Source organism: Pseudoalteromonas sp. UBA2102 (genome assembly GCF_002331165.1).
In the GTDB taxonomy this organism is placed as follows: Bacteria; Pseudomonadota; Gammaproteobacteria; order Enterobacterales; family Alteromonadaceae; genus Pseudoalteromonas; species Pseudoalteromonas atlantica.
On sequence record NZ_DCYU01000055.1, the window covers coordinates 568 to 58,238 of the forward strand.

General features: G+C 40.3%; 56 protein-coding genes and 2 pseudogenes (1 of these 58 running past the window's edge). 17 read left to right on the forward strand and 41 right to left on the reverse strand.

Going from position 1 to position 57,671, the window contains the following annotated elements; all coding sequences use genetic code 11:
- Positions 1-119: 119 nt before the first annotated feature.
- From B2R65_RS06695 to B2R65_RS06715, 5 genes are all read right to left on the reverse strand, one after another.
- On the reverse strand, positions 120-1,406 hold the full coding sequence (locus tag B2R65_RS06695) for a hypothetical protein (RefSeq protein WP_039490525.1): 1,287 nt from the start codon (positions 1,404-1,406) through the stop codon (positions 120-122).
- Positions 1,407-1,921: 515 nt separating this feature from the next.
- Positions 1,922-4,432: an EcoAI/FtnUII family type I restriction enzme subunit R gene (hsdR, locus tag B2R65_RS06700; protein ID WP_286741735.1), complete on the reverse strand. Its 2,511-nt coding sequence runs from the start codon at positions 4,430-4,432 to the stop codon at positions 1,922-1,924.
- Positions 4,432-5,649: a restriction endonuclease subunit S gene (locus tag B2R65_RS06705; RefSeq protein WP_286741759.1), complete on the reverse strand. Its 1,218-nt coding sequence runs from the start codon at positions 5,647-5,649 to the stop codon at positions 4,432-4,434. Before B2R65_RS06705 ends, hsdR begins: the two co-directional genes overlap by 1 nt.
- Positions 5,649-7,115 carry a class I SAM-dependent DNA methyltransferase gene (locus tag B2R65_RS06710; protein ID WP_182755360.1) on the reverse strand — a complete coding sequence of 489 codons (1,467 nt, stop codon included), beginning with the start codon at positions 7,113-7,115 and terminating at the stop codon, positions 5,649-5,651. Before B2R65_RS06710 ends, B2R65_RS06705 begins: the two co-directional genes overlap by 1 nt.
- Before the next feature lie 150 nt (positions 7,116-7,265).
- Entirely contained in the window at positions 7,266-7,502 is a 237-nt protein-coding gene (locus B2R65_RS06715; protein ID WP_004588153.1) for a helix-turn-helix domain-containing protein, read from the reverse strand.
- Between the two features lie 100 nt (positions 7,503-7,602).
- Here B2R65_RS06715 and B2R65_RS06720 point away from each other — a divergent pair, with 100 nt between their 5' ends.
- The 3 genes from B2R65_RS06720 to B2R65_RS06730 all read left to right on the forward strand — a co-directional run bounded on the left by B2R65_RS06720 (position 7,603) and on the right by B2R65_RS06730 (position 10,095).
- On the forward strand, positions 7,603-8,127 hold the full coding sequence (locus B2R65_RS06720) for a hypothetical protein (protein ID WP_286741736.1): 525 nt from the start codon (positions 7,603-7,605) through the stop codon (positions 8,125-8,127).
- Positions 8,124-9,557: a DEAD/DEAH box helicase gene (locus B2R65_RS06725; protein ID WP_286741737.1), complete on the forward strand. Its 1,434-nt coding sequence runs from the start codon at positions 8,124-8,126 to the stop codon at positions 9,555-9,557. Before B2R65_RS06720 ends, B2R65_RS06725 begins: the two co-directional genes overlap by 4 nt.
- Positions 9,558-9,645: 88 nt before the next feature.
- Complete coding sequence (locus B2R65_RS06730) at positions 9,646-10,095, forward strand: antitoxin Xre/MbcA/ParS toxin-binding domain-containing protein (RefSeq protein ID WP_024591389.1); 450 nt, start codon at positions 9,646-9,648, stop codon at positions 10,093-10,095.
- Between the two features lie 305 nt (positions 10,096-10,400).
- Here the strand turns inward: B2R65_RS06730 and B2R65_RS06735 are convergent, their stop codons facing one another.
- The 11 genes from B2R65_RS06735 to gmtY form a co-directional block, all read right to left on the reverse strand.
- Complete coding sequence (locus tag B2R65_RS06735; protein ID WP_004589546.1) at positions 10,401-10,997, reverse strand: HD-GYP domain-containing protein; 597 nt, start codon at positions 10,995-10,997, stop codon at positions 10,401-10,403.
- A 299-nt stretch (positions 10,998-11,296) separates the two neighbouring features.
- Positions 11,297-12,109: a hypothetical protein gene (locus tag B2R65_RS06740; protein WP_286741738.1), complete on the reverse strand. Its 813-nt coding sequence runs from the start codon at positions 12,107-12,109 to the stop codon at positions 11,297-11,299.
- Between the two features lie 123 nt (positions 12,110-12,232).
- Positions 12,233-12,496, reverse strand: coding sequence for a hypothetical protein (locus B2R65_RS06745; protein WP_024591669.1), 264 nt, complete (start codon positions 12,494-12,496; stop codon positions 12,233-12,235).
- A 145-nt stretch (positions 12,497-12,641) separates the two neighbouring features.
- Positions 12,642-14,444, reverse strand: coding sequence for a DUF4209 domain-containing protein (locus B2R65_RS06750; RefSeq protein WP_286741739.1), 1,803 nt, complete (start codon positions 14,442-14,444; stop codon positions 12,642-12,644).
- A 109-nt stretch (positions 14,445-14,553) separates the two neighbouring features.
- The gene (locus tag B2R65_RS06755; RefSeq protein WP_024591671.1) at positions 14,554-15,027 is read right to left on the reverse strand and encodes a hypothetical protein; all 474 of its coding nucleotides are present in this window, start codon (positions 15,025-15,027) and stop codon (positions 14,554-14,556) included.
- Entirely contained in the window at positions 15,027-15,308 is a 282-nt protein-coding gene (locus B2R65_RS06760) for an ECs_2282 family putative zinc-binding protein (RefSeq protein ID WP_024591672.1), read from the reverse strand. Before B2R65_RS06760 ends, B2R65_RS06755 begins: the two co-directional genes overlap by 1 nt.
- Before the next feature lie 130 nt (positions 15,309-15,438).
- Positions 15,439-16,044 carry a DUF998 domain-containing protein gene (locus tag B2R65_RS06765; protein WP_286741740.1) on the reverse strand — a complete coding sequence of 202 codons (606 nt, stop codon included), beginning with the start codon at positions 16,042-16,044 and terminating at the stop codon, positions 15,439-15,441.
- Positions 16,045-16,404: 360 nt separating this feature from the next.
- Positions 16,405-16,875 carry a transcription elongation factor GreB gene (gene greB / locus B2R65_RS06770; protein ID WP_039489102.1) on the reverse strand — a complete coding sequence of 157 codons (471 nt, stop codon included), beginning with the start codon at positions 16,873-16,875 and terminating at the stop codon, positions 16,405-16,407.
- A gap of 435 nt (positions 16,876-17,310) precedes the next feature.
- Complete coding sequence (gmtX, locus tag B2R65_RS06775; RefSeq protein WP_039489168.1) at positions 17,311-17,916, reverse strand: gamma-mobile-trio protein GmtX; 606 nt, start codon at positions 17,914-17,916, stop codon at positions 17,311-17,313.
- A gap of 2 nt (positions 17,917-17,918) precedes the next feature.
- Entirely contained in the window at positions 17,919-20,651 is a 2,733-nt protein-coding gene (gene gmtZ / locus B2R65_RS06780) for a gamma-mobile-trio integrase GmtZ (RefSeq protein WP_039489104.1), read from the reverse strand.
- Positions 20,648-21,967 (reverse strand): gamma-mobile-trio recombinase GmtY, encoded by a 1,320-nt coding sequence (gene gmtY / locus B2R65_RS06785; protein WP_039489106.1) that lies wholly within the window; start codon positions 21,965-21,967, stop codon positions 20,648-20,650. Before gmtY ends, gmtZ begins: the two co-directional genes overlap by 4 nt.
- A gap of 106 nt (positions 21,968-22,073) precedes the next feature.
- On the opposite strand from gmtY, the pseudogene B2R65_RS06790 reads away from it, so the two are divergent.
- The 4 genes and pseudogenes from B2R65_RS06790 to B2R65_RS06805 all read left to right on the forward strand — a co-directional run.
- Positions 22,074-22,406 (forward strand): annotated as a pseudogene (locus B2R65_RS06790) (GreA/GreB family elongation factor); the annotation flags it as partial.
- A gap of 132 nt (positions 22,407-22,538) precedes the next feature.
- Entirely contained in the window at positions 22,539-22,850 is a 312-nt protein-coding gene (locus B2R65_RS06795; RefSeq protein WP_286741741.1) for a hypothetical protein, read from the forward strand.
- Positions 22,851-22,900: 50 nt separating this feature from the next.
- The gene (locus B2R65_RS06800; protein ID WP_286741742.1) at positions 22,901-23,482 is read left to right on the forward strand and encodes a CBS domain-containing protein; all 582 of its coding nucleotides are present in this window, start codon (positions 22,901-22,903) and stop codon (positions 23,480-23,482) included.
- Positions 23,483-23,693: 211 nt separating this feature from the next.
- The gene (locus B2R65_RS06805) at positions 23,694-26,015 is read left to right on the forward strand and encodes a Tex family protein (RefSeq protein ID WP_054983335.1); all 2,322 of its coding nucleotides are present in this window, start codon (positions 23,694-23,696) and stop codon (positions 26,013-26,015) included.
- An 83-nt stretch (positions 26,016-26,098) separates the two neighbouring features.
- Here the strand turns inward: B2R65_RS06805 and B2R65_RS06810 are convergent, their stop codons facing one another.
- The 3 genes from B2R65_RS06810 to bioH all read right to left on the reverse strand — a co-directional run bounded on the left by B2R65_RS06810 (position 26,099) and on the right by bioH (position 28,100).
- On the reverse strand, positions 26,099-26,959 hold the full coding sequence (locus B2R65_RS06810; RefSeq protein ID WP_286741743.1) for a putative metalloprotease CJM1_0395 family protein: 861 nt from the start codon (positions 26,957-26,959) through the stop codon (positions 26,099-26,101).
- 5 nt (positions 26,960-26,964) lie between these two features.
- Positions 26,965-27,273, reverse strand: a complete 309-nt coding sequence (locus B2R65_RS06815) for a hypothetical protein (protein ID WP_286741744.1) — start codon at positions 27,271-27,273, stop codon at positions 26,965-26,967.
- Between the two features lie 89 nt (positions 27,274-27,362).
- Positions 27,363-28,100, reverse strand: coding sequence for a pimeloyl-ACP methyl ester esterase BioH (bioH, locus tag B2R65_RS06820; RefSeq protein WP_286741745.1), 738 nt, complete (start codon positions 28,098-28,100; stop codon positions 27,363-27,365).
- Positions 28,101-28,173: 73 nt separating this feature from the next.
- On the opposite strand from bioH, the gene B2R65_RS06825 reads away from it, so the two are divergent.
- Positions 28,174-28,851 carry a ComF family protein gene (locus tag B2R65_RS06825; RefSeq protein WP_286741746.1) on the forward strand — a complete coding sequence of 226 codons (678 nt, stop codon included), beginning with the start codon at positions 28,174-28,176 and terminating at the stop codon, positions 28,849-28,851.
- A gap of 8 nt (positions 28,852-28,859) precedes the next feature.
- On the opposite strand, the gene B2R65_RS06830 is transcribed toward B2R65_RS06825, so the two are convergent.
- Positions 28,860-31,415 (reverse strand): M14 metallopeptidase family protein, encoded by a 2,556-nt coding sequence (locus B2R65_RS06830; RefSeq protein ID WP_273607891.1) that lies wholly within the window; start codon positions 31,413-31,415, stop codon positions 28,860-28,862.
- Between the two features lie 146 nt (positions 31,416-31,561).
- Here B2R65_RS06830 and nfuA point away from each other — a divergent pair, with 146 nt between their 5' ends.
- Together nfuA and B2R65_RS06840 are read left to right on the forward strand one after the other, a co-directional pair.
- The gene (nfuA, locus tag B2R65_RS06835) at positions 31,562-32,137 is read left to right on the forward strand and encodes a Fe-S biogenesis protein NfuA (protein ID WP_055255283.1); all 576 of its coding nucleotides are present in this window, start codon (positions 31,562-31,564) and stop codon (positions 32,135-32,137) included.
- A gap of 6 nt (positions 32,138-32,143) precedes the next feature.
- Positions 32,144-32,413, forward strand: coding sequence for a hypothetical protein (locus tag B2R65_RS06840; protein WP_273607869.1), 270 nt, complete (start codon positions 32,144-32,146; stop codon positions 32,411-32,413).
- A gap of 9 nt (positions 32,414-32,422) precedes the next feature.
- On the opposite strand, the pseudogene B2R65_RS06845 reads toward B2R65_RS06840, so the two are convergent.
- Positions 32,423-33,764: pseudogene (locus B2R65_RS06845) on the reverse strand (MATE family efflux transporter).
- Between B2R65_RS06845 and B2R65_RS06850 the strand changes: the two are divergent.
- Positions 33,744-34,769 (forward strand): polysaccharide deacetylase family protein, encoded by a 1,026-nt coding sequence (locus B2R65_RS06850; protein ID WP_286741747.1) that lies wholly within the window; start codon positions 33,744-33,746, stop codon positions 34,767-34,769. The pseudogene B2R65_RS06845 and the gene B2R65_RS06850 sit on opposite strands and share 21 nt — an antisense overlap.
- A 3-nt stretch (positions 34,770-34,772) precedes the next feature.
- On the opposite strand, the gene B2R65_RS06855 is transcribed toward B2R65_RS06850, so the two are convergent.
- The 13 genes from B2R65_RS06855 to B2R65_RS06915 all read right to left on the reverse strand — a co-directional run bounded on the left by B2R65_RS06855 (position 34,773) and on the right by B2R65_RS06915 (position 47,256).
- Positions 34,773-35,804: a protein-glutamate methylesterase/protein-glutamine glutaminase gene (locus B2R65_RS06855; RefSeq protein ID WP_055255281.1), complete on the reverse strand. Its 1,032-nt coding sequence runs from the start codon at positions 35,802-35,804 to the stop codon at positions 34,773-34,775.
- 8 nt (positions 35,805-35,812) lie between these two features.
- Complete coding sequence (gene cheD / locus B2R65_RS06860; RefSeq protein WP_029774194.1) at positions 35,813-36,436, reverse strand: chemoreceptor glutamine deamidase CheD; 624 nt, start codon at positions 36,434-36,436, stop codon at positions 35,813-35,815.
- Complete coding sequence (locus B2R65_RS06865) at positions 36,420-37,250, reverse strand: CheR family methyltransferase (protein WP_286741748.1); 831 nt, start codon at positions 37,248-37,250, stop codon at positions 36,420-36,422. The genes cheD and B2R65_RS06865 overlap by 17 nt, the downstream gene beginning before the upstream one ends.
- Before the next feature lie 60 nt (positions 37,251-37,310).
- Entirely contained in the window at positions 37,311-40,016 is a 2,706-nt protein-coding gene (locus B2R65_RS06870; protein WP_121638242.1) for a methyl-accepting chemotaxis protein, read from the reverse strand.
- Positions 40,017-40,064: 48 nt separating this feature from the next.
- Complete coding sequence (locus B2R65_RS06875) at positions 40,065-40,550, reverse strand: chemotaxis protein CheW (RefSeq protein ID WP_004588228.1); 486 nt, start codon at positions 40,548-40,550, stop codon at positions 40,065-40,067.
- Complete coding sequence (locus B2R65_RS06880; protein WP_286741749.1) at positions 40,547-42,634, reverse strand: chemotaxis protein CheA; 2,088 nt, start codon at positions 42,632-42,634, stop codon at positions 40,547-40,549. The genes B2R65_RS06875 and B2R65_RS06880 overlap by 4 nt, the downstream gene beginning before the upstream one ends.
- A 14-nt stretch (positions 42,635-42,648) precedes the next feature.
- Positions 42,649-43,011, reverse strand: a complete 363-nt coding sequence (locus tag B2R65_RS06885) for a response regulator (protein ID WP_029773320.1) — start codon at positions 43,009-43,011, stop codon at positions 42,649-42,651.
- 8 nt (positions 43,012-43,019) lie between these two features.
- A complete protein-coding gene (locus tag B2R65_RS06890; protein WP_004588224.1) occupies positions 43,020-43,292 on the reverse strand; it encodes an STAS domain-containing protein in 273 nt (90 codons plus the stop codon).
- 163 nt (positions 43,293-43,455) lie between these two features.
- On the reverse strand, positions 43,456-44,073 hold the full coding sequence (locus B2R65_RS06895; protein ID WP_286741750.1) for an SCO family protein: 618 nt from the start codon (positions 44,071-44,073) through the stop codon (positions 43,456-43,458).
- Positions 44,070-44,999 carry a heme o synthase gene (gene cyoE / locus B2R65_RS06900; protein WP_096042451.1) on the reverse strand — a complete coding sequence of 310 codons (930 nt, stop codon included), beginning with the start codon at positions 44,997-44,999 and terminating at the stop codon, positions 44,070-44,072. Before cyoE ends, B2R65_RS06895 begins: the two co-directional genes overlap by 4 nt.
- 12 nt (positions 45,000-45,011) lie before the next feature.
- The gene (locus tag B2R65_RS06905) at positions 45,012-46,001 is read right to left on the reverse strand and encodes a COX15/CtaA family protein (protein ID WP_286741751.1); all 990 of its coding nucleotides are present in this window, start codon (positions 45,999-46,001) and stop codon (positions 45,012-45,014) included.
- Between the two features lie 30 nt (positions 46,002-46,031).
- Entirely contained in the window at positions 46,032-46,526 is a 495-nt protein-coding gene (locus tag B2R65_RS06910; RefSeq protein ID WP_004588220.1) for a hypothetical protein, read from the reverse strand.
- Positions 46,516-47,256 carry an SURF1 family protein gene (locus B2R65_RS06915; protein ID WP_286741752.1) on the reverse strand — a complete coding sequence of 247 codons (741 nt, stop codon included), beginning with the start codon at positions 47,254-47,256 and terminating at the stop codon, positions 46,516-46,518. Before B2R65_RS06915 ends, B2R65_RS06910 begins: the two co-directional genes overlap by 11 nt.
- A gap of 14 nt (positions 47,257-47,270) precedes the next feature.
- Between B2R65_RS06915 and B2R65_RS19525 the strand changes: the two genes are divergently transcribed.
- On the forward strand, positions 47,271-47,582 hold the full coding sequence (locus B2R65_RS19525) for a DUF2909 domain-containing protein (RefSeq protein WP_348735554.1): 312 nt from the start codon (positions 47,271-47,273) through the stop codon (positions 47,580-47,582).
- Here B2R65_RS19525 and B2R65_RS06925 read toward each other — a convergent pair.
- The 5 genes from B2R65_RS06925 to lexA form a co-directional block, all read right to left on the reverse strand.
- Positions 47,482-48,357 carry a cytochrome c oxidase subunit 3 gene (locus B2R65_RS06925; RefSeq protein ID WP_004588217.1) on the reverse strand — a complete coding sequence of 292 codons (876 nt, stop codon included), beginning with the start codon at positions 48,355-48,357 and terminating at the stop codon, positions 47,482-47,484. The genes B2R65_RS19525 and B2R65_RS06925 overlap by 101 nt on opposite strands.
- A gap of 35 nt (positions 48,358-48,392) precedes the next feature.
- Complete coding sequence (locus B2R65_RS06930; RefSeq protein ID WP_004588216.1) at positions 48,393-48,923, reverse strand: cytochrome c oxidase assembly protein; 531 nt, start codon at positions 48,921-48,923, stop codon at positions 48,393-48,395.
- The gene (gene ctaD, locus B2R65_RS06935) at positions 48,923-50,515 is read right to left on the reverse strand and encodes a cytochrome c oxidase subunit I (RefSeq protein WP_273611846.1); all 1,593 of its coding nucleotides are present in this window, start codon (positions 50,513-50,515) and stop codon (positions 48,923-48,925) included. The genes B2R65_RS06930 and ctaD overlap by 1 nt, the downstream gene beginning before the upstream one ends.
- The gene (gene coxB, locus B2R65_RS06940; protein ID WP_004588214.1) at positions 50,515-51,651 is read right to left on the reverse strand and encodes a cytochrome c oxidase subunit II; all 1,137 of its coding nucleotides are present in this window, start codon (positions 51,649-51,651) and stop codon (positions 50,515-50,517) included. The genes ctaD and coxB overlap by 1 nt, the downstream gene beginning before the upstream one ends.
- 472 nt (positions 51,652-52,123) lie before the next feature.
- On the reverse strand, positions 52,124-52,741 hold the full coding sequence (gene lexA, locus B2R65_RS06945; RefSeq protein ID WP_004588213.1) for a transcriptional repressor LexA: 618 nt from the start codon (positions 52,739-52,741) through the stop codon (positions 52,124-52,126).
- Between the two features lie 177 nt (positions 52,742-52,918).
- On the opposite strand from lexA, the gene B2R65_RS06950 reads away from it, so the two are divergent.
- Entirely contained in the window at positions 52,919-53,359 is a 441-nt protein-coding gene (locus tag B2R65_RS06950; RefSeq protein WP_004589367.1) for a PaaI family thioesterase, read from the forward strand.
- Between the two features lie 10 nt (positions 53,360-53,369).
- Here B2R65_RS06950 and B2R65_RS06955 read toward each other — a convergent pair whose 3' ends face one another.
- Positions 53,370-53,750 carry a hypothetical protein gene (locus B2R65_RS06955; RefSeq protein ID WP_004589368.1) on the reverse strand — a complete coding sequence of 127 codons (381 nt, stop codon included), beginning with the start codon at positions 53,748-53,750 and terminating at the stop codon, positions 53,370-53,372.
- A gap of 231 nt (positions 53,751-53,981) precedes the next feature.
- Between B2R65_RS06955 and B2R65_RS06960 the strand changes: the two genes are divergently transcribed.
- Together B2R65_RS06960 and B2R65_RS06965 are read left to right on the forward strand one after the other, a co-directional pair.
- A complete protein-coding gene (locus tag B2R65_RS06960; RefSeq protein ID WP_029773325.1) occupies positions 53,982-54,233 on the forward strand; it encodes a DUF7218 family protein in 252 nt (83 codons plus the stop codon).
- A gap of 143 nt (positions 54,234-54,376) precedes the next feature.
- On the forward strand, positions 54,377-55,093 hold the full coding sequence (locus B2R65_RS06965) for a hypothetical protein (protein WP_273611845.1): 717 nt from the start codon (positions 54,377-54,379) through the stop codon (positions 55,091-55,093).
- Here the strand turns inward: B2R65_RS06965 and B2R65_RS06970 are convergent.
- The gene (locus B2R65_RS06970; RefSeq protein ID WP_054983318.1) at positions 55,068-55,418 is read right to left on the reverse strand and encodes a VOC family protein; all 351 of its coding nucleotides are present in this window, start codon (positions 55,416-55,418) and stop codon (positions 55,068-55,070) included. The two genes, B2R65_RS06965 and B2R65_RS06970, sit on opposite strands and share 26 nt — an antisense overlap.
- Before the next feature lie 126 nt (positions 55,419-55,544).
- Between B2R65_RS06970 and B2R65_RS06975 the strand changes: the two genes are divergently transcribed.
- Both B2R65_RS06975 and B2R65_RS06980 read left to right on the forward strand, forming a co-directional pair.
- A complete protein-coding gene (locus B2R65_RS06975) occupies positions 55,545-56,204 on the forward strand; it encodes an endonuclease (protein ID WP_273611844.1) in 660 nt (219 codons plus the stop codon).
- Between the two features lie 108 nt (positions 56,205-56,312).
- Positions 56,313-57,671: the 5' portion of a S41 family peptidase gene (locus B2R65_RS06980; RefSeq protein WP_273611843.1), read on the forward strand. 261 nt of this gene lie beyond the right edge of the window; the window shows 1,359 of its 1,620 coding nt (coding positions 1-1,359); it begins with the start codon at positions 56,313-56,315; its stop codon lies off the right edge, out of view.

Below are 57,671 nucleotides of genomic sequence, written 5' to 3' on the forward strand. Positions count from 1 at the left end.
GGCGATCGCTCAGAAAATGCAGACCTAGCTTTATAACCCCATAAAACATACTATGAATACAAAGTTCACATTAAAAACAACAACTTATAAATAGTACAAGTACTATTTTAATGTACTCTTCAACTTAGTAAAGATGGAACATTAAACTCAATTGTTGCACCTGATATCCAGGAGTCCAAAACCTCCTCATTTGTTAAATGAAACCAGTTAAAGCAATCTTCATTAAATTCCCTACAAAAAAAAGCCTCCATTTCTGATACTCTAATATTTTCAGGCAATCTACGAGTGTAAACAGCAGAGTAATTCTTTCTTTTTATTAAGTCTAAATACTCTTCTATTCTCTTTGTTAAAAGTTTATCAGATATGTAACTGGGGATATTTCTGTTATATAAATATGCACTTAAATTTCTTGCTTCTTTGTATACAACATAGCTAATAATCGGTAATGAATAATTTTTGGCAAGGTACTGTAAAAGATTCCCAAAACGGAGTGATTTTTGCACTGTAACTTTAAAGTCACAACAAGCGTCTTCTATAATCAACAGGATGTTGTATATCCTATTTTTTTCCAATAATTCTTGAATCTCCTCTACATCATTCTTACTAACTTTGCGAGCGCAAATATCATCATATAACCTCTTAGTTAATTCGCTAACTGAGCTATATTCCTCAGAGTAGCGTAAGTACAATCCAAAGGAGTTGATGAATGAAGTCGAATAAGTTGGCAATTCAGATAAAATATTATCTTTGCGAATAAATAGATGCAAACAAGCGCCTAGAAAAGATCTTATAGATTCACGACCTTGAGCTTGAGCCTCCCTAAAGTCATGCTCAGTGATGCGGACTAAAAAACCTTTGGAAATTAAGCTTTTCATCATTCTTTTTTCTGCTTCTTCGCAACCGAGAGTTTCTGAATGAGCATCGTAATGATGCTTAATCGGCGCCTTATTGCCATCATTAAACCGTGTAAGTAGAAGAAATAAATATAGTTTTTCGATATATGTTAAACAAGAAATTGCACTTTCAGACTTTAGCCTCTGCTCAATATACTCACCTAACTTTTCTATTGTTAATTTTCCATCTTTTAAATAGCACTCAACAAGGCAACTTTTACACACATATCGCTCAGACTCAAACTGCTCAATGCACTCTTTACGAGTAGAAAATAGTTTTTTTTTATTGCAGCTATCGCAGTTAAATGCTGAATGAACATTGGTACAGCTACTTTTACTTTTTATTATTGACAAAGGCTTATCTAGTTTGCTTTTAAATTCTTTAAATACATTTTGAGCATTATTTGCAAATTTAATATTCTCACCTTTCTCTAATTCCCAAAATTGATTTATTAGTTCAACTTCAGCTTCACTAACCGCTTGTTCATAACAAATATAAGCGTAATTTTTCATTTTTTTCCAGACAAAGAAAGCCTAAAGAATTGGCTTCAATTAGTTTATTAGTAATTTATTACTATTCTAAATGTAAAACACCTAAATTCAAACAAAGTTAACAATATACATTTTTACTTTCATTTTTATAAACTAAGACTGAACTATTACATCTATAACTTGCTTTTATGCTATGGCTGGGTGCAACAGTATTCCCTATTACAGCAAATTAAGTAGAGAATGATATGGGTATCATGATGTGTCTGGATTTAAACGAAAATGTTTAATTAGTCATTAGAAATTCGATAAACAAAATAACGTAAGTGCATAGCTAAATGAATTTAAAAAATTCCTGAGGAAAATTGAAACTTATGCTCAAACGCGTTGGCTACAGTATAATATTCTGAGTATCAATGTATGAGTAAACGCTATTAAAGCAGTATTTATTTGAACCTGTTATATGTAGTAGCTCAGAGACATCAACTTGAGAAAGTTAATTCGTTGTTCCTCCGCTTACAGATAGTTATATAATTTAACTACCTTGCATACAAATACTTCTGAAAACCAATAAACGTATCGCGTATCGCTGTCGGTGATCCAAACTCAATGGCGGCGTCGTTAATGGTGTTGTATTTAAGCTCTACTAAACTGCGCATTTTTTTAGGTGCGAGTTCTTGCACGCCATCTTCAATGTATTTACTTAATATAAAGTTTATAAACTCTTGTTGTTTATAATCGCTAAAAGCAGAGTTTATTTTAGGTTTTGCTTGTTGAGCTCGCTCAGTCCGTGTTTGTGCCTCTGAGGCATACGCTACGTAGGATAAAACATCGTATACATCGCTGTCTTGTGCATCAATTACGGCTTTCATACTATCGAGTTTTTCGCTATCGTAGCCCGCTTCGGTTAAATCTTCTAATAGCTTTTCGCGAGTGGTTGGATCACTCCAGATTTCGCGTAGTTGGTCTTCATTTTCAAAAAAGCGTGGTAAGTCGTCAAACATACGTTCAACAAACTCTTTAGCTGTAATGGGCCTCCCTTCAGCGCTCCAGTACATTGCTGAGGAAATATGCTTAATTTGCCGTGTACGGCCGTCTGAGAGCTTTATTTCGAGCTTTTCGCATACACATGGTCTTTCACCGCATTTTTCACAGCCTTCAGGCTCTGGCTTTTCACAAATACATAGTTTTTGTTCACACACCTTGCACGGTTTCTTTTCACCGGCTCCATCGCCGCCAGTGTCTTCACATTGGCACGGCGTTGTGCCGCACTCAGGGCATACTTCGCTGGGTATTGGCTCACCATCCCAAGCAGGATCAGCAAAGTTATGGTGCGCTTTTACAAAGTCGTAAATGGTAAAATAGTCTTTGCCATCGTATGTGCGGGTTCCTCGGCCTATAATCTGTTTAAACTCAATCATATTGTTACAAAGGCGCATGAGCACAATGTTACGTACGTTACGCGCATCAACGCCGGTAGAGAGTTTGCGTGAGGTGGTTAAAATTGTCGGAATGGTTTTTTCGTTATCACAAAAGGTTTTTAAGTCGTTTTCACCCGCTACGCCATCGTTAGCGGTAACACGAACACAATAGTTAGTGTTGGTAGTCCAGCCCTTTTTAACTGCATACTGATTAATAAAATCGCGCACCATACCGGCATGAACTTGTGTTGCACAAAACACGATGGTTTTTTCTTTAGGATTAAAGCGATCCATCCAATAGTGTACACGGCGCTCTTCGCGCTGAGGTATGGTAATAATGCGGTTAAAGTCACCTTCTTTATACAGTTTACCGGGCTCAGGATCGCCTTTTACAACAACACCATCCCCCTCTATATACTTGTACTCATCCATAGTGCCAACGATTGGTAACACTTTAAATGGCGTTAAAAAGCCATCGTTAATGCCTTCTTTTAAAGTATAGCTGTAAACAGGCTCGCCAAAGTAACCATAGGTGTCGGCATTATCGGTGCGTTTGGGTGTTGCGGTTAAACCCAGTTGCACAGCAGGGGCAAAGTAATTAAGAATATCACGCCAAGCACTTTCATCATTTGCGCCACCACGGTGACATTCATCAATAATAATTAAATCAAAAAAGTCAGCTGGGTATTGCTCGTAATACGGGTTTTCTGCCTTTTTTATTGGCGTATTATCATCTTCTTCTGTTGTAGTTTCTTTTAATTCGGTTTTAGGCCCACACATAAGAGTATGAAAAATTGTAAAAAACACACTAGCGTTTTTAGGAACGCCGCCTCGTTTACGAATATCTTCAGGAGTGATACGCACAATGGCGTCTTCACCAAATGAGCCAAAATCGTTAAACGCTTGGTTGGCTAAAATATTACGGTCGGCCAAAAATAAAATACGGGGGCGTTTTCTGGCAAGGCTTATATCTTTCTGCGCGGTTAAACTCCAACGGGTTTGAAATAACTTCCAAGCGGTTTGAAAGCCAATACAGGTTTTACCCGTGCCGGTAGCCAATGTCAGCAGTATGCGATTTTTACCTTGGGCAATGGCTTCAAGAGCATTATGAATGGCGTTTTCTTGATAATAACGGGGTGCCCAATCGCCTTTAGACTCAAAGGGAATAGTAGAGAACGCATCACGCCAAGCTGTCGTATAATCCGCTTCTGGCGTATCGCCTTTTTGCTCAAAGGTTAAATCCCATAGCGCTTGCGGTGACAGGTATTCATCTACCAGCTCCTCAATGCCTGTAAGCATATCAATCTGGTAAATATCATGGCCGTTAGTGGCATAAGCAATACGGCATTGCAGGCGTTGTGCATAGTCTTTCGCTTGGCGTACACCTTCGCTGTATATCAGGCTTTCTTTTTTTGCTTCTACTGCCGCAAGCTTACGACCTTTGTACACCAGCACATAATCACATGGGACTTTATTAGCGCGTTTGCCACCCGCCATAATTTGGCCAGGGCAAATAAGCTCGCGGCGAATAAAGCTGTTATCAACTTCACCCCAACCCGCAGCAACTAACTTAGGATCAATTAAATCCGCTCTGGTATCGGCTTCGTTACGCGTCCTTGCTTGTGACATTAGGCCACTGCTCCTTTGTTTGTATCAACCTCAAGCGCCTTGGTTAGCTCGCCAGAAAAGGCTTTTTGTAGGATGGATTTTTTTAGTTGGTCAATTGACTTCAATTTATTATGATATACATGTTCCAAGCTTATTACGTGATTAAATAACTCATCAAAATTGCGCACAAACTTCTCGGTTAATTCAACCGGTGGAATCGGCAAGGCTAATTGCTTTAGAGACTTCCCTGTAAAATGTTGGATACCAGCCCCAGTAAAACTGTTTTTTAGAGTGCCATTACAATCGCTCAGATATAAATAGTATAAAACCCAGCGATTATAGAGTGGATTATGACAACGTATTCTATGCAAGGCTTTTTGGAAAAAGATATCTTCATCTTGCTCCCAAATAGCTCCACGCCCTGGATAACCACCTTCACAAATTACCAAGTCTCCTTTTTTAATAGCATATCTTTCATACTCACTATCCTCAAAACGCATTTCAAGAAGATCATCTGTATTTATATTAAACCACTGAACATTTTGATTTCTTAAATATGGCTTTGGATTGCCTTTATTTTTCTTTTTATCAAGCATTTTTCCCAAACATGTTTCAGCGATTTCAGCAATTTTCTTAACTCCCCAATCATCACCATGCTGGCTAAATACTTGCTGCAAGTAGCTTTCAAACAGCTCACGGGCATTTTTGAGGTTTTGCTCGGTCTTGGCGCGGGCTTGTTCTATATCGGCAAAGGCTTGCTCGAGAATAGCCACGATGTGTTTTTGTTCGGTAATCTCAGGGTGCGGTATTTCTACTTTCTCTAAAGCAGTTTTAGATAGCTCTTTAAAAGTAGTTCCACTTCCTAAATCATTTAATAATGAGACACTCTTCAATAAAAAATAATACAAAAACTTAGTGTCTAAAGTATTTTTAGGTACCAAACCCCGACAACCTTGGTTCGTTGCCATAGGAACTGTATTAATAGCTAGGTAGCCAATAGGTGCTCGGGTTGAGAGAATTACCGAGTTTTCAGGAATTAGCTTAGCTGAAGATTTATCTAGCCCTAGTTGAGTGATGTTTCTACCTGTTTCAGAGACATAAATACCAGTGATTTTCCCCATATCTTTCGGCGTAATCCACTTAACATCACCAAACCAATAGTCGGAAATACCGCTTTTAGGTGTGCCACCACTTATAATATTAGTGACTTCACTCATTTTAGATATGGACCACCCCATCACAACAACTCCTGAATCTTACCCAGAATCGCTTCACTCTCTTTATCCAGCGCGATGATTTCTTCAATAATGGCTTGCGGCTCACGCAGTGGCACTTCTTCCGCTTGATTCGGGTTTTTAGCCGATAAATCCCATGTTGCATCATCAAGTTCAGTTGTAGCCAATGACCAAGATTTAGCACTGTCTTCAAAGCCTTTTTGTAACTCGATAAACTCTTTTAAGTCGGTGTCGTTTAGCGGATTGGTTTTACCCAAGCTGCGGCCAGGGTCTAGCTGGTAGAACCATGTTTTTTGTGTTGGTTCGCCTTTAGTGAAAAACAACACCACGGTTTTAACCCCAGCGCCTAAGAAGGTTTTTGCTGGGCAATCGAGTACGGTGTGTAAGTTGCAGTTTTCTAATAGCTCTTTACGCAAGGCAATGGCGGCGTTATCGGTATTCGATAAAAAGGTGTTTTTAATCACAATGGCAGCGCGGCCACCAGGCTTGAGCATTTTGATAAAGTGCTGCAAAAACAAGAAGGCGGTTTCACCGGTTTTGATTGGGAAGTTTTGCTGAACTTCTTTGCGCTCTTTACCACCAAACGGCGGGTTAGCTAATACAATATCGTGCTGGTTGCTTGGGGTAATGTCTTGTAGATTTTCGCCTAGGGTATTGGTATGAATAACGTTAGGTGCTTCGATGCCATGTAGAATCATGTTCATAATGGCGATAACGTAAGCCAAAGACTTTTTCTCTTTGGCGTAAAAGGTGCTTTGTTGCAGGGTTTTTAAATCGCTGGTTGAAAGCTGCTTTTTGCTGACACCACCTTGGCGAAGGTAATCGTAGGCTTCACATAAGAAGCCTGCCGAACCTGCTGCACCGTCGTATATGGTTTCGCCAATTTGTGGCTGTAATATATCGATCATCGCACGAATTAATGGGCGTGGTGTGTAGTATTCTCCCCCGTTGCGGCCAGCGTTGCCCATGTTTTTAATTTTTACTTCGTACAGGTGTGAAAGCTCATGCTTTTCTTCTTGTGAGCGAAAGCGTAATTCGTCTACTTTTTCGAGCGCATCACGCAGTGAGTAGCCACTTTGAATTTTATTTTTGATCTCGCTAAAGATTTCACCAATTTTATATTCAATGGTGTCAGGGCCTTTGGCACGTAGTTTAAAGCCTTTAAGATAGGGGAAAAGCTCGCCATCAACAAAATCCATTAAGTCGCTGCCGGTTAAGGCGTTATCGTGATCAAACTCATCATTAGCGGTTTTAGGCGCAGCCCACGAACTCCAGCGGTACTTCTCTTCAATAATGTATTGGTATTCTTCTGCCATCAATTCGGCTTCTTGAGACTTTGTAAACTCTAAGTCATCAAGGTATTTTAAAAATAGCATCCACGACGATTGCTCGGTGTAGTCTAGCTCACTAGAGCAGCCTGCGTCTTTATGGAAAATGTCGTCGATATTTTTAAATGTTTGTTCAAACATGTAAATTAAGTCCTTGTTAGCCAGTGAGTTTGAGATGATTTTTTTGCTTAAAGCAACTCACTCGCTTATTTATATTCCTGAGGTAATAGTGATTAATATACCCTAATTAATTAAAAAATTAATAATATATTAGTACCAAGTAGTTTTTGGTTAATCTAGGTCAATTTTATACTTTTGCCTTGCCGGTAGTATCTCTTCGAACTCGCAATTTAATGCGTTTACTAATTTATATAAGGTTTCGAGTTTAATATTAACATTTCCTCTTTCCATTTTTCCGTAATTTCCGCGCTCTATACCTACATAGGCGGCAAAACCTTCTTGCGAGTAGCCTGCTTCTTTGCGTTTTTCTCGTAGCTTTTCACCAAAATGTTTAACTAAATCACTCACCTGGTTTTCCTCAAGGCAAAATGATTAGATTTTCATGTTGAGGGCTTAACTACCACGCCCTATAATACCCATTATTATAAGAAGTTTATTAGGATTTACTTTGAAATTTGACCCTCTCGTAGCTCAAATTATTGTTGCACCAAATTTTGATAACTTTACAACAAGCGATGTACGCTCGGCGTACTTAGCATTAAAAAGTGATTCTTCTTTGGTACCTACAGCAGTTAGGCGAAGTATATATGCCGAATTGATCAAGCTTGTTAAAAAAGGCTGGCTGAAAAAAATGTTATCAAATAAAAAAGGATTTACGCGATTCAATAAAACAGAAAGCTTTAACGTTGAGGTAATTACTCAGCTAGCTAGTGCAATACCTATTGGAACTACAGAAAAGGCAGATGATAAGCACGCGCTATTACTTAGTAAGTTAAATCATTATAAAGCCGAGCTATTATTGAATATGGGGGAATCTGAGGCATACAAAGAGCTTTATTTGGAGTCACCCGAATTAGTAGATGAACTTCAGCCACAATACAACAAAGCGAGAGACAACAATACAAGAATACTTGGCAAGATTAGAGCGATTGAAGGCTTAATGAAGCAAAACGAAGCATTAGAGAAAATATGAAACTAAGACTATGGCAAGCCGAGTGTATTAATTTAGCGCTTACACAATACCAGAGCGGCAATAGCCACTTTTTAGCCTTGGCAACTCCTGGGGCGGGTAAAACCTTAATGGCTTCGGAATTAGCTAACCAGTTATTAAAAAATAATATGGTCGATGTGATTATTTGTTTTTCACCGTCGTCTATTGTTTCTCAAGACTTTAAGGAAAGCTTACAGCTAAAAACGAATGAACGATTTGATGGGCTTATTGGCGCTAAAGGTAGAGCTTTAACCTATCAAAGCTTACAGTATTTAGATGTGCACTTTTGGCAGCTATTTGAACGATATCGTGTTTTTGTAATATTTGATGAAATTCATCATTGTGCTGGCTCTAATATTGACAATGCAAATGCATGGGGTGAGCAGATAATACTTAACATTCAAAATAAAGCACAGTATACATTAGCCTTAACAGGCACTCCCTGGCGCTCTGACGCTGCTCCTATTGTTCTTTCATCATATCAGCAGCCTAACAATAAAATAGCGTGTGATTACGTTTACGGGCTTTCTGAGGCTATTGGAGATAATGTTTGTCGGGTTCCACAAATAGTAGCAGTTGATAATAGCCGCATTACAGTTGTAGATGACGCTGAAACCAAAACATTTAACTGCTTTAAAGCGTTATTAAACGACTCTAGCGTTTCTTATCAAGAGGTTATTGAAAATGAAGCGGTGATAAAATACATGATTTCTTCAGCTCAAAAGAAGCTGGCTTCAATCAGATTGAAAAACCCCGATGCAGCGGGGTTGATTGTTACATCGTCTGTTGAGCATGCCCATCAAATCTCTATGTTAATGCGAACTCACTTTGACGAGGATAGCACTGTTGTAACCTACCGAGAAAATGAACCTACAAGTATTATTCAGCAGTTTAGGTATGCACAAACTAAGTGGATTATTTCTGTGGGCATGATTAGCGAAGGTACAAACATCCCTCGTTTGCAGGTTTGCTGCCACCTTACAAACACAAAAACAGAAATGCATTTTAGGCAAATATTGGGCCGTATACTGAGAGTAACAAACTCTAAGAACCAAGAAGCTATTATGTACATGCCCGCCGAACCTAAGCTTTTAGAGTATGCGTATAGAGTTAAACAAGATGTTCCATTTGAAGCTGATGTAGTTAAGTTTGAAAAGATTGAAACTCCTGCTAAAGATAACATTGTTGATACAAATTCAAGCGTTATTACTTTTAATAGACAAAGTAAAAAAACTTCCAAAGCTCAGGTTGATTTTGATTACTTTGCTGATATTTTTGATCAGCCAGTTATGAGCAATAGGCCTGAAACGACAGAGGAACATTTTTTAACCGGTGCCTATGAGCGAATAATTAATATATCAGGCCGCTTTCAGCAAGAGGCTATTGCTTTGGGGTTAAGTGAATTGCGGTAAATACGCTTGAATTTATCTCAAGTAGACCTCTACAGGTAACATCGATTTCAGTTACACGAGGAAACATAATTTAATTTAAGGTGTTGCTATGTATAACTTCTCTGAAATTCATAAACAAATAGACCTTACAGAGATTTTAAGCAATAGAAATATCAGTGAAAAATCTAGTCATCTAGAACAAATTAACTTTATACATCAAGGTGTAGATATCAAAAATGCTGAACGTTTAAGGATAGAGCTAGGCTGGGATATACGAGCATTTTCTTCAGCTATTAGAACTAGCAAGAGCTCATATGTACGCTATAAAAAAGAATTAAAGCCCTTAAATACCACTTTAAGTGAAAATGCATTTGAAATTGCAAAAGTCTGCTCTTTTTGTCTTGATTACTTTGAAAATATAGAACGTTTTAATATTTGGTTAAATACCTCGTCACTCCAATTCGACTCTAAAAAACCTTTAACATTTATAGATACAATAGCTGGCCGTGAATTAATTAAAAATACCGTAAACAGGCTCAAATATGGCTATAACGCCTAAGAGTAAAGTGTCTTAGGACGTAAAGCGCACGATCAACAGACTGCCAACATGAAACCAAGTTCTATCCTTTTCTTAACTTAACAAGAAGCTATCACTTTAGAGATTAAAACGTTGATTTGAGCTTATTAATGACTCAATTTTCTCTGATAGTCGCATTTGTGCCATTTGCAGACATTAGCAACGCCTGAGCTCAGGTGCATTTGAGACAACGCCTGCTTTTGCGTTAGCAAAAAAGTGGGTGGCGGATCAAATGTCATCTGCAGAGACTTTTTAGGCAGCGTTCACCGTATTCTAGGAACGAGCGTTTACGAGGCACGTGCCGAACTGGCCTTTATGACTTTTGTAAACAACAAAAAAATATTTGGATCAAACTTCGTGTCCACTTCATGCTTCAAGATATTCATAGTTTCAAGGTGCGATTTAGCCATGCGGTATGGCCTGCTAGTCGTCAGTGCATCATACGCATCAATGATCGAAAGTATTCGACTACTCAGGGGAATATCGGCACCAGCCAGTCCGTCTGGGTATCCGCTTCCATCAAATGCTTCATGATGATGTCTGACAATAGACGCGACCTCGTCTCTGTTTGTCAGGAATGTCTCACTAATTATTCTCTCACCGATAACCGAGTGAGCCTTTATCTCTTCCCTTTCATCAGGTGTGAGCTTTCCAGGCTTCGAGAGAACAGTATCACGAACTCCAATCTTACCCACGTCGTGTAATTGACTGGCAATACGCAAGTCATCTAATGAGGGGGCACTCAAATCGGCCGCACGCCCCACTTCCAACGCAAGCGCACAGACGCGGTCACAATGGCCTCTAGTATACGCATCGCGCGCGCACAATGCCGTAATGAGTGATGGGTAAGCATTTTCTTGATCTGGTGCGAGGGCAAAAGCCATTGAATATCTCTCCTTGTTCAGCAACGCCTAACAATTTAATAGTGCGCTCATCACGCATATTTTTGCTGACTTCAAGCTCATCTATCCACATTCCAACAAATAACCGAGGGTATTTCAAGATTTTAAATAAATTTAAATGTAGGATATACGCGTTGCTCGTTTGCTTGACTATATGAATAAACGACACAACTTTATCTATTAATTAGCCCTAAATTTAGCCATCCTCAATGACCGGTTATCGCTCAAAGCCGAACTTCTCCAAAGTGCCATGAGTGGACGGTCGTAACCATAGTCACTTGTTATACGTTTTTTGCACTGAACTCTTTTGCTAATCGCCCTTTAGCTACAGCTTTAGTTTTTAGAAAATCAGCAACAAAATTATAATCTGGGTGTGTTTTTAAACTTCGACTTACGAAATATACATTCGTTTTATTAGGCGAAAACGTTTCTAGAATTCCTGCTCCAGGATCGTTACCAGCTAACAAACTAAATTTTAATCCTGGGATATTAAACACAATATGCTGATAACCAGTATGATTTTTAACGGTTGGAAATCCCATTGACGGTGTATCAACTTTTTGATTGTCTACGTATACGGCTAAAAATGTATTACTCGGACGTTTTGTTTCTCCAAGTAAAAATTTAGAGAAAGACAACATACTCTCATCACGTATTGAGTTTTTTGTCTCCGGCATCCCATAATTGCTCCAATCCGTAGATGATAACCTCCAAGCAATGCTGACAGCAAAATACAAAAAACCTAAAGCGTAGTCATCACTAGAGGGGAAATACCAAACCTCATCTTTTACACCCGATAGTTTTTTAAACTTTTTTATCTTTGTCGCCAATTTAAAGCCATTAGGTTTAGCCATAAAAGGGAGAACTTTATCTTCACCATTTTTAGAAAAGGCAGCTTCACAATTGGCGCAAAGTAAGTGTTTCTTTGCTTGCTTTGAGGTGTAGGCTGCAGATTTTTCATGCCCTGAAATCCAAACGATGTTCTCTCCGTGTTCAGGGAACCCCTTACTAATAGTTCGGTAAACAGCTTTAGGCATAAAATGGCTATCTATCAGTTTTTCCGATTTATGGCATAAAGCACAGATTCCGTTCACCAAACCTCCCTAAACGTATAACGCCGCGAATAAACAGCGCAAACTTGTTGGCTAAAATAGCGAGGCACGAGCACAGCCAGCGAGTTTGTGTCCGGCACAGCAGGTGCGAAATTAATTGCTTTGTTATGCATAGCCAAGCTCCAAATAAGCCATAAACCCGACAAGAGTTAAAATGCTACCCCATAAATAGAGCCTTGCTAGCTTATATTCTTTAGGGTTCTTAGTTTTGCTAAGCATTGCAGATAACTGTTTTTTTAACTGTTCTAATTCAGAAAAAGAAATTTTTCTTTCTAAAACCATCATGAATAGATTGAAGCCGAAGAACATGAAGACTATTAAAAGCCCTACGGTGACAATTATTGCTGTGGGGCTTTCGATATGAACCAAGCCTACTCCTTGCTATGCATAACGCCTTGCTCACCGGAAAATTGGGAGCGTAGCGAGTAATTTTTTCGAGTGCAGCAACATGTTATGCGCCTTGAATACAGGAAGGCTCATTAACTTCCTCTTCGTGAGCTCCATTTGCCCCGACTCAGGAGTGGACAACAATTCTGAGGATCATCCACCATGCGTACACAGTTGATATTGATGATGAAGAATTATCACTTAATAAACCGTGAGCAGCTTCATTTCTTAAGTTCGCCCCCTGAGAGTCAGTAAATATACTTTTTAACTCAAAACATAAGTCTTCTCCGAAAACCTGAGAAGCTTGAGGGAGTTCAATTAATGTACTGAGACCGTTTTCATGCTCAATACCATCTCGGTCTATGTTGCTAGTGTGAGCACCAGCTTCTTTTAATTTCATACGAACGATGTGCTCAACTTGAGGACATAGCAAATGAATAGAACTTCCAAAATCATGTTCAAAGCCTAACCACAAAGCATGCCCTAGGAGATATGTACGGTCTTCAGGGACAATTGGAGAATGATGACAAAGAGCCTGTAATAGCTCCTTTGTCACTCTATGCTCCATTAAGATCTGTCGCAATGCAGGTAATATTTGCCCCTCTACTACTAATTGAGTCTCTATTCCAAAGTGTTGCTGAACCTGCCTGTTTAACACAGTCTCGTTATCTTGGTCACCCTCACCTGCATTAAGGTTCATCGGTGGAGTTTTCCCAACAACACGTCCATCGCTACTCATTTGCGTGGAGCCGAATAAACTACTTATTGGGTCATCCTGCATACTTTCTTGAGCACCTGAACGTAAGGCATTGTAATTTGGGCCAGAGGACAGCCCTGCAAAGTAGATTAATACCTCTTCAACTGACTGTTTTCCAGATACATGGGATTTGGACGCTTCAATAGTATCTGATAGATCTACTCCTGGGGTTTTAACCAAACCCATTTCACCTAAAGATTCCTTTCCTGTTACTGATATTTTCCTTCGAATACCATCGATTATTTCGCTGACGTTAAAACCGTCACGATGCTTTGTAGGAATACGTCGATAGGCCTGTATTGCATTTTCATAGAATGAGTTTGCAACCATATTACTGCCAGCAGCCCTAGAGTCTGCCTCTCTCTCAAAGCAATCAGCTAGAGCAACAAGAGATTCTAGCCATCCATTTTCATCATCAGATTGTTTGTATTTCTTGGCCGACAACTCGTAATAAGATCTAGCAGAATTAAAGTCACCCAAATCCACTAAATCGTTTCCACTATTAAATAGCGTAGAGGCGATATCGTCTTTGAAATCAGAATCAATATTGAGCTTATCCATCAACTCAGCAAGCCATAAGGTCATGAACTTACAATTCGAATGCTCAAGTCTAAATGCAGCGAATAGTTGATTCTTGATTACATCAAGTCGATCAAACTCTCTTAGTTGCATACAAAGTCTTGCGGCCCTTTCCCAGCAATCGTTTACATCACGATGCCATGTGTCAGAATCCAAACCATGAGAAGTATACGAATCAATTGCTGTTTTGGCATAATCTGGATTTCTAGGTTTTTTACATAACCATAGTAAATCCGCTAACCGTGACTTTAGCCATGGCTCTGCAATATCTTCCAGAATTTCATCAAAAAACTGCAGTTCGGCTTCAGTAAAGTCTTCCGGAAGCGGTGATCGTCTTCCTGCTTGGAAGTCTTGAAAGTAAGGCTTGAAAGGTTCATTCAAGCTGGTAGGAGAAAGCATCATTGAGGCAGAACGACTTAATAAGCTCAGGATTTTTCCTTGCTCCTCTAACCCTGACTCTAACTTTTCCTTAGCACTCTCTTCAAGGCTTCGCATAACAGAGGAGTACCCATAATGATTTTCAACCGCTACATCATAGTTCCAGCCGCATGCAACAAAATCATCGCGGGCATATAGTTCATTCGAGTTAGTCATTAACTTATATAATCCTTCTACTTAAAAGCTGAACCATTGAAAAATCGCATAACGCCCGCTTAATAAGCGTTAGCTTGCTAGCGTCCTAATTGACGCGCTTGTTACGTGTTTACAGCGTGGGATATACGAGCTTTTCATTATGGTTTTCCGAGTCATCTTCCCAAACTATACGAATAACGTGCTTACTTTTAGTTCCCATATGAACAGATGCGATCAACTCTACAGACTGAAATTTTTCCATAGATTCTAAGGGAAACTTTTCATCTACATCGGATTGTATAAGTACATCATTGCCTTCGGGAAACTCTAACCTGATATTCCTTGCAGTAGCACTACCCTTATTCCAAATCTTCAGCCGGTGCTTGTTGCTGCCGAGCTTTACAAACGATGCACCCAAATCGGCCTTTTTGCCACTAACAGCTTCGCTTTCTTCTTTCTCGAGCAAAAGGTTATTTAGCTTTTCTTGGCTTTCGATAAGGGATTTCTGTTTTTCATTAAAGCTTGTGGTACGCCAGGTTGCATAAGCTGACATTAATAGTGCAAGACCAGCAATAATGTCACCGGCATCAACTGTTACTGGCATTACTTAATCCTTATATTTTTGCTGCCCCTAAAGGCTTCTTTTAGCGAAGCTTTCAGCTCCTTTGCTAGATCTTCAGTAACTTTCTTACCTATCTCAGAAACATGCTCTTGAATATTTTCACTGTTCTCATGAACTAACTCATCCTTTGTAAGTTCACGGCCACAAGACGCACATTTAGCAAGCTCAATAGTTTCATCAACGCCTTGCTCATACTCATAGTCAGTGCAACCGCAAGTGGGGCATTGTAAGCCAATGCTTCTTTGATACTTCTCATCCTTCATAGGTTAACGCCACCCTTATTTGACACGTAACGCCCTGTTAACAGGCAAAAAAATAGTTGGTTAAAATTAGCGACGAAGGAGCAAAAACCAACTGTTTTTTGTCCTTGTTTAACAGCTTGTTAGTTTACAATTACGCTAACACTAATGAAAAGGCACTTAGCCAAATTAGCTGAAAACCATAAGAAATACGTTGATGAATTCCAGGGTTACTTTGAGATTTTAAGGCTTTAGCCATAGCAAATAGATAATAAACAGCAGCGATAACAGAGACAACTGAAAAAATACGGAAATATAGTGGGATAATTTCTGTTGTTGGACTTATAGCTACTAATATTGGTGCTACAACTAGCGACAATAACATAATAAAACCAGCCCAAGAGTGTACCTTACAATTAAAAGTTGGATTTTTAGTAAATGGATCAGCGTCCATAGGAAAGTACCCTGCTACCCATGTACCAATGCCATGAGCTATAACTAACCAACCCGCAATATTTACTAAAATTGAAACGCTTGTTAGCTGCGCCAAATACCAACCGAAAAAGCAAAAGAAAAAGCCTAGAGGGTAATTATTAATTAAGGGAGACAATTTTTCTGTTGGGCTGCCTGTTGCGCCTAACTCACTACAAAATTGTTTAGAATGGCTGTAACCATTATAAAATCGGCTCGCAACATAAACACCAATGAAGATCCAGATTGTTGCAATTAACCCTGAATAGATCGCAATACTTTCAAACACTACCAAAATCCTTTTTGTAAACTAACAGCTTTATCAGAGGACACTTTCCCTATTTTAGCGTGAAAACGTCCTTATTTTATGAGCTTCTATTAATAGCAAATAGTATAAGTTAGTGCCAATCATAAATATTATGCTGAGTTAAGTTATTTTATTATATAAAAAAGAGAAAGACTTATCACAGTATCACTTGAGTAATAGCGACTTATATAGCGCAATTATCAATGTCCGGTTATCGCTCTAAGCAGACTAACCGTCTTTATACCAAAAGAGATTTTGATGACTAAAGCTCAGAAGGCTGAAATATAAATACTCTCTTTCGGAGTTTTTCAAGTTAGTTGTTGCATAAGCTGTACTAGCTCTTTACTTATACTCAATTTTGTTAATAAACCACTCTTTTATCCCTACTGGCGTTTTAACTTGAAAATCATCATCAACTTCCTTTTTTAGCATCGCTCTGGCCATAGGAGAGTCAATAGAAATGTAATCGTTACGACCATAGATCTCATCAGGGCCAACTATGCGAAAAGCTTTTGTTTCACCATTATCATTTTCAACCTCTACCCATGCCCCAAAGAAAACCTTGCCGACTTGTTGAGGAGAGTAGTCAATAACTTTGACTGCTTCGATGCGCTTTCTAAGGAACCTAATTCGAGAATCTATCTGTCTAAGTAATCTTTTATTTTCTTTATAATCGGCATTATCTGAACGATCGCCAAGGCTAGCAGCCCAAGCTACTTTTTTTGTTATTTCAGGTCTGTAGTCGCGCCAAAGGTAATTAAGCTCTTTATTTAGCTTGTCTAATCCTTCACGCGTTATTAGATTGGTATACAATTAGTTTGCCCCATCCCAATATTACAAATACTGCAATGCTTTTTTAACAGCATCTAAAGTTGCAACCGGGAGAAAGTTATCTTTATCATTACTTGATAATATACTACCGTTTGGCCCCACTTCCAAACCTGCTCGGCGCATAAACTCTTTAGATATGAGGTATTCAAGATCTTCTACTTCTAAGTCAGTCTATTTTGAGTTTGGTGACGAAGACTACCCACCTTCATAAAATTCTATGACTGGACCAATCGGTACTATATCTCCTTTGCTAGTTTTTCAGCTGCTAATGCTTGAGAGTAGAAAATGTTATCTTGAAGCCTAACTATAGGGTCTTTTAATTTTTCTATCCAAATGAAGCTTTCCTTTATTGAAACTACAAAGATTATAATAACCAGACAGCAAATTAAATTTTAGCGTGTGTTATAGATATTACGGCTATAAAAAATCTAAAGCTTTTTTTATAGCGTCAAGGGTAGCCGCTTTAAAAACAGCATGCTTATTTTCATCAATAAGCTCCCCATAATCCGTTGGCGTTAATTTCCATTTGCTTTGAAAGCTATTTGATAATAAATATTCTAATGCTCTGCGCTCTTGATTCGATAGTTTATGCTCAGAACCAAGCCCAGTAGACTTGTAGTCATAAATATCAATTTGAAGGTTTGGTGGAATAATTTCTTGTAGCTTTTTTCGAGTCGCAATTAGCTCGGAAGCTTGAATTTTTGCTAGTAATCGATGCTTTGGATTGTTTATTTCATCTATCCAGTCTAACCCTTGATGCTTTTGCTTACCAAGATCTTTTACTGGGCTGTTCTCTGCAAATGATGCAATAAGTGCTCTATACTTTTCACCCGATTTATTACGAATACTTTGTGCTTTTGGAACCCCTCGTTGAGTGCCTAACTTTGATATTGTAGAAATAGAATAGTCATCAACACCTCTTTTTCTTTGCTCCATACAAACCCTATAGATTGCTTCGAGGGTTTCACTAATCTTAGTAGAGCAACCTTTTTGTAATTCAGTTAGTAGATCTTCAGGTGACATACTCATAACTCACTATTAATTAACGTATTATTTTTATTAATAAATTCGATTTCAGACTTTGAAATCTGTTCATCACCAAGAAGGTCGGAGAGCTTAATATCACAATTAATTACACGACTAACTTTTGACCATGTTTTTAAACGAGACTTTAAAAGGCGCGCTAATTGATTTCCAGCGTGCAATTGTTGCTCTTCTGTGAGTAAGAATAAGCCGGGAGATATTTCATTGAATACAGCCATTTTATCCAACTGTTGAGATCTTGGAATTATGGCATGCGATGCATTGGCCGACTCATAAATCGTTGCATTCTCACAAACCTCTTGAAGTTGCTCAAATGAAGATGTCTCTTCTAAAGATATTTCTATTTCTGAATCACTCATTTTAACGAGGGACAAGCTGTCTTTTTGATTAGCTATTGATTGTGTCATTTTAATTAGCTTGTAGGACGACTGTAAGTCACATAAGAGCATATCCATTTTTTTTGCTGCACTTTCATATTCTGACTCAGTTTTTCTTATTTTTAACTCAAGAATTTTACGCTCTGATAAGTCAATTTTTTCATTTTTTAAATTAGCTACGTATTCTCGGCGATCTAATTCGTCTAAACTTTTCTCAAGCATAGTAATTTTACTTTGTAACTTTGTGCATTGAGATGACTGGGTGTTAGAGTGAAATAATATTTCGTTAGTGATGGATAGCAACCCACCAATAAATGCGGGGCCTGTAATAAAATGACGACAGCGAAGACAATTTTGCGTCCCTAGATAACCAGATGGAGCCGGTACACGTAATGATGTACCACTACCATTAAGTTCTCCGCCATCTTCACAGCGAGTTGCGGCATATGGGCAGATACCATAATCCCTGAAAATGAAGTTCCCTGCTGGAATAGAGTTTGTTAATGAATTTAGTAACTCTTCATTATTTGATACCAATTCATTTTTTACTTTCTCTATTTTATTTTGTTCAATTAAACTCTGAGTAGCGTCAACCCTCGTTTTTAATGCTTCTTTCTCGCCCTGCTCTAATCGCTTTCTAATATCGCCTTGCGTAATTTTGCAGTAATAAATAGACATTACAATTGATGAGTGCCCCACAACTTTCATAACTATTTCAATAGGCATCCCCATTTCCATTATATAAGCCGTTATAAGGCTCACACGCATTGAGTGAGGGGTATACTTAGACTTATACTGATTTAACGTTGCTTCCTTCCCTGATAGCGTTGCAAGCTCTAAATTTGATGGTTGAACATTATAAAGTGCGGCAGCTAACCTTGGTGTTAGGGAATTACCAACACTTTGTGGCTCAATATCCTGATACGCCCTAAATAAAAAACAATTTATTCCTTTAGCCTTAAGTTGCAACTCATTTAAATTTGTTCTTTTACAACTAGACCAGTTCGTAGGGTTATCTATAGGATTATATTTTTGCTGCCACTTACGAAGTTTTACTAACCAATAAATAAGGTCTTCAGGTATCCAAGGTATTGAATAACCTTGACCATTATTACTTGTTTTGTTTGTAGTGATAAACATCCCTGCGTTTTCGTCAGGCATTCTTTTAATAAACGCTTGGTTTTTTGTTAACCCCGAAAAAATAGATTTATTTTTTTCCCAAATTATTTTTCCATTTTGATCAACATTAGCTATTACATCATCTGCTTCACCTGAATCATTATATGCAATCTGACGACCCCGCAATGGAACTTTTGTTAAAGTGAACGTATGCAACCAATTTATTGGAGACCACATATAAAGCTGATCTCCAATCTTTTTTATCACGCAATCAGGGTCACTTCGATCTACTTCCTTCGATGATACTTTCAGCCAATCAGCATCAAATTTTTGCAAATGCTTTAGGTCTTTAAAAGTTTTTGCATTAGCTGGAATTATCCACTCTTGGGCCTTTTTAACAAAGTAATACTGCAAGCAAGGTTTAGTTGACTCAGCGCGTTGCGGAGACATCACACTTGCTGAATTTGATAGCAGCGATAAAGGATTTCTAGCATCCATTACACGAATGATCTCTCCAGTCTCCTCATCTTCACTAGTTAGATCGTTGGTAATTACAAAGTCTAAAAATTCATTCACTGCAATTATCAAGTTACGCCGCATATTATCGGTATTCAACTTTTCTAATTCTTGCTTTAAGGGTCTAATATTAACCTTTTGCTTTGTAAGAAATGCTTCTGGAGTTAAGCTTTTATCGTGTTTTTCTATATAAATTCGAACGAATCGGCAAAGCAAAGAGTTTTTAGAACCTCCGCCTAATGCTTGGGTCATAAATTCTTCTATTTTTACAGCCCAAGCTATATATGGTTTTGCAATAAATTTTAAATTGTAAGGCTCTTTTTTACCTAAAAATTTAAACCAATTTTCCCATTCACTTTCCCATACCCCCTGTGGGTCATTTGGTATTTGAGGGTCATCTTGCTTTTTAACAAATGCCCTGTATTCCTTTTGTGATTTGAGAGCTAATGGCTTAATAATACTCTTTAACTTTTTATAGGAATAAAAATCAGGGACATCAAATGTATCTTTATAGCTCACCCACTCATCCTTAAAAACCCTCTCTGGATGTGCAATTAGGCCTGGTATGCTTTTGTAATTTTCTAAATGTAATCTTGAGTTAGTAATACCGTTTTTTTTGCATATTGCTTTGTATTCACCCAATGTTTTTATTGATACAGGTATATTTAATGGAAGGCTCGAGTCACCTTTAAGTTTGCTCATTTAATCTCTCTCATCTTACTACGAATATCTTCTGAGGTTGGTTGTATATATACCAAGCAGGATAGGGAGCTCTTATGATGCATTGCTTTTTGAATTTCAACTTGGCTTAAACCAAGTTGTCGTGCGCGATAACCATATGCATGCCTGTGTCCATGCTCTGTAGTTCCAAGCTCTTTTTGAACTTCCAACCCAATTTTTTTTACTGCTCTTTTATGAATTCGCTGAAAGTTTTTTATCGTTTCAGGCGCTCCTGTGGAGTTGGTAAATGCAAATGGGTGAGTGTCTGTTTTTGCCGGCTCTACCCGTTGATATTTAAGATAGTTAACCCAAGATATTAAAAATTCTTTTGCTTTTTCAGGCGGGTTAAATATCACTTCAAAATAGCCGTCTTTATTTGTGAGTAAAGGTGACTTCCAACCCGCATATAGTCTTTCTGATAATCGGTATGTATTTCTTGGTTTATAGAAAGTGCTTTCGAGTAAGTATTCTCGCCTATTTGCAAAACTACTGTCAGGTGAGCGGCCTATTTCTGGATGATAGACCCTAACTAATGCTTCATCTCGATATATTGGGTGTAAAGTTATATCTGAAACATAAAGGTGAAATAGCTCACTTTTACGTAATCCACCATAATTTAATAACATGGTCATAGCTTGAGATTTATAGTCTGGTGTTGAGCCTTTTACCATTCCAATATAAAGAAGCTTTTCAAAGTGCTCATCGGGGAATTTCATCGCTTTTTCATTATTTATTTTAGGCTCTAATAACCGATCAATGAATCTTACTCTCTTCGCATTAAAGGCAGCGTCATTTTGATTAGATAAATGATTTAGGAACACATTTGCGTGCTTATGATAATATGCACACCAATTTAATCTCTCTTCATAACTGGTTGCTTTTCTGAAGGGGTTTATCCTTGATGAGTCAAACCCTTCCTGTAAAGCTAAAAAATCAGAGTAATGCGTTATATGAAATAATATATTATTTGCATCTCTAGGCTTTCTTGCCTTCCAATACAATCCAAGTTCGTCATCCATTTTATCGTAATCGATTGTTCCTACTAATAGTGCTTTAGTAAAACCTTTTAATAATAAAGTTGAGTTTTCAAAGTTTGGTACGACATCAATATATGTGAGTAGGAGCTTTAAAGAAAATATAGAGCGCTCTTTCCATGACTCACTTTTAGAGCTGTACCAAGCAAGATATCTTATATGTGATATCACGACACCTTTCTCTGTATAAAGAGCTGGTAACTCACAAATACTACCAGCCTCTTTATCATGATACTTTACGTTTATTTTTTGGATGTATGCCATACTTTTTATTATATAGTATATTTACTTTTCCTTAATACTAACTCTTTTCTATCATCTAACAAGTATTAAAGTAGTGATTTTAGTATATATTTGGGTGGGGTTATAATATCAATATAATAAACGCTTACTGCGCCAAATTGATCGTCGTGTTCGGTATTTGCGCAAACGCCTACCCGATTTAAAAGTTATTGATTATTCGCCGCAGCAAGACGGTAAAGTATTTTTTGGCGCATGGGTAGAAATAGAAAACGAACAAGGCGAGGTTAAAAAATTTAGAATTGTAGGGCCTGATGAAATATACGACCGTAAAGACTACATATCAATTGACTCACCTATGGCGCGCGCCCTGATAAAAAAACAAGTAGATGATGAGTTTGAGGTACCTACACCGCAAGGTAAAAAGGAATGGTATGTAAATAGTATTGAATATCAAAAATAGTCCCCCATAGCATTATTAATAAATAACTACTTTGATTCAGATCAGGTAAATTTTTTATTGTGTAATATATCTCATTAGGATATATATTGGTTTAGCAGGTTTATCTTTAACCTGATTTTTAAGGTAGTGGCTATGTCAAACTTAGTACAGCGCATATGTAGTAATGCCGTATTGTTTGCACTTTTAATGAGTGTGAGTTTGACTCTGCATGCCAATACCGCCGAAGTAAGTATAGATAACGCCAGTGTATCTAATCATTTTATCGCTTGTGAATTTCCTGACCAAGCAACCCCCGACATTGACTTAGATTCTCATGTTAATGCATTTGCTATTAGGTTGTTTCAACCGCTACCTAATGCTGTTTCATCTTTTTACCAAAGTACAAACCTAAACCGTCCTTTTAGTACGGCATATCAACGTGGTCCACCTAGCTATTTAATTTAATTCACAATTTTACTTTTTGATTAAATTTTATAACTAATAAGGTGACTACTATGTCTAACTTTAAAGAATTACGTACCCAAAATATTTCTCATGGCGTTATTGCAAGCACGTTTGAAGATCAACAAGCCACTATTGATTTAACATCTCCGGCTTTAACCGTAATCAATAACTTTACCCAAAAAACGCCAATTCGCGCTCAATACGACACTCCTATCAGCGAGGCGCTTAAACAAGTACTAGCAGAGCATTCTGACTATGTATTGGTGACTGATGATGCGCAAAAATTAATTGGTATTGTTTCAAGTGCCGACCTACAAAGCGCTAAAATTACGGCCATTGCACAGCGTTTAAATACCAGCCGCAATGAAGTGAGCTTACGCTACATTATGACACCTATTAGCCAACTTAATGGCGTAAGTATGCAAAGCCTATGCTATGCAAGTATTGGCGATGCACTACAAACAATGGAGCATCAAGGCAGCATGTTTTTATTAGCAACAACCACTAATAACGAAATATGCGGGTTAATTTCGGCGCGTCAAATAGCTAAAACGTTACACATTCCAGTGCATATTACCCCTATTGCTCACACGTTTAGTGATGTTTTAGAAAGCGTAGAGCACCCTCACTAAAGCGCGCTTTTACGCTTTGTAAGCTCAGCCAAGCCAACCATCTTAAAGCAAGCAAAATTGCTTGCTTTAAGAGCTTTTTATTACAACCTGCTGTGATATTATTCAACTAATAAATACCTACCAAACTCATTAAATAGCAACTTTAATAAGCTGGGTATAACAGTACCAGAGGGATTTTCTGGTTTTATTTTTTGTATTAAAAGGTTTATGCATGAGCGATATCTCTGCACGTTTAGCCACTGAGCTAAATGCACAACAGCAACAAGTTGTTGCTGCTACAAAATTACTTGATGAAGGCGCAACGGTTCCTTTTATTGCGCGTTACCGTAAAGAAATTACCGGTGGATTAGACGACACGCAATTACGCCTTTTAGAGCAACGTTTGTCGTACTTGCGCGAGCTGGAAGAGCGCCGCAGCTTTATTTTATCAACCATCGAATCACAAAATAAATTAACGCCAGCACTTAGTGCCGATATAACCAGCGCACAAAGTAAAACTGAGCTTGAAGATTTATACCTTCCTTATAAAGCTAAACGTCGTACCAAAGGGCAAATAGCCATCGAAGCAGGCCTTGAGCCACTTGCCGATGCGCTATTTAACGACGCAAACTTAGAGCCAGAGCAACAAGCGCAGCAGTTTATAAATGCCGACAAAGGCATTGCTGATACCAAAGCAGCCCTTGATGGCGCTAAATTTATTTTAATGGAACGCTTTGCAGAAGATGCCAAGTTATTAGCTAAATTTAGAAGCCACATTAGCCAACACGGCGCTATACAAAGCACACTTATTGACGGCCAAGAGCAAGCCGGTAGTAAATACCGCGACTACTTTGACCATCAAGAACCTCTTAAAAAGGTCCCTTCTCACCGCGCACTTGCTATGTTGCGCGCGCGTAACGAAGGTATTTTGCAGCTGAGTATTAACCCAGAGCCAAGCAGCGAAAATGCAGCCCAGCTATGCGCGCAAATGATTGCTGATCACTACCGTTTAGATGTGAAATATAAAGCAGCTAGCGCATGGCTATTAAGTGTTGTGCAGTGGGCATGGAAAATAAAGCTTGGCCTACACCTAGAAAATGAATTTTTAGCAGCCATGCGAGAAAAAGCCGAAACCGGCGCTATAGATGTATTTGCTAAAAACTTAAAAGACTTACTTATGGCCGCCCCTGCTGGGCCGCGTACCACGCTTGGTCTAGATCCTGGTTTGCGAACTGGCTGTAAAATTGCCGTAGTTGATGGCACAGGTAAATTGCTTACAACCCAAACTATTTTCCCCCACGCACCACAAAATCACTGGGAAAAATCATTACGTACATTAGAGCAACTATGTCGCCAGCATAAAGTAGAACTTATTGCGATTGGTAACGGCACCGCATCACGCGAGTCTGACAAGCTAGTAGGCGAACTTATTAAGGCCAATGCTGAGCTTAAATTAAACAAAATTATGGTAAGCGAAGCCGGCGCGTCTGTTTACTCTGCGTCTGAATTTGCAGCGAATGAATTTCCTAACTTAGATGTTTCTTTGCGTGGCGCGGTATCTATTGCGCGTCGCCTGCAGGACCCACTTGCCGAGCTTGTTAAAATTGAGCCAAAATCAATTGGTGTAGGCCAATACCAACACGATGTATCGCAAAGCCAATTAGGCCAAACACTAACCGCAGTGGTAGAAGACTGTGTAAACTCAGTGGGTGTTGATTTAAATATGGCCTCGGTGCCGCTTCTTACTCGCGTATCGGGGTTAAATAAAACCTTAGCGCAAAATATAGTAAATTACCGCGACACTAACGGCACGTTTACTAAGCGTAGCGAACTTAAAAAAGTTGAGCGTTTAGGACCAAAGGCGTTTGAACAAGCAGCAGGCTTTTTGCGTATTAATCAGGGTAAAGACCCACTTGATAACTCATCAGTTCACCCTGAGGCTTATCCTGTTGTAAAACTTATTTGTGAGCGTAACAACCTTGATGTAAATAGCTTAATAGGCAATAGCGAGTTTTTAAATAAGCTGGTTGCTAATGACTACACCGACGAGAAATTTGGTTTACCTACCGTTACCGACATCATTAAAGAGCTAGATAAGCCTGGGCGCGATCCTCGTCCTGAGTTTAAAACTGCTGAATTTAAAGCCGGTGTAGAAAAAATCACAGACCTAAAACCCGGTATGATTTTAGAAGGTGTGGTTTCTAACGTTGCTAACTTTGGTGCGTTTGTTGATGTAGGTGTTCACCAAGATGGCCTAGTACATATTTCGGCAATTACTAATAAGTTTATCTCTGATCCGCGCGAAGTAGTAAAAGCCGGTGACATTGTAAAAGTAAAAGTGGTTGAGGTAGATGCCCCACGTAAGCGCATTAGCTTTACTATGCGCTTAGATGATGAAATAGACACAAGCAATAAACCCGCTGCCGCGCCACAAAAGCAACGCAGTAATCAGGGCCAGCAACCGCGTGCAGCAAAACCAAAGCGCGATAACGGTAACGCCATGATGGGTAATGCCTTTGCCGATGCATTTGCTAATGCAAAAGTAAAAAAATAATACCCGTTTACTTCATTAAGTGATGACTCCTTAAACTAAAAAGCCGCTCATTGAGCGGCTTTTTTAATAATGCTTAGCTGGTGTTAACCAAACGCAGAAAAACCACTCTCGTTTTGGGGTGAGCTAGTCATTTGATAAAAATTAGCTATACGGCCAGCTCGTGCGTCTACTTCTGGGTCGCGTGATTGCTCTGTATTAGTATCGCTTTGAGACTCAGCGGTGCTGGTTTCGTTTATTGACAACGCACTTTGTGGCTCTTGTGCTTGCGCTTCATCGTCAGCAGGGGCTGATAATTCAGCTTGCGCTGCGGCCATTTTTTGGGTTGCATCAGCGGCAATGGCTCTATCGGCACTAGAAGGTTCAGCAGGGGCAAGTGCGGCTGCTCGTACCGTTTGCATTTTATCTATAGTGGCTTGCGGATCGCCGGGGATTTCAGATACATCAATTTGTACCTCACCGCCAACAGCGTAATTAGTGCCATCTGGTCCACGTTGGTATTCATAACTTGGTGAGCCTGCATACTGCCCACCCACCGATGCATGAGCTTGCTCGTGCACACGCACTTCAGTATCGCGCGCTTTAAGCTCTTCAATTTGCTGCTGTTCTAATTCTAGCTGTTGCTGATCTTGCTCTTCTTCGGGGGTGTCTTCGCTTGCTTGTTGGTTTTTTTGCTGTTCGCTATCTGAATCTTCGCTGCCTTGCTGGCGCTGCTCAACAGCTTGCTCATCACTGAGTTTACCGGTTGCATCATAGGTGGCAGCTTCTGCACTGCTTGGCAGTTTTGCTTTATCAGCATCGCTTTGCGCTTTGGTTTCGGTATTACTGGCGCTATTGGGTGCAGGGGCAGGAATAACTTCGCGCAGTTGGTTGTCACGCCGAGCGGTTTCAGTATAAACATTGGCAGTGTTTATATTGATAGACGGAAATGGCGTGACAATATTCATAACGTTTAAACTTTAATATCGATTAGCGTACCAAGCACTTCATCTGCAGTTTGAATAGATTGCCTGTTTGCCTTGGCATTAAACTCTTCAACTTTTAAATTAACAAGCGCTTCGTCAACCCGAGCTGGTTGTGCAACAGGCGCTGTTACAGCCTCTTCAGGTCGCGCAGCTGTTAACTGGCGCTGTTGGGCTAGTTGCGTATCGTCTTGCTCTTCAATGGTGGCACGGTTTATCTCTGCGCTTGCTCGTTCTATACCTTGGCTTGCACGATTAAACCCTTCTACACCACTATTAAAAACTGAACCAATAGCCATGCTGTACCTCCAAAAAATAAATATTGTTTAATTATCGCTCACTTCATGGGCAAAATAAAGCTTTAAACAGTACCTTTCTTTAGGCTATTTTAAAGCATTGATTTAACGGCAGATAAAAACTCTTTTTTATGAGAAATAAACGGTGCATGGGAGGCTTTGTCTAGTACTTCGTATTCAAACTCAGTATTTAGTGCTGCCATTTTATTAATTGCTTTGTAAGGTACCAGCGCATCTAAACGGCCAAATATCGCTTTTACAGGCACTGGGCAATGCGCAAATACGTTGCGTAAATCATCATTTTGTAAAATATTTAAGCCCGCACTTAATGCCTCACTTTTAGGCGCGCTGTACTGATTTAGCAAGTGCTTTAGCTGCTTTATATCATCGCGTGCCGACTCACTACCCATGGCCTGAATAGCTAAAAAGCGCTCTATGGTTTTTTCTCGGTGATTAACTAATTGCTCTTTAAATTGCTCAAGCACGCTGGCTTTTATTCCAGGCCAATCATCTGCCTCGGCAAAAAAAGGGCTTGAGGCAACTAAAATTACTTTTGCTACTTTATTTGGCCAATGTTTAGCAATATAAAGTGCGAACAATCCTCCTAGCGACCAGCCCATTAAAATAGAGCCAGGGCTAAGTTGCTCGCTTACGATTTCAGCTGCATCGTGTAAATTATAAGGGCTTGGGCAGCTATTGCTGTTGCCAAAGCCAGGCAGGTCAACACTGCGCACCGAGCCACTGTATAAAAGCGTTAACTCTGGCTGCACTAATTGCCATACGCCTTGGTTCATGCCCCAACCATGTAATAAAACTAACTCGCTTTGCATATTTGCCTAACCTTAACCAAACTTAGCCACATCATAACGCTTACATTGACGAAAGCAACGCAAGGAGCAGCCAATGCAACACTCATTTTTTAATTGGTTATTTCCCTCTTATTGCGTGCAATGTCAGGAAGTTATTAATGCTCAAGAGGGGTTGTGCGACTATTGCTTAACGGATTTAAGCGTGTTTGATTTAAATAAACACAGTAATTTATTGCACCGCCCGGATATTGTAGAAATGTTTCCGCATTGCGAATTTGATAAGCTCTTAGCCTGTGCTTTTTATCAGCCCCCTTTTGAGCATTGGCTTAAACGGCTCAAATTTAATAATCAAATTCACTATAAAAAAGCGCTGCAACAAGTAATTAAACGCCAGCTATCGGTGTTTTTTGAAAATTTAACTACCCAGCCCGACATAGCTATTATTTTACCTTTGCACCGAGGGCGCTTTTTAACGCGCGGGTTTAATCAGGTAAGCCAAATGTGGCAACCGTGTTTGGCAAAACATATTTGTATAAGTAATGCGCTAATACGCAATAAAGCCACGCAAGCACAGTCACAATTATCTAGAGCCAAGCGGATTAAAAATGTAAAAAATGCCTTTGTATGTACACAAGATATGAGTGGTAAAACGGTGGTTATTGTAGATGATGTAATGACCACAGGCGCCACGCTCAACGCGGCTACCCGGGTATTAAAGCAAGCGGGCGCTAAACAAGTATGGGCTTTTGCTACGTGTTTAACGCCACTTTAAAGGGGTAGTTAATCACCTCTTACTCTAAATGTGTGGCCAAAAAATAAAGCATTACTGAGTAATCGGCTTGTGCCGTACCAGTATCCTCTAAATACAGGGTTATCTGTCATCGCAATAACACTGCCACGCCCGTATGAGTGAGCCATCATGGCTGCTGCACCGGCAATTTGCTGCTCATTTACGCCATCGGTAAACCCTGCTAATAGTGGTTTTTGCGGGTAAGTGAGTATGTTTACAAACGGGGCGGATGATTTTTCTAATAACCAGGTACTATTTTTAAATACAGGCAGCGTTTCACGATTAAGCGAAAACGTTAGTGGATGCGTGGTGTCTACATCGGTATTAAAAATAGCGCCGGCTATGCGTTGTCGCCCAGCTAAATGATCTTTATCTGCGTAATTTAGCCCTTGAGTATTAAAAGTGCTGGCTACATCTTGCCTAGATAAATAATTAGCCTTGAGTAATTGCTGATCAGCTAAAAATTTAGCGCCGCCTTTGTGGCCCCAAATTACGCCGCCTTTTCTTACCCAGCTTTTAATGGCAACTTTATCACTATCGGGTAAGCCTGAATAATTGCCATTAGCTAGTACAATGTGGCTGTAATTATTTAAATCTAGGCTACCTAAACGCTCCATTTCTACAATGGTCGGAGAAATACCGACAAAGCGGTCAAGGTAATACCAAACTTCACCCGCTTCGTATTGGCTTACGCCTTTACCGCCTATAAGCAATACTTTTGGCTCGTTTAATACCGCCATAGTGCGCGACCCTAAATCGGCGCCTTTCCCTGTAAGGCCCGTGGTAATAGGCTTTATCGCAATACCAAATTGCGTTTGAGCATCGTTTAAAATAGCCACCCAATCAGGGTTTGTTTGCAGCCCTGCGGGGACAATAATGCTACCAGGTGCAAAGTCTATTTCGGTGTTGCTGCTTTTAGCTGTTAAGGCGCTTAACGCGACACGCGCTTTAATGCCTTGCTTTAGCAAGCTATTTAGCATTTTAGGCGCTAAGTAATCGTCCCAGGCAAAGCCAAATGCATAACTTTGCTTTAACGCAGCAAATGATGGTTTAACTGCTTTTTGCCACGCAGTGCTGGCTACTTCTAAGCCCCAACTACTTTTTACTTGTGCAAACTCTAAATTAAAAGCATGGGCGAGTGTCCAGCCCGACACATCATAAAATGTGTTATCGGCAAAACTTTTTTGCTCACTAAAAATAGCTTTTACTAAACGAAACTGTGGCTGAGCTAACGGCACAAAATAGCTCTGGGTGCTAAAGTTTTTGCCATTGGCTTTTAGCGCTTTTGTAAGTGGATAGGCGTTAATTTGATGCTGCTTTAACAGGTTTAAAAATAGTTTAATCCGGGTGTTATCTTTAGCGCCCTCAACCACATAGCCTTCAAAACTTTCATCATGTGCTAAATCAACTGCTTGGTTATAAAATTTTGCCTGATAGGTTAATAGCGCCTCACGGTTATCTACCGCTGCTTTAAAGGTTGATAGGCTTGTTAATAACTGATTTTTAATAGTAAAAGGAAACGTAAGCGTACCATTTATGGTTTCTTGTACATGCCCACGTGAGCTGGCTTGCTCAAATAAAATACCTATACCGCCGTTTACATCGGGGTAGGTTGAACCCTTGCCGTAATAAAAGTCGTCAAAGCTTTCTTCGGTAAAATAAAGGGCATTATTTTTATCTAAAGTTTTAGCATGGTAATTGGCTATGGCTTTAGTAAGCGTTACGTTTTCATCTGGGGTAATTGGGTGCTTGCGACTGGCAATGCCAGGTTGAAAAAAGTAGCTGCTGTTTGGGCCCATTTCATGAAAGTCGGTAAGAATATTTGGCTTCCAATGATGAAATTTAGCAATGCGTGCACGCGACTCTGGGTGTTGTAGTAACAACCAATCGCGGTTTAAATCAAACCAATAGTGATTTGTACGGCTACTTGGCCAGCTTTCTACGTGTTCACGCGTTTTAGGGTCGCTTGATAAGTTCATCCCCCGATTACTATTAGCCCAATTGGCAAAGCGAGCCAAGCCATCAGGGTTAAGTGAAGGGTCGAGCAAAATAACGGTATTATTTAATAGTTTTTCTATTTCTGGGCCTTGCGCTGCAGCAAGGTAATACGCAACCAATAAAGCAGCATTGCTGCCTGATGACTCATTGCCATGCACACTGTATCCCATCCAAACTACAGCAGGCTCATTTTGTGTGTTTTTAGCTTGCTCACTGTTTGTTAAACGGGCTAAGTGCGCTTGGCGAATTTGCTCTAAGTTAGCTAGCTTTTCAGCGCTGCTAATACTTAGCATCACAAGCGGACGTTGCTCGTGTGTGCGCCCTATTACTTCAAAATTTATACGATTACTTTTTTGCGCTAGAATTTCCATGTAACGCACCAGTTGGTCGTGCCTTACATGCCACTCACCTACTTCGTAACCAAGTACGTCTTGTGGGGTGGGTATTGTTTTATCAAACTCTACATCTTGTTCAAAATAATACGAAAGTGGTTTTGCCATACTTGAAAAGCTAAGCATTGCCACCATTATAGTTACTATCCAGCGCATATAAATCACTCTAAAAATGTTTGTTATTTGCACGCTAGCATTGCTTAAAATAGATGCCAACTTTTTACGCTCAACACTAGCCGCAACACGATGAGCGGAGTATGATATGCAGTATCCGAGTAATTTAGTCAAGTATAGACGGTTTTATGATTTCTATTTCCGAAACAGCACAAGCGCATTTTGCTAAACTTTTAGCAGATCAAGCACAACAAACTAATATTCGTGTGTTTGTTGTAAACCCTGGTACATCACAAGCGGAATGTGGTGTTTCTTATTGCCCAGAAGACGCCGTAGAAGACAGCGATATTCGTCTTAACTTTAATGGTTTTGATGCCGTAGTAGATACAGAAAGCGCTCCTTTTTTAGAAGAAGCTGAAATTGATTTTGTTACCGACAAAATGGGCACTCAGTTAACTTTAAAAGCGCCTAATGCAAAGGCACGTAAACTAAGCGATAACGCATCGCTAAATGAGCGTGTTCAACACATGCTAGAAACCGAAGTAAACCCACAGCTAGCTAACCACGGTGGCCAAGTAAGCCTAGTTGAAGTAACCGCTGAAGGTATTGCAGTACTTCAATTTGGTGGTGGTTGTAATGGCTGTTCTATGATCGATGTAACGCTTAAAGAAGGCATCGAGAAAGAAATGATTGCAAAGTTTGATGAAATCACCGGTGTTGCCGACATTACCGAGCACCAAGCGGGCGATCACTCTTATTACTAAGCAATAATGTTAAAGCCGCTTATTTATCGCTTAGGGAGTAACCCTAAGTTGAGTTTAACGCGCTTTTTTCGCGGCTTAGCACTGTTTGTGCTAGCCGTGATATTTATTGCCCTTGGCTACTACACCCACTTTAGTTTACAAATTATAGGTGTGGTTATTTTAATCCCGGCATTATTTTTTGCTGCATGGGGTTATAGCGGTATTATTGCCAATCGTTTCTCGCAAGTTTTAAAAGATATGGGGCCAAAAGATCACGACCCCGACCTATGGAAATGACACGTTCGCTTAATCTAGCAGCTGATTAGTTGCTTTTAACTGCAAATACTTAATAATTAACGTAACGCCGCGCATAAGCATAAAGCATAAAGCAACTCATAGCCAGCCATAACGCATTATTTTGCCACTCTATAAACACCCAAAACACCCCAAAAAAGCCAACTGCAGCCGAAAGAATCATACTGTTACGCATATTTTTTGCCCGTGTAAGCCCTACAAATACGCCATCAAACAAAAAACAGCTCATTGCTAACATAGGCAATACTATTACCCACGGTAAGTAATTTGTCGCAGCTTCTATCACCTCGGGTACATTGGTTAAAAGCTTAATAATAGCGCTGCCAAACACAGCAAAAAATACGCTGTATAACACGCCAAAAAGCATTCCCCAAAACACACTTATTTTTACCCATAATCTAATGTTATTAACGCTTCGCTGGCCTTTAGCTTGACCAACTTTGGCTTCGCTTGCATAGGCTATTCCATCAAGTGCAAAGCTTACTAACATTAAAAAATTAAGTAACACGGCATTTGCTGCAAGCGTTGTTTCGCCTATGCGGGCGCCATAAAAGGTCATAAAGCTAAAGCATAATTGCAAAATTAAAGAGCGAATAAATATATCTCTATTTAAACTAAGTAGCTCTGCCATTTTGCTAACACTGAGCCAGTTGGGCACGCTTAGCTCCACGCCTTGCTTTTTAGCGAGCTTAATCACTAGTAGCAACGCAAAAGCCAACGCGCTGTAATCTGCAATTAACGACGCCCACGCTGCTCCCGCTACTGCCCAGTCTAAATACACCACAAAATATATATCGAGCACTATGTTGGTAATATTGGTCACTAGCAGCAAGTAAAATGGCCCTCGCCCATAATGTACGCCAAGCATCCAGCCAAGCAGCACTAAATTACAAAGTGCGGCAGGGGCACTAAATATACGAATACTAAAATACTGATATGCTTGAGCAAGAACCTCACTATTTGCGCCTGATAAAAATGCAATGGCTTGTTTTATCAAAGGCGATAAGGCAATAAGCGCTAACGCCACACACACGGCAAGTAATAAGCTGCGTTTTAAAAGCGCTGCTAACTGTGTTAAGTTATTTTGCCCGTATGCTTGGGCCACTAACCCTGTGGTGCTCATACGTAAAAAACCGGCGAGCCAAAATAAAATAGAAATAACAGCTGAGCCAAGTGCGATGCCCGCTAAGTAATGTGCGCTACCTAAGTGGCCAATAACAGCGGTATCAACAATTCCTAACAGTGGGACAGTAATATTTGATAATATCATTGGACCCGCTAGCAACAGCAAGCTTTTATGGTGTGCCTTATTATGTTTAAGAAATTGTTTCATTTAGTTTTAATTACTCTCATTTGTTTATCAGTACGTGCTCATGCGGCGGTTATTTTACAGTATCACCATGTAAGCGAAACCCTTCCGGCTGTGACCAGTGTAAGCGCAAATACGTTTACCAAGCATTTGAGCTACTTAAAAGAGCATAATTTTAATGTTATTGCACTAAATGAGCTAATAAGCGCTATACAACAAGGCAAAACCTTACCTGAGAAAACAGTCGCTATCACCTTTGACGATGGTTACAACAATAACTACGAACAAGCAGCGCCTATTTTAGAAAAATTTGGTTATCCCTATACTATTTTTGTAAACCCTACCCTTATTGATAAAGGCAAAGGCTACGTAATGGGGTGGGATAAATTAAAAGAGCTCGCAGGCAAAGGGGCGTTAATTGCCAATCACACTGCTCAGCATGACTACCTGCCTATTAAGCTAAAAGATGAGAGCGATGCACAGTGGCAAGCACGTATTAAACAAGATATTTTGCATTCTCAACAGCGTATTAAAGAAGAAATAGGCCACGATTATAAATACCTAGCGTACCCGTATGGGGAGTTTAATAACAAACTACAAGCGCTTGTAAAAGAGCTTGGCTTTATTGGCATTGGTCAGCACTCAGGCGCTGTAAATAAAAACGCTAACTTTACCCGCTTACCGCGTTTTCCAGCCTCTGGCTTTTACAGTAAATTAGATACGTTAATTACAAAATTAAACTCTCGGGCGTTTAGTATTAAAAACCTAGATTACCAAGACAGTGTAACCTCACAAAACCCACCAACGCTCAGCATTGAGTTTGAAATGGGTGATTTTCATAAAAGTCAGTTTGCGTGTTATGTATCAAGTGTAGGGCAGGCTAAGTTAACTTGGATAAACGACACAACTGTAAAAATTGATTCGCCAAAGGCGCTAAATAAAGGCCGTTCACGCTTTAATTGTACCGCCCCTTCTATTGAGCACCCTGGTAGTTACTATTGGTTTTCGCAGCCGTGGGTTATTCAGTAGCAATTACACCTTTATAGCCTGATGCAATAAGCGTTGGGTTACTTTATCAAGCGCAACAATTTCGTGAGCGGCGCCTAAATCAACCGCCGCTTTGGGCATTCCCCACACCACAGAAGAAAACTCATCCTGTGCAATGGTGTAACCACCCGCTTGTTTAATGCTAAGTAAGCCCTTTGCTCCATCGCTCCCCATACCGGTTAGTAACGCTGCCACAATGTTTTTTGCGCCGCACTCAAGTAACGAGTTAAATAATACATCTACTGCCGGTTTATGGCGGTTAACAGGCTCAGAATCATCAAGCTCGCAATATAAACTTGCCCCTCTTTTTTTTATGCTTAAGTGCAAACCACCTGGGGCTATATAAGCCCATCCCGCAGTGAGCTTGTCGCCGTGCTGCGCTTCTTTTACGTTAATTGCACAGGTGCGGTCCATACGCTGGGCAAACGAGGTACTAAATACCGGAGGAATATGCTGGGTAATCACAATCGCAGGGCAATTGGTCGGCATTTTTATAAGCACTTCTTTTATTGCTTCTGTGCCCCCTGTTGAAGCCCCTATCGCTATTACCTTGTTTAATAAAAATTGTGCATTGCTAGGTAAAGGCTCGCTCACTGTGCTTACCTTTTTAAAACTTCTTACCCTTGCACCTGCCGCCACACGCACTTTTTGCTGCACAACATATGCATATTGACTCATTTGCTGCTTAACATTCACCGTTGGCTTGGCAATAAAATCCACGGCACCAAGCTCAAGTGCTTCTAAGGTGATAGGCGAGCCTTGCTGGGTTAGTGTAGAAATCATCACAACGGGCATAGGTCTTAAGCGCATTAGGTTTCTTAAAAAGCTAATGCCGTCCATTTTTGGCATTTCTACATCGAGGGTAAGCACATCCGGATTGAGCAATTTAATCATTTCTCGTGCTTGATAAGGGTCTTCAGCACAGCCAACAACCTCGATATCGCTAGCCTGAGATAATATTTCGCTCAGCAAACGCCTTATCAGGGGTGAATCATCTATTATCAGAACTTTAACCATTACGGCTCCTAAAACAGCTCTATGTTAGTCTCGGTGGCTTTATCTTGTTGCTTAAGGTTTTGCAGGTAGCGCACTTCGCGTTTTTCAATTGTATTGTTGTGCAAATTCTTCAGCTTTTTTACGTGGACTTTGCCCGTATGCGGATGAAAAAAAATTTTTCGAGGCCACGGCCCCCCCATATCTTGTGCGACAAGATTGAGCGACTCTTCCTGAATATACGCATTGGCAAAGCTAATATTACCTATCCCTATGTCGGTCATTGCGCTAATTATTTTGCCGCCACCAAAGAGTTTTATTTTTAAATTTTTTCGCGCAGCACCACCTTTGAGTACTTCGTTGATCAGGTATTCCATTGCCCAATTTCCGTAGCGGCAGCTCAAACTATGGGCACTGTTTAATTCTAGGCCTTTTTTTACCGGCAACATAAAATGATTTACGCCACCTATACCGGCTTTTTCATCGTAAACACACGCGGCTATACACGACCCAAGCACTGTAGAAATAAGCTCATCATTTTTTGATACATAAAATTCGCCAGGTAATATTTTTGCCACCACGCTTGTGCGCCCTGCATCCCAGTAACGTTTTATATGTTCAAACCCTGGGAGCACCGGCCTAAACTGTGCGTGCATTGTGTTGCTTTTGATACATGGTTTTCCCTAAATTTTTAAACTCAGAATGCTCTTTTCCCATACTCTCTGAGTGCCCTAAAAACAAATAACCGTCACGATTAAGTGCATTTGCATAACGTTTAAACAAGGTGTCTTTTGTTTCTTTATCAAAATAAATAACCACGTTACGACATAAAATTAAGTCAAACTGCCCTTTCATGGGCCATTCTTGTAAAAGGTTAAGGCGTTTAAAAAAAATGTGCTTATTTAACTGTGGTTTTACTTTATATGTTTGCCCATCTTTGCTTTTTAAAAACCACTTTTTAAGTACATTGTTTTCTAAGCCATTTACATTAGCCGCGGTATAAATACCCGCTTGTGCTTTGGCTAATACATTAGAATCTAAATCGGTTGCTAAAATTTTTACATCCCAAGAACTTGGGAATAAACCGGCAAGGGTTATTGCTAAGCTATAAGGCTCTTCGCCTGTAGAGCAACCCGCTGACCATACGCGTACTCGTTTTGTTACTTTGTTACTGCTAAGTAACTGCGGCACTATGGTGTTTTTTAAAAACTCAAAGTGGTGGGGTTCTCTAAAAAAGGAGGTTAAGTTAGTGGTAATAGCATTAATAAATGCGTCAAACTCAGCCTCTTTATTATTGTGTAAGTACTCTAAGTATTGAGAAAAGTTTTTAAGTTTATGCTCTCTTACCCTTCTTGCTAAGCGGGAATACACCATTTCGCGTTTATGATCGCCAAGCACAATTCCGCACGCGTTATAAACTAAAGTGGCAATGTCTTTAAAATCTTTATCGGTACATAAAAATTCTTTCATTGTCATACCATCCCTTGTAAAGCAGGCTTGCTAGGGTATTAACTAGCAAGCCAGTAATGACTAAAACTCTTCCCATTCATCTGCTGAGTCTATAAAGTTTTCGCCTTTGGGTTGGGTATTTTTTAAATAGCCACTAGGTTGGCGCGCAGGGGGCGCTGAGCGTTCAAAGTGTGTATTTGGCAATGTGTTCATGCCTTGCTGCCCGAGTGAAAAAAAGTGCAATAACTGACGCATCTCGTTTGCTTGCTCAGCCATTGACTCGCCCGCCGCAGACGCTTCTTCTACAAGGGCCGCATTTTGCTGGGTCATTTCATCCATTTGGGCAACCGCTTTATTAACTTGCTCAATACCTGCGCTTTGCTCTTCAGAGGCTTCGGTTATATCCGAAATCATTTGCGTAACACGTTGTACGCTTGAAACAATTTCTCTGAGTGTTTCGCCCGACTCATTTACAAGCACAGAGCCATCGGTCACTTTTGCAACGCTGTCTCTAATAAGCTCTTTAATTTCTTTGGCTGCTCCAGCTGAGCGCTGCGCTAAATTACGCACCTCACCAGCAACAACGGCAAAGCCACGGCCTTGCTCACCCGCTCTAGCTGCTTCAACGGCGGCGTTAAGTGCCAGTAAATTAGTTTGAAAGGCAATTTCATCAATCACGCCAATAATGTCTGCAATTTTTTTACTCGACTCGTTAATGGCCGACATACTCGTTACAGCTCTATTAACTACTTCACCACCTTGAATTGCTTTCTCGCAGGTTTCTTCGGCTAAATCGTTAGCGACTTTTGCGTTATCTGCATTTTGTCTTACGGTACTGGTCATTTCTTCCATACTTGACGCGGTTTCTTCAAGTGATGAAGCTTGTTCTTCGGTACGCTGGCTTAAATCGGCGTTGCCTTGCGAAATTTCCTCTGCGCCACTGGCTACTAACGTGGCCGATGAGTTAATTCGATTAATCACATCGGTCAATTTATCTGCTGTGGTATTAGCATCTTGCTTGAGCTTATCGAACGAGCCTTGATACTCTTTTTCTATGCGTTTTGATAGGTCACCATTGGCCATTGCATCAAGCATTTGCGCGGTATCACTAACGGCATCATCCACAATTTCAACTAAGCTGTTTAAGCCTTGCGCTAAGCGTAAGAAAAAGCCTTCTTTACCTTTTTCATCTACTCGGGTTTCTAAATCGCCATTACCTGCATCGCTGACTAATTGTGCAATTTCTTTTTCTATTGCAACTTCGCCCGTTCTATCTTCCCACTCAACTACGGTGCCTATGCGTTCTTGTTCTGGTGTAAAAATAGGGTTTGCAACTAAACCAAACGTGCGCCCGCCTACTTTTATTTCGGCTCGGTAAGTTGTTGTAAGCTTAGCTAGTAGGTTTTGTTGATGAGCCGGATTTTTATGGAATATATCAATGTTTTGCTGCATTAAATTGGTGCTATCAAAATTTGGCAGCTCCTTTTTCAAATCATCTTCGGCAATACTCATCATCGATTTAACCGCGTTGTTCATGTATACAATTACATTTGAAGCATCGGCTATCATGGTGTTTGTTGCTACGGTATCAAGGGCTTGTTTTACTCGTAAGTTTTCTTGTGCTTCAGCACGTTCTTGCTCTGCTTTTGCTACGCTATCGGTAATATCTTCCCACTCAACAATGGTGCCTAAATGCTTACCTTCATGGTTTATCCACGGTGTAGCAATTAAACTAAAAATAAGCCCCGCTAAACGTAACTCAGTTTTATAAGGTTGTTTTAAGTTTTTTAATAGTTCGCGTTGATGAGCTGGGTGCTTATGAAAATCATCAACACACGTGCCTATTAAATTATCAACAGAAAAACTAGGTAGCACACCTTGCAACTCAGTTTCTCGCGCTTTGAGCATTAACTTAACCTGATCGTTTACAAATACAATATTTAGGTCTTTATCGGCAATCATCACATTGGCTTGGCAAACAGTTAACGCACTTGCTAAATCGGCAGCCTTTTTAGACTCGCGCTCTAGCTGTTTTTGCGCGGTGATATCACTGGCGTATTTAATAACTTTATAAGGCTTGCCGTTTAAATCGAAAATAGGGTTATAAGAGGCTTGAATCCATATTTCTTGCCCTTGTTTGCCTATTCGCATGTACTCGCCCGAGTCGTACTCGCCTCGTCCTAACTTATCCCAAAATTGTTTATACTCGTTTGTTTTAGCGTATTCTGGGTCGACAAATAATTTATGATGCTGGCCTTTTATTTCGCTAAGTTGATAGCCTAAACCATTTAAAAAATTGTCATTGGCAGTAATAATTGTGCCATCAAGATTAAACTCAATCACCGCCTGAGATTTACTAATTGCCTCAAGTTGGCCTTGCGCCTCAGCGGCCTGCTTCTTTTGTTCGGTAATGTCGGTAGCAAATTTAATTACTTTTAGCACTTGCCCTTGGCTATCAATAATTGGGTTATAGGTAGCTTGGATCCATACCTCTCGCCCTCCATTAGCAAGACGCTTAAACTCATTAGAAATAAACTCACCACCGCGCAAGCGTTGCCAAAAATTTTTATACTCGCTGCTTTGTGCTTCGTCTGGTTCAACAAACATAGAGTGGTGCTGCCCTTGCACTTCCTCTAAACGGTATCCCATTGCATTTAAAAAGTTTGAATTAGCCGTAATTATTCTGCCACTGGGTTCAAACTCAATAACCGCTAATGATTTATTTAATGCATTAACGATTAAGTCATTACTTGATTCTGACTGCTTCGGATTACTAAACCATCCCATGCCCATCACCACCTTTATGTTTGTTTTTGTTGCTACATAGCGCTGTGGCTATATATCCATTGTTCTTTGTAAATCTATCAACGAGACCATTTTTTCGCCCACGTTCACCAACCCTGCGACATATTCACAATTACTCGAATCAGACAGGCTAGGGACGGGCTTGGCGTCTTGCTCTGCAATGCTGTAAACATCTGACACCGCATCTACTGCGATGCCCATTATTTTTGAATCGTTTTCAAAAATAACTTTTACAACAATAACAACCGTTAATGGCCCATATTCAGTGCTTGGCAGGCCAAAACGTAAGCGTAAATCTATTATTGGCACTATGGTGCCGCGAAGGTTTATCACTCCTTTAACAAAATCCGGCGCGTTGGGCAGTACGGTAATTTCTTCCCAACTTCTGATCTCTTGCACGGTTAATATATCTACGCCGTATTCTTCGCCAGCCATAATAAAGGTTAAAAACTGCTTAACGCCTTGCTGTTGCCCTAAATCAATTTTGTTGTTTAGCTCGCTTTGTTCACTAATCATGAAGCCTCCAGAGGTGTTTTAGATTCTATGATTAGCTCTTGGCTACCTGGTTTTTTAAGCCCTGATAATTTTATTAAGCCGGTAATATCAACAATTAACGATACACGCCCGTCGCCTAAAATAGTTGCTCCAGACACCCCATCTACTTTTTGGTAATTAGCCTCTAAACTTTTTATGACTACCTGCTGCTGCGAAAGTAAGTCATCTACCAGCAAACCCACTTTTTGGTTGTCGGTTTCAACAACCACCAACAAGGTTTTGTCTAATGACTCTATGGCGTTTTGATGATTAAAAATTTGATATAAGCGTAAAATAGGAATGTATTCGTCACGCAGCCTTAGTACATCTAAGTCTTTACCCACTCGGCTTACTTTAGTGATATCAATCTGTAGTGATTCAACAATAGAAATAAGCGGAATAATATAAGTATGCTGGGCAACTTTAACTAATTGACCATCTAAAATGGCAAGTGTAAGGGGCAGCCTAATTGTAAAGGTAGAACCAACGCCAGGCGCTGATGAAACCTCAACCGAGCCATTTAAAGATTGAATATTGCGCTTAACAACATCCATTCCTACACCACGCCCAGATAAGTCGCTAACCGCATCGGCGGTAGAAAAGCCGGGCATAAAAATAAGCTCGTTAATTTCATCATCTGTTAAATTACAATCAGCGGTGATCAGCTCATTAGCAATGGCTTTTTCTTTAATTTTTTGCGTATTTAAGCCTTGCCCATCGTCCATTATTTCTATCACGATATTGCCACCTTGATGAAAGGCATTTAAGGTCACAGTGCCCACTGGGTCTTTACCTGCGGCAACCCGCTGTTCAATTGTTTCAAGGCCATGGTCGAGCGAATTTCTGACTAGGTGCACCATAGGGTCAGATATTTTTTCCATTACCGTTTTATCTAGCTCGGTTTGCTCGCCTAATAATTTTAACTCCACCTGTTTATTTAGTTTTTGCGCTATATCGCGCACTAAACGCGGAAACCGGCTAAATACAAAGTTAATCGGTAACATACGAATACGCATAACATTTTCTTGCAGGTCTCGGGTATTGTGCGCCAGTTGTGCCAAACCTTCTTGTAATGACGTAATGGTTGATTCGCTAATTTCTTGCTCGCTCAACTGATTTAACATGGCTTGTGTTATCACCAGCTCACCGACCATATTTATTAACGAGTCTACTTTGTCTATTCCTACTCTTATGGAGGTAGACTCTGGTGCTGATGTTAGCTTTTTATCGGCTGTGGGTTTGCTTTTAGGTTTGTCGGGTGCTTTTTTAGCATCGCTAATAGGCTGTGTTTGAGCTGTGCTGTCGTTGCTCTTTTCATCAGCGTTTGCGGTGTGAGACGTGTCTTCATCAAATAACCCGCCACAGAGCTCTATTTTTATATCGGCATCATCTTCTACCCATTCAAATACCTCTTTAATGGCGGCTTCTTTTTCGCTGGTATTTAAAAAAAAGCGCCAGTGTAAGTAGCACTCGTCACTGCTTAAATCTTTAATATCTGGGATATCGTCTAAAAAGGCCTGTGTTTCAAGCTCGCCGAGTTCAGCTAATTCGCTGATCATAAATAAAGGCTCGTTGCCTGTTTTAAAAAGGTGATGATGCGGTTTAAAATCAATTTGAAAGGTATTTACCTCAGCAGCAGCCGTTACTTCGCTTGCCTCGCTTGGGGCTGAATCAGCTTGCATTTCGAGTACAATTTCAAACTGTTTTTTTAAGGTTGTAGCGTGTGATAAATCAGGCTCTTGCTCTGCTTGCAGCTCACCGAGTAACCCACGCAAGCAATCAACAGCTTTAAGCAATAAATTAACGTGCTCGGTGGTGAGTTCGCGCTCACCTTGGCGTATTTGATCCAGTAGGGTTTCTAGCACATGGGTAAACTCAGCAACAGAGTTAAAGCCAAAGGTGCCACTGCCCCCTTTAATTGAGTGCGCAGCTCTAAAAATAGTATTTATTGTTTCTAAGTCTTCTTCGCCGGGCTCTAAATTTAATAGCTCGGCCTCCATTGTATCTAGGCCTTCAAAACTTTCTTCAAAGAACACTTCAAAAAATTGACTTAAATCTATACTCACGCCGCACTCCTCAGTTAACGAATTACTTTTTTAAGTACCGCTAGTAACTGATCCGGGTTGAAAGGCTTTACAATCCAGCCTGTTGCGCCAGCTGCTTTACCTTCTACTTTTTTATCTAATCCTGACTCTGTGGTTAGCATAAGTAGCGGCGTAAATTTGTAATCAGGAAGGCCTCTGAGCTCTCTGATAAGCGTAATGCCATCCATAATGGGCATATTTACATCTGAAATTACCGCATCAAAACTTTGCTGCTTGGCAATCGCGAGGGCTTCGCTGCCATCTTTTGCTTCGGTAACATCAAAACCTGCGGTTTTAAGCGTAAAGCTCACCATTTGACGCATTGACGCAGAATCATCAACCGCTAAAATTTTCTTCATATAAACCTCTAACCTTTACTTTCAAGTGTTAAATATTGACTTAAGCCAAGTTGATTAATGGCGTTTTGAAGTGCATCACTACTGCCTACCCATACAATTTTATGGTGTATGGTAAGTAGGTGTTTTTGTAAGGCACACAAAAGTTGAATTGACGCGGTATCGGCTGAAACAACCTCACTGACATCTAAACAAATATCGTTGTTGCTATTGAGTTCTTGTAATAAATCTTGGTGAAGAGTCTCTACTTGCATAATCGCAAGTTCGCTTGGAAGTTTTAGCATTTTTTCAGGACTTTCCCTGTCAATTCAATTCATAACAAAAGCTTAGCCTTAGTTATTAAAATTGCCATAAAAGGCTCAAAAAAATTAATAAAACTTTTAAAAGTGGCGCTAAAAAGCAAAAAAGGAGCCTAAGCTCCTTTTAAAATGCGTGAAAAGTTTAAAACTAGTTTTTATAGTAATCCGCTATTTGTTTAAATTCGCTAATGAGTTGAGTGGTATTAATAAGGGGCACATTTCCTTGTTGGAATTCAGGCTTAAATATGGCTCTTACCGCTCCATTTGCATCAACTAAAGCCACCGAAGCACTATGATCGACCGCATATTCTGATTCTTGCGAGTCACTAATGGCATAAATTAGACCAAGCTCTCTAACCACCGGGAATAGGTTTTTGTGCTCACCCGAAACAGCTAAAAAGTCAGGGTTAAAATAATCAATATACGCTTTGCGTTTTACCGGCGTATCGCGTTGAGGGTCTACCGACATAAACCAAATTTGCAGTGGGTATTCGTTATGTAACTTTTTATACACGCTGTTTAGTTTAGCAAGCGTTAATGGGCAAATATCTGGACAACTGGTATAGCCTAAAAACACTAAGTTCCACTGCCCCAAAAATTGCGTTTTGGTGACTAACTCACCGTTTTGGTCGTTAAGTGTAAAATCAGAAAGAGGCTTTGCTTGCTCATACACTAAGGCTTGCACATCGGGTGCACTATTTTGCTCTGAGCAAGCGACTAATAAAAACGAAAAAATTACAACTAAGCTAATCCGTAACTGCTTCATAAAGGGAGCCATTTATCTATAAATAAGATCACGAAGAGTACCATTAAATGCACAATTGAAAAGCGAAATAAGTCCATTGCGGTGTCATCGTTAGGGGCTAATTTAAGCTTAACCGCTTTATACAAAAAGAGTGCATTGAGCACACATGCGCCTACTAAATAAATACCGCCCGACATACCAATTAAATAAGGTAATACACATACAAGCGCCAGTAATATGGTGTAAGCCACAACACAGGTTTTGCAAAAATCGATACCGTGAGTCACTGGCAACATAGGAATTTTAGCGCGTTCGTAATCGCTTTTGCGTGCTATTGCCAGTGCCCAAAAATGCGGTGGGGTCCACGTAAATATAATCATTACTAGTAACCATGGCGCGGCTGCCATTTGATTGGTTTCAGAAACCCAACCCAATAAAGGCGGCATTGCGCCAGCTAAGCCACCAATTACAATGTTTTGCGGTGTGGCACGCTTTAAAAAAGAGGTATAAATAAAAGCATACCCAACTAATGCAAACAAAGTAAGTACGGCCGTTAGAGTGTTTGCCCAAAGCATTAGCATTATAAAACCAGCAACCCCTATCACACCTGCAAAGCTTAACGCATGGGTTTTACTAAGCCGGCCTTTGGCTACAGGGCGGTGGCGTGTACGCGCCATTTTTGTATCTATTTCGCTATCAACAACATGATTTATTACCGCCGCAGCGCCAGAGAGCAAACCAATGCCTAATAAACTAATAAATTGTACTGCAATGCCTCGCCCTACATCAGGCGCCAGTGCCAAGCCAACCCAAGCAGTAAGTACCAACATAGCCACTACTTTAAACTTGCTAATAGCTAAGTAATCTTGCAGTAAATTATAAGCACGTTGAATAAAAGGGTGTGCGCTAATAACCTGTAGTTCTTTTTTGTCGAGTGTGAGTGCCATAATTATTCCCCTTTAAGTGCGTGCTTTTAGGTAGTAACACAACCTAACCATAGTCAATAACAAGATAGCTGCCATTAAATTGTGCGCCAGCGCCACTCCAAGCGGAAAGTGCCAATGCACCACCGCAAGCCCCAAACTAATTTGGCAAAGTAGCGCAACAAGCACGCTGACAGTACAGTGTTTTATTTTTGCAGATTGCGCCTGACTGTATATACGCCACATAATTAGCGCCAACACAATACATGTAACTAGCGCCCAAATTCTGTGTAGTAAATGAATAGACATACGCGCCTGTTGCGATAGCACTCCGTACTCATAATTACTGTGCTCAAGCGGCAGCTGAAACACACTACTGAGTGAAAATGGCTGCGCATAACTACACAGCGGTAAGCCATTACAGTGTGGCGCTGCATAATTTGCTGCAAGCCATCCTCCTAATGCAATTTGAATAACCAACACAGCCAATGCAACTAAGCTCAATGAAAAATAGCGTTTAGCGCTACTATCTCCACCCTCTATGGGTTTAGTAGTTAAACGCAGGTATAAAAGAGTGATTAGCGATAAAATACTAAATCCCCCCAGCAAATGCCCCATTACAATGAGCGGTTGTAAGTTCATTGTAACGGTCCACATACCCAGCGCAGCCTGAAATATAACTAACAACAATAAGGCTAGCGGTAATTTAACCGGCGTGTTTGAGTAATGGCGCTTTACAAAAGCCAACACAAATAGCGCTAAAATAAGCAACCCCAGCGCGCCTGCAAAGTAACGGTGGATCATTTCTTTCCACGCTTTGGCGGTTTCAAACATCATATCTGGGTAACTTTGGGTAGCCAGTGCGATATCGGCTTCATGCTTTGGTACAGTTAAAAAGCCATAGCAACCGGGCCAATCAGGGCAACCAAGACCTGCGTCACTTAAACGTGTATAAGCACCTAGCCCTACTACTAACAGCGCAAGTAACCCCGTTGCAAGTACCCAGTTTTTATAATTTTTATACATAGGAATCTCCCATTAACAATGCGCTATTAATTAGCTTGAACGAGAATAATTAAGCAGTTTTTTTAAATCTTTTAATAAACCTTTTTGCACTAAACGGTTTTCTTGTGGTTGCTCTTTAAACGGATACTCAAGCACCACTAAACCCATATGATCGATTAAATATAGGCTAGCGGGCTGCAAATTTTGTTGCGCGTTAAAGGTTTTCCAAGGAATATTTTTAACTTTAGGCGCCCCCATTACAGCCATATCAACTTTGCCCTGATTTTTTCCTAAGGCGATATATAAGTTATCAAGCGCATTGAGCTGCTCATTGCACGAAGCATTACATTTATTGGAGTAATTAAGCGCAATTGTCCATTGCTTAGGGTTGTGCTGCTGCCAGTTTTCAAGCTTTACTTCGTGCTGTAAAAACTCGCCATTATTGGTAATGGCGCTCGGCAACCAGTCTAGTTTTAGCGCACCGTATGCAAGTACTAGCGGTACAGCGCAACATACAACAAACAAAACTAAGGGGTTATTTTTCATTGTTAGTCCTCTTTTTACTGGCAAAAATGGCCACCACTACACAGGCTAAGGCTATTAAAAACCATTGCACTGCATACGCTTGGTGCTTTTGCGGACTCATCACCACCGCTTTATAATGCGGTATAGCTAGCGCATCTCCAGCACCTTGACGATAAGCCATAAAATTAAATAACGATTGATTACTCTGCTCACTTAGCTTTTGTAAATCTATTGATTGAATTCGTCTTTGAAGGTCTTGTTTTGTCGAATTGGTTTGTAAGTTAAAGCTCGTTAAATTTCGCTCTTTTATCTGCGCTTTAAGCGTAATATTACGTTTAGGAAGTTGAATGTTAGGTAGTTCGCTGCGTGAAATAGGTGCTTTTACCCACCCTAAATTAACGAGTAAAGCGTCACTTGCTTGGCTTGGCTTAAATAACACCAATAAATCGTAACCAACTTGCCCTTGGTAAACTTGGTTATCTAAAAGCCAGTATTGCTGATTTATTATTTTTCCGACAAGCTTAACCACTACACCTGTTTTATTCCACTTTGAAGGCATTGCCTGTAATTGCTGCCAGCTCATTACGCCTTGGGTTTGCATGTTAGCTATAGCTGTTAACTGTTGCTGCTTTTGCTCAGCCCTTGCTAATTGCCAATACCCTAAACGTACACATACCAGCACCACAGCTACCACAGCGCAAAGTGCGATAAATGAGCTAAGCTTTTGTTTACGCCTTAAAATTAACTGCATAAAGGGTCAACCCAGTGATTATTAAAATTATTATTGTGCTGCTGTTACTATTTATACTTTTCAACTTGTTTAAAGCGCTATTTATTATGGTGACCGATAAATCTGGCGGTCGACCTATGTCGCATTTTTTAGGCCGTCGCGTGCTGTTTTCTGTGGTGGTTTTGGTGATGGTGATAGCCGCTGTAAAACTTGGTTTTATAAAAGCTAATCACTCACCATTAACCGTTACAACACATACACAAAAACAAATAAACACAGCCACACCACATCAACAAAATGCCAGTACCAAGCCGCTGCTTGAAACGCAAAATGTTTATCTTTCGTAAAGTGGCCTTTTAAAATACGCACAAATACAACAAACAAAATAATGGCGCCAAGGGTCACATGCATGCCATGAAAACCTGTCAGCAAAAAGAATGTATTCCCGTAAATGCCTGCATCTAGTGTTAAGTTTAAGTCGTTGTAGGCATAAATATATTCTTCTACCTGCAATGCTAAAAAGCACACACCCAATAAAATGGTTGCCCCTAGCATCACTTTTAGCGGTTTACGTTTATTGTTTTCAATGGCTACGTGAGCAAAATGCAAAGTAACCGAAGACGCTAATAAAATAAGCGTATTAATAAGGGGTAAGCCTTGCCACCCCATAGCTTGCGTGGTTTCACCTGCTGGTGTGGTTAGTAGTGGCCATACGGCCTCAAAGGTAGGCCAAAGCACCTCGTTGGTCATCGCATTATTCCCAGCGCCGCCAAGCCAAGGCACCGACAGTATGCGGGCGTAAAATAATGCGCCAAAAAAGGCCATAAAAAACATAACTTCAGAGAATATAAACCAGCTCATTCCTTGTCGAAATGAGCGGTCCATTTGCGCTGAATATAAGCCCTGATCAGACTCGCTAATTACATTTTTAAACCAGCTAAAAATCATATACAGCAGCACTGCAATGCCTGCATATAGCAGGTACACACCGCTGCCCCCTTCACTTTCTAAGTTCATGACTGTTAAAGCCGCACCCACTGCAATAAAAAATAACGCCACCGCGCCCACTATGGGCCAAGGACTTTGCTCGGGTACGTAGTAGTTTTCATAATCTTGATTCATGTTACTTGCTCCTAGTTTTACACTAGACATGCAGGCTAGTTATTACTTGCTACTAGCTGCTCACTAATATCAAATACGGTGTACGATAAAGTTAGCTCTTCTACATCGCTCGGCAGTGCAGTATCAACATAAAACAGCAGCTTAAACTCAAGTTCTTCACCCGCTTTTAGCGGTTGTTGATCAAAGCAAAAGCACGCTATTTTATGTAAGTACTTGGCTGCCTTTCCGGGCGATACAGAAGGTACCGCTTGCATTACTTTATCGATATCACTGGTGTTTTTTGCGCTAAACATTACCTCACGCATGGCACCTGGTTTCACATCAACACTGTATTCTTTAGATTTAACAATAAACGGCGCACCACTTTGCGCATGGGTTGTAAAGCTCACACCTATTTCTCGATTTTGTGCAACCTGTGTACTTTGTTTAGCTTGCTCAAGCGACGGCTTGCCATTAAGCCCAGTTATGTCGCAAAACACGTCATATAAGGGCACTAAGGCAAATGCAAAAGCAAACATACCTATACAAATAAGAATTAGGCGCTTTAATAGCGGTGCATGTGTCATTATTTAATTTCCGGCGGCGTAGAAAAAGTATGATACGGCGCAGGAGAGTCCACTTCCCACTCTAAACCTTCAGCACCATCCCATACTTTTGCAGGGACTTTATCGCCCCCTCGGGCACATTTAATTACCACAGCCACAAAGAGTAACTGCGATAAACCAAAGGCAAACCCACCTATGCTTATGATTGCGTTAAAATCAGCAAACTGCAGGGCGTAATCGGGAATACGGCGCGGCATACCTGCCAGCCCTACAAAATGCATAGGGAAAAACAATACATTTACGCTTACCAGCGATAACCAAAAATGCCACTTAGCCAAGGCAATGTTGTACATGTTGCCCGTCCACTTAGGCAGCCAATAATAAGCCCCCGCCATAATCGAAAATATTGCCCCCGTAACTAACACGTAATGAAAGTGCGCCACCACAAAGTAAGTATCGTGATACTGAAAATCAGCAGGGGTTATAGCCAACATCAGCCCCGAAAAGCCCCCTAAAGTAAACAGCACAATAAAGGCAATACTAAATAGCATAGGCACTTCAAAACTTATTGACCCTCGCCACATAGTGGCTACCCAGTTAAATACTTTTACCCCTGTAGGCACCGATATCAGCATGGTCGCGTACATAAAAAATAGCTCGCCAGCAACGGGCATACCGGTCGTAAACATATGATGCGCCCACACTATAAAGCTCAGTAATGCGATAGAGGAGGTTGCGTAAACCATTGAGGCATAACCAAATAGTTTTTTACGTGAGAATGTAGGCACTATGGTCGAAATAATACCAAAAGCGGGTAAAATCATGATGTACACTTCGGGATGGCCAAAAAACCAAAATATGTGCTGAAACATCACCGGGTCGCCGCCGCCTGCCGCATCAAAAAAGCTGGTTCCAAAGTATTTATCGGTGAGCACCATAGTGACCGCTCCGGCCAATACGGGCATAACAGCAATTAATAAAAATGCGGTTATTAGCCATGTCCAAACAAATAATGGTAGCTTCATCCATGTCATGCCTGGGGCACGTAAATTAACAATGGTCACAATAACGTTTATTGCGCCCATAATTGAGCTAATCCCCATAATGTGCACTGCAAACACAAACATTGCGGTGTTGTCGTTACTGTACGTTGTTGAAAGCGGCGCATAGAACGTCCAGCCAAATGCGGGGCCGCCTCCAGGCATTAATAACGATGCCAATAAAATTAAAAAAGCGAAGGGTAAAATCCAAAAGCTCCAGTTGTTCATTCTGGGCAGTGCCATATCTGGCGCGCCAATCATAAGCGGTACCATCCAGTTAGCAAGTCCCGTAAAGGCTGGCATTACAGCACCAAACACCATAATTAAACCGTGTACTGTGGTCATTTGGTTAAAAAAGTGTGGGTCTACCAATTGTAATCCTGGCTGAAATAACTCAGCCCGAATAACCATGGCCATTGCACCACCAATTAAAAACATAGTCAGCGAAAAAATTAAGTACATGCTGCCAATATCTTTATGGTTTGTTGTGTATAACCAACGTTTAAAACCTTTGGCTGGGTGATGGCCGTGGTGAGCGTTATTGGCGTTAGGTTGTTCTACTATGCTACTCATTAGTTCGCCTCCGCATCAAGTGCTGCCTGAATTTCACTAGGTTGGATGACATCACCCGTTTCATTACCCCACGCATTACGTTTATAGGTAATTACCGCTGCAAGTTGTTTAATTGAGAGCTGCTTTGCAAATGCCTGCATTGCAGTTCCTGGGCGGCCATGAATCACTACATCAATGTGATCTTTTATATCACCCAAAACAATGGGGCTGCCTTTTAACGCAGGAAATACGCCCGGTAAACCCATACCAGTAGGTTGATGACACGCAGCGCAACTTGCCATATACACTTGCTCACCTAGTGTCATTAGCTCTTCTTTAGGAATTGTTGTCTCAAGCAATGCTGCATCAGCAAGTGCGGCTTTTTGCTTAGCTTGCTTAGCATCTGCAAGCCATGCGTTAAAGTCCTCTTGCGATTTAGCTTCAACCACCACGGGCATAAAACCATGATCTTTACCGCACAGCTCTGCACACTGTCCCCGGTAAATACCTTCTTCGTTAATGTTGGTCCACGTTTCGTTGATAAACCCCGGGTTGGCATCTTTTTTAACGGCAAAATCGGGGACCCACCAAGAGTGAATAACATCATCAGAGGTCATTAAAAAACGCACCTTTTGATTAATTGGCAGTACTAAAGGTTTATCAACCTCAAGTAAGTAATTAGGGTTTTTATTAGCAAGGTTGGCTATTTCGTCTTGAGGGGTAGATAAAATAGAGTAAAACTCTACGTCTTCGCCCATATATTCATAATGCCACTTCCACTGTGACCCTGTAATTTTAATGGTTAAGTCGGCCTTACTGGCATCTTCCATCGCAATGAGGGTTTTAGTGGCAGGGATTGCCATGGCAATTAAAATAACAAACGGAATGGCAGTCCAAAGAATTTCTACTTTGGTACTTTCATGAAATTGGGCAGGAACTGCCCCTTTAGATTTACGGTGATGAATCAGTGCCCAAAACATTATTGCGAACACTATCACCCCAATCACACAACATATTAAAAATATGGTCATGTGTAGCTGATATACATTATTACTTATATCGGTTACGCCCTTGCGCATATTGTATTGGCTATTAGCCAGCACTTGCTGCGGGAACATAATCAACACAAGCCACAAGGTAGAGGTCAGTTTACCCATGTGACGGCTCCTTTGATGCTATTGCGAATGCAAAGCGAAGAGGCATACGGCTTAAACGCCAATTCGTTATTTTTATTTTTTAACCAATCTTATTTTTGATTGGTATCGCTAGGACAACAAAAGGTTTGTGTATATTGTGTGTTCTCATAACTAAAAAGCTGTGAGTTATTGTTAGTCCAGCACATTAATGATTAGCTAAAAAACGTACAACAAGCAAGTTTTAGTATAAAAAACAATCAAGTGATATTTTAGTATTGACTAAATGACGGCGTATTAAATTGTTATTTAACAGCCAAGATACGAGCAAAATTAAGGGATGTAACACGCTTAGGAAGATAAAAGTATGAGTGAAAAAAAGTTTACAGCCTAAATAATTTTAGGGCGTTTTGAGACGGTGGAAGGTTTGTTTTTAAAACAAAAATGCACACTAAAAAGTGCGCATTTATAAATATTAATTAAAAATAGTTAAAAATTACATCCAATCGGCATTTCTTATTACGCCAACGGCTAACCCTTCAATATTAAACGATTCGTTTTCAAGGTCTACTTCAATTGGCGTAAACTCTTCGTTTTCGGCGTGTAATAATACTTTTCGGCCTGCTTTTTCTAGGCGTTTTACGGTTACGTCTTCATCTACTCGTGCAACCACAACTTGGCCGTTTTCTGCTGTTTGAGTACGGTGTACGGCAAGCAAGTCACCATCCATAATACCTATATCTTTCATACTCATGCCGTTAACACGCAGTAAAAAGTCGGCGGCTGGTTTAAACATGAGTGGGTCTATTTTACAGTGACTCTCAACATGTTCTTGCGCCAAAATAGGCGAACCCGCTGCAACTCTACCTATTAATGGCAGACCTAGTTGCTCTGGCTCTTCTTCTTCAACCAATTGAATACCACGGCTTGCGCCTGGTTTCATTTTAATAACACCTTTTTTGGCAAGCGCTTTTAAGTGCTCTTCTGCAGCATTGGCACTTTTAAAACCGAGTGTTTGCGCAATTTCGGCACGTGTAGGAGGCATACCAGTGTCTTTAATAAAAACTTTTATTAGTTCGAGTATTTGAGCTTGGCGTTTAGTTAATGGTCGCATACAACTGGTTTTCCATACAGTACATTTAACTGTGAGTATATACAGTTAAATAAAAATCGCAAATTTAAATTGTGCTTTAAAATAGCTAAATACACCGCGCCTGGATAAATTTTAGGTAATTGCAGACGTTCAGTATTTAAAATGCTATAAATTTGCTTTCAATATAAAGGAGTAATTATGAGTATTTGGCATCAACCCATCACATTAGAGCTTTGCAAACAGTTAGATGAGGGAATAAACGGCCAAGGCACGCTGATGAAAACCATGGGCATAGAAATAACCGAAATAGGAGATGATTACCTAGTGGCTACCATGCCTGCTATTCCTGAGCATCATAATCCTATTGGTATGGTACATGGTGGCGCAAATGTGGTACTTGCTGAAACCGTAGCAAGCTACGCCGCTAACTTTGTAGTGGACTTTACAAAATTTTATTGTGTTGGACAGGAAATTAGCGCCAGCCACTTAAAGGCCTCTCGAAATGGCACTTTAACCGCCGTTACTCGTGCATTTCATATTGGTAAGCGCAGTTCTGTATGGGAAATAAAAATAACCAATAGCCGCGGCGAGCTTTGCTGCGTATCAAAAATGACCGCAGCGGTTGTCGAGCGCAAATAGTTAACTATGGCTACTTTTCGATAGGGTAAATCGTTATTTCCATACCAGCGCCAATGGCAGATATACGTAGTAGTGTATCTGCATGTAGAGCTTGGTTAAAACACTTAGGTGACGTGCCCGACTCAAAGCCTATATCAAACGTTCTGCGCGAACAGCTTAGCCACTGCTTAAGCGCATTACGTGAACACGACTCTATTAATTCACATAAGTGGTTGATTGCTTTGTCTGGCGTGGTTATATCACCTGAGGCTTCAATACGCGCCAATTGACGATATTCGTCTTTGTCATAATGCAAAACCATCGCGTTTTTCTTTAAGTCTGCCACTAGGGCGCTAATATCTTGTTTAGACTCAAGCTCTAGATCTACATTTAAAAATTGAATTTCCGACATTGTCTGCTTTTTACCCTCTTATAGTTTCATCGCAAACTTTAACGCAGTTTTACTTTTATACCAAATCAACTAAGCGCTAAACATGGCTTTATTAATAGAAAATACCTGTTTAAACGCCATTGGCATCTAATTTGCCTTATAAAACGGGTTAGGCTAGTTACGCTTAATTTTACCGTTTATGTATGAAAGTTATACACACACTGCGTAATTAAACGCTTCAGGAGGACAATTATGGTAGATCATGGCCCGCAAATTAAAAACGACGATCAATACGATGCGCTTCGAGATGAAGGCATGAGCAAACAAAAAGCTGCGCGCATTGCTAATAGCAATACTCATAAAACCGCTGTTAAAGGCGGCAAAGCCTCAAAGTATGAGCAGCGCACTAAAAAGCAGCTGTACAATAAAGCTAAAGAGCTCGGCATTAGCGGCCGCTCAAAAATGAGCAAACAAGGGCTAATAAATGCCTTACGTGAGCATTAAACACAGCCTCACTGATTTTTTACCGCTCCTTTTTATTATTTTTATAAAGTTAGAGTAAGCTTATGAATAACTGCGACAAAATGCCGCAGTAAAAGCATGGGCTGCTGTAATACACTAACGCTAAAAATAATAAGAAGCACAAAATGAGAAAACAACTATTTAAGCGCGCTCGAAAACTACATAAGTGGCTAGGCTATTTACTTGCCTTACAAATTTTAGCTTGGCTTTTAGGCGGCTTAGTAATGAGCGCGATACCACTTGAATACGTACACGGTAAGCACCTTGCTAAGCGCACACTTACAAACCCATTTACTCAAGCAGACTACCCCACATCACTCGATAATATTACTGCCCAAGTGCCTAACCCCATGCAAATAGTATTTGAGCACTTTTTAACGACCCCGCTTATTACTGTTATTAATACTGACGAGCAGCAGAGCTTTAATGGTTTAACGGGGCGCCCTTTTCAGCCACCCACTAAAATACAAATTACCGCTAATGCACAAGCGCATTTACTCATCGACGCTAAGCCAATTAACACAACGCTTTTAAAACAAGGCACTCGAGAGGTGGGATACAAAACAAATGTGTGGCAAGTACAATTTAACGACACCTTTAATACCACGCTGTATTTAAATGCAATTAACGGCAAAGTTATCACCGTTCGCAGCACACTATGGCGCATATTCGACTTTTTTTGGATGCTACACATAATGGATTACGACGAGCGTGAAGATTTTAACAACCCGCTTCTCATCAGTTTTGCAGCCACCAGCGTACTATTTTGTTTATGCGGTATTATTTTATTAATACAAAACGTTAGGCTAAAAAAACTTACACGTGTTGGTCAATCAAAATAGGGTTGCCGTCTGGGTCGGTAATAATAAAACTTTTATCACCCACAGGTTCAACCTGGATATGAGCGTTTTGAAAATATTCGCTAAGCGCATCAACATCCTTAAACTCTGTAACGGTTTGTGCGTTTTGATCCCAGCCAGGATTGAAGGTCAGCATGTTTTTATCAAACATACCCGAGAACAAGCCAATTAAATGCTCACCGTTTTTCATCACTAGCCAGTTTTGCTCTATCTCACCTGCAAACTCGCTAAAGCCCAGCTTTTCGTAAAACGCTTTTGAGGCTCTAATATCTTTAACCGTTAAACTTATTGAAAAAGCACCTAGCATAGTCATCTCCTCGCTATTTTTTATATCAGTATAGAGTGTACTAAGCATAGCGGATTAAAATTTGTTCAGGCTTTATCTTTTAGCAGCAAAACTTTAGACTAGCGCCTCCTGTAGTTCACGTATGTGATGGATATGCTTAAATTTATTTTGGCCTTTGTGGCTTGTTGTATTTGTTTTTCTGCATCGAGTGAAGAATTTACCCGTTTTTCAACGGCTAAAAGGCACTTAATTAAAACCCTACCCGAAAACGCCAAAAGCCTTTACTGCGGCTGCGACATTAAAAAACAAGGTAAAAAGCTAATCCCCGATCCTAGCAACTGTGGTTATATTCCGCGTAATACGTTAACTTCCTCTGGCAAGGTTAATGTACGTGCGCTGCGTATAGAGTGGGAGCATATAGTGCCGGCGTGGGAATTTGGTCACCAGTTACAATGCTGGCAAAACGGTGGTCGTAAAAACTGTCGCAAGGTCAGTGCTAAATTTAGAAAAATGGAAGCCGATATAAACAATTTAGCCCCTGCTATTGGCGAAATTAACGCAGATCGATCTAACTATCGCTTTGGTATGCTTAGCGAAAACGCTACCCAATATGGCCGCTGCCAAGTAAAGGTTAATTTTAAACAACGCGTTGTAGAGCCTCCTTTTTATGCCCGTAAGCGCATTGCCGACACCTACGCTTATATGCAAAAAACATACGGCTTAAAAATATCAGCTAAACAACAAAAGCTATTTTATGCTTGGCAAAAACAAGCATTTGCAGATAAAAACAGCGCAAGTAAGCTGTAGTACACCTAAATGTATACACTCATTTACATAATTTAGGGGCTAATACGTTGAATAAATGGGCGGGTGTTGTAGTATTTTAAACAACTTATTTACAAAAAGTAGTTTTGTATGTTTAAAAACAATAAAGCAACACTCGCTATTATTGCTGCACTTTCAAGCCTAACGCTTGTGGGCTGTGGCGGTGGTAGCAGCATGAATGAAACGCCCGACCCAGTCGTCACACCTCCTGCAAGCACAGCCCCAACTTGGACGGCAGGTGTATTTGAGCCATCGGAGGAGTTAAAAAACTTTTGCGAAAACCCACGCACAGGTAACGATCCGTTTAATAATAATGAGCCCTACCCTGACCAAGCCGGTTCGGCCCTTTACGAAAAGCTTTGGCTTCGCTCGTGGAGTGACGAAACCTACCTTTGGTATGATGAAATAGCCGATAACGACCCTGAAAACTTTGCTACAGTGGCCGATTATTTTGCCCAACTAAAAACCGAAGAACTAACCGATTCTGGCGCTAAAAAAGATAATTTTCATTTTTCAGAGCCTTCTGAGGACTACTTCCAAGAAGCGCAATCAGGTGTAACCTCAGGCTATGGTATAAATTGGGCATTTATTGGCGACCCAGCTGATAGAATTTTACGTGTTGCCTACCTAGAAGACGACTCACCAGCAAGCCAAATTGGTTTTCAACGTGGCGATACCGTACTTGAAGTTGATGGCGTAAGCATTAATACCAGCACACAAGCAGGCGTAGATACCTTAAACGAAGGCTTATTTAGCCCCACTAATGGCGACTCGCACACCATCGTGGTGCGCAGTAACGATGGCGCTGAAAAAACCTTTAACGTAACTGCCGGCAACATAGAGCAAACACCTGTACAAAACGTAAAAACCATTACCACTGCAAATGGCACTAGCGTAGGGTACATGCAGTTTAATAGCCATATAGGTATTGCCCAAGAAGGCTTAATTGCTGCCGTTAATAAATTTAAAACCGATAACGTAGAAGAGCTTGTTATCGACTTTAGATATAACGGAGGCGGTTTATTAGCGCTTTCTTCGCAGCTGGCTTACATGGTGGCGGGCAGCGCCAACATTCAAAACCGTATTTATTACCAAACTCAGCAAAACGATAAACAACCGGTAGAGTCGCCTTTTCCGTTTATAGATGAAGAAATTGATTACTCAACTTTTTTTAGCACTGGCGAAAGCCTCCCCGATTTAAACCTATCTAAGGTGTATGTGCTTAGTACATCGGGTACGTGTTCAGCCTCAGAAGCCTTTATTAATGGCTTAAAAGGCATTGACGCCGAAGTAGTGCTCATTGGCGACACAACCTGCGGTAAACCATACGGTTTTACCCCAACACATAACTGTGGCACCACCTATTACACCATTCAATTTAGCGGTATTAACAGTAAAGGGTTTGGTGAATATGCAGCAGGCTTTACGCCAACGCCTACACCGCAGTTT

Excerpts from the sequence above, each read along its gene's own strand:
- B2R65_RS06695 (WP_039490525.1), bottom strand. The coding sequence starts at position 1,406 with ATGAAAAATTACGCTTATATTTGTTATGAACAAGCGGTTAGTGAAGCT.
- hsdR (WP_286741735.1), bottom strand. The coding sequence starts at position 4,432 with ATGTCACAAGCAAGGACGCGTAACGAAGCCGATACCAGAGCGGATTTA.
- B2R65_RS06705 (WP_286741759.1), bottom strand. The coding sequence starts at position 5,649 with ATGGGGTGGTCCATATCTAAAATGAGTGAAGTCACTAATATTATAAGT.
- B2R65_RS06710 (WP_182755360.1), bottom strand. The coding sequence starts at position 7,115 with ATGTTTGAACAAACATTTAAAAATATCGACGACATTTTCCATAAAGAC.
- B2R65_RS06725 (WP_286741737.1), top strand. The coding sequence starts at position 8,124 with ATGAAACTAAGACTATGGCAAGCCGAGTGTATTAATTTAGCGCTTACA.
- B2R65_RS06730 (WP_024591389.1), top strand. The coding sequence starts at position 9,646 with ATGTATAACTTCTCTGAAATTCATAAACAAATAGACCTTACAGAGATT.
- B2R65_RS06735 (WP_004589546.1), bottom strand. The coding sequence starts at position 10,997 with ATGGCTTTTGCCCTCGCACCAGATCAAGAAAATGCTTACCCATCACTC.
- B2R65_RS06750 (WP_286741739.1), bottom strand. The coding sequence starts at position 14,444 with ATGACTAACTCGAATGAACTATATGCCCGCGATGATTTTGTTGCATGC.
- B2R65_RS06755 (WP_024591671.1), bottom strand. The coding sequence starts at position 15,027 with ATGCCAGTAACAGTTGATGCCGGTGACATTATTGCTGGTCTTGCACTA.
- B2R65_RS06760 (WP_024591672.1), bottom strand. The coding sequence starts at position 15,308 with ATGAAGGATGAGAAGTATCAAAGAAGCATTGGCTTACAATGCCCCACT.
- gmtX (WP_039489168.1), bottom strand. The coding sequence starts at position 17,916 with ATGTCACCTGAAGATCTACTAACTGAATTACAAAAAGGTTGCTCTACT.
- gmtZ (WP_039489104.1), bottom strand. The coding sequence starts at position 20,651 with ATGAGCAAACTTAAAGGTGACTCGAGCCTTCCATTAAATATACCTGTA.
- gmtY (WP_039489106.1), bottom strand. The coding sequence starts at position 21,967 with ATGGCATACATCCAAAAAATAAACGTAAAGTATCATGATAAAGAGGCT.
- B2R65_RS06795 (WP_286741741.1), top strand. The coding sequence starts at position 22,539 with ATGTCAAACTTAGTACAGCGCATATGTAGTAATGCCGTATTGTTTGCA.
- B2R65_RS06800 (WP_286741742.1), top strand. The coding sequence starts at position 22,901 with ATGTCTAACTTTAAAGAATTACGTACCCAAAATATTTCTCATGGCGTT.
- B2R65_RS06805 (WP_054983335.1), top strand. The coding sequence starts at position 23,694 with ATGAGCGATATCTCTGCACGTTTAGCCACTGAGCTAAATGCACAACAG.
- B2R65_RS06810 (WP_286741743.1), bottom strand. The coding sequence starts at position 26,959 with ATGAATATTGTCACGCCATTTCCGTCTATCAATATAAACACTGCCAAT.
- B2R65_RS06815 (WP_286741744.1), bottom strand. The coding sequence starts at position 27,273 with ATGGCTATTGGTTCAGTTTTTAATAGTGGTGTAGAAGGGTTTAATCGT.
- bioH (WP_286741745.1), bottom strand. The coding sequence starts at position 28,100 with ATGCAAAGCGAGTTAGTTTTATTACATGGTTGGGGCATGAACCAAGGC.
- B2R65_RS06825 (WP_286741746.1), top strand. The coding sequence starts at position 28,174 with ATGCAACACTCATTTTTTAATTGGTTATTTCCCTCTTATTGCGTGCAA.
- B2R65_RS06830 (WP_273607891.1), bottom strand. The coding sequence starts at position 31,415 with ATGCGCTGGATAGTAACTATAATGGTGGCAATGCTTAGCTTTTCAAGT.
- nfuA (WP_055255283.1), top strand. The coding sequence starts at position 31,562 with ATGATTTCTATTTCCGAAACAGCACAAGCGCATTTTGCTAAACTTTTA.
- B2R65_RS06840 (WP_273607869.1), top strand. The coding sequence starts at position 32,144 with ATGTTAAAGCCGCTTATTTATCGCTTAGGGAGTAACCCTAAGTTGAGT.
- B2R65_RS06850 (WP_286741747.1), top strand. The coding sequence starts at position 33,744 with ATGTTTAAGAAATTGTTTCATTTAGTTTTAATTACTCTCATTTGTTTA.
- B2R65_RS06855 (WP_055255281.1), bottom strand. The coding sequence starts at position 35,804 with ATGGTTAAAGTTCTGATAATAGATGATTCACCCCTGATAAGGCGTTTG.
- cheD (WP_029774194.1), bottom strand. The coding sequence starts at position 36,436 with ATGCACGCACAGTTTAGGCCGGTGCTCCCAGGGTTTGAACATATAAAA.
- B2R65_RS06865 (WP_286741748.1), bottom strand. The coding sequence starts at position 37,250 with ATGAAAGAATTTTTATGTACCGATAAAGATTTTAAAGACATTGCCACT.
- B2R65_RS06870 (WP_121638242.1), bottom strand. The coding sequence starts at position 40,016 with ATGGGATGGTTTAGTAATCCGAAGCAGTCAGAATCAAGTAATGACTTA.
- B2R65_RS06875 (WP_004588228.1), bottom strand. The coding sequence starts at position 40,550 with ATGATTAGTGAACAAAGCGAGCTAAACAACAAAATTGATTTAGGGCAA.
- B2R65_RS06885 (WP_029773320.1), bottom strand. The coding sequence starts at position 43,011 with ATGAAGAAAATTTTAGCGGTTGATGATTCTGCGTCAATGCGTCAAATG.
- B2R65_RS06890 (WP_004588224.1), bottom strand. The coding sequence starts at position 43,292 with ATGCTAAAACTTCCAAGCGAACTTGCGATTATGCAAGTAGAGACTCTT.
- B2R65_RS06895 (WP_286741750.1), bottom strand. The coding sequence starts at position 44,073 with ATGAAGCAGTTACGGATTAGCTTAGTTGTAATTTTTTCGTTTTTATTA.
- cyoE (WP_096042451.1), bottom strand. The coding sequence starts at position 44,999 with ATGGCACTCACACTCGACAAAAAAGAACTACAGGTTATTAGCGCACAC.
- B2R65_RS06905 (WP_286741751.1), bottom strand. The coding sequence starts at position 46,001 with ATGTATAAAAATTATAAAAACTGGGTACTTGCAACGGGGTTACTTGCG.
- B2R65_RS06910 (WP_004588220.1), bottom strand. The coding sequence starts at position 46,526 with ATGAAAAATAACCCCTTAGTTTTGTTTGTTGTATGTTGCGCTGTACCG.
- B2R65_RS06915 (WP_286741752.1), bottom strand. The coding sequence starts at position 47,256 with ATGCAGTTAATTTTAAGGCGTAAACAAAAGCTTAGCTCATTTATCGCA.
- B2R65_RS06925 (WP_004588217.1), bottom strand. The coding sequence starts at position 48,357 with ATGAATCAAGATTATGAAAACTACTACGTACCCGAGCAAAGTCCTTGG.
- B2R65_RS06930 (WP_004588216.1), bottom strand. The coding sequence starts at position 48,923 with ATGACACATGCACCGCTATTAAAGCGCCTAATTCTTATTTGTATAGGT.
- ctaD (WP_273611846.1), bottom strand. The coding sequence starts at position 50,515 with ATGAGTAGCATAGTAGAACAACCTAACGCCAATAACGCTCACCACGGC.
- coxB (WP_004588214.1), bottom strand. The coding sequence starts at position 51,651 with ATGGGTAAACTGACCTCTACCTTGTGGCTTGTGTTGATTATGTTCCCG.
- lexA (WP_004588213.1), bottom strand. The coding sequence starts at position 52,741 with ATGCGACCATTAACTAAACGCCAAGCTCAAATACTCGAACTAATAAAA.
- B2R65_RS06950 (WP_004589367.1), top strand. The coding sequence starts at position 52,919 with ATGAGTATTTGGCATCAACCCATCACATTAGAGCTTTGCAAACAGTTA.
- B2R65_RS06955 (WP_004589368.1), bottom strand. The coding sequence starts at position 53,750 with ATGTCGGAAATTCAATTTTTAAATGTAGATCTAGAGCTTGAGTCTAAA.
- B2R65_RS06960 (WP_029773325.1), top strand. The coding sequence starts at position 53,982 with ATGGTAGATCATGGCCCGCAAATTAAAAACGACGATCAATACGATGCG.
- B2R65_RS06965 (WP_273611845.1), top strand. The coding sequence starts at position 54,377 with ATGAGAAAACAACTATTTAAGCGCGCTCGAAAACTACATAAGTGGCTA.
- B2R65_RS06970 (WP_054983318.1), bottom strand. The coding sequence starts at position 55,418 with ATGCTAGGTGCTTTTTCAATAAGTTTAACGGTTAAAGATATTAGAGCC.
- B2R65_RS06975 (WP_273611844.1), top strand. The coding sequence starts at position 55,545 with ATGGATATGCTTAAATTTATTTTGGCCTTTGTGGCTTGTTGTATTTGT.